Origin of the sequence: Variovorax sp. 278MFTsu5.1, from assembly GCF_048305045.1 — a bacterium.
In the GTDB taxonomy this organism is placed as follows: domain Bacteria; phylum Pseudomonadota; class Gammaproteobacteria; order Burkholderiales; family Burkholderiaceae_C; genus Variovorax; species Variovorax guangxiensis.
The window spans coordinates 789,550-845,073 of record NZ_CP157622.1 but is presented as its reverse complement, the minus strand read 5'-3'; the positions used below and the strand labels follow the sequence as shown (position 1 = coordinate 845,073).

Annotated in this window: 54 protein-coding genes and 4 tRNA genes (2 of these 58 cut by a window edge); 19 read left to right on the top strand and 39 right to left on the bottom strand. The window is 66.9% G+C overall.

The genetic code is table 11. The features are described from left to right. From rpoB to trpE, 20 genes are all read right to left on the bottom strand, one after another. On the bottom strand, window positions 1-3,871 hold the 5' portion of the coding sequence (gene rpoB, locus ABL844_RS03720; protein WP_126021689.1) for a DNA-directed RNA polymerase subunit beta. It extends 254 nt beyond the left edge of the window; 3,871 of the gene's 4,125 nt are visible here — the first part of the coding sequence; its start codon is at window positions 3,869-3,871; its stop codon lies off the left edge, out of view. A 296-nt stretch (window positions 3,872-4,167) separates the two neighbouring features. Further along, on the bottom strand, window positions 4,168-4,545 hold the full coding sequence (gene rplL, locus ABL844_RS03715; protein WP_369659766.1) for a 50S ribosomal protein L7/L12: 378 nt from the start codon (window positions 4,543-4,545) through the stop codon (window positions 4,168-4,170). A 45-nt stretch (window positions 4,546-4,590) separates the two neighbouring features. Continuing rightward, the gene (rplJ, locus tag ABL844_RS03710) at window positions 4,591-5,124 is read right to left on the bottom strand and encodes a 50S ribosomal protein L10 (protein WP_126021691.1); all 534 of its coding nucleotides are present in this window, start codon (window positions 5,122-5,124) and stop codon (window positions 4,591-4,593) included. Window positions 5,125-5,377: 253 nt separating this feature from the next. Further along, window positions 5,378-6,076, bottom strand: coding sequence for a 50S ribosomal protein L1 (rplA, locus tag ABL844_RS03705; protein ID WP_126021692.1), 699 nt, complete (start codon window positions 6,074-6,076; stop codon window positions 5,378-5,380). Then, window positions 6,077-6,508 carry a 50S ribosomal protein L11 gene (gene rplK, locus ABL844_RS03700; RefSeq protein ID WP_093206996.1) on the bottom strand — a complete coding sequence of 144 codons (432 nt, stop codon included), beginning with the start codon at window positions 6,506-6,508 and terminating at the stop codon, window positions 6,077-6,079. Window positions 6,509-6,645: 137 nt separating this feature from the next. Next, window positions 6,646-7,257, bottom strand: a complete 612-nt coding sequence (nusG, locus tag ABL844_RS03695; protein WP_126021693.1) for a transcription termination/antitermination protein NusG — start codon at window positions 7,255-7,257, stop codon at window positions 6,646-6,648. After that, window positions 7,258-7,641, bottom strand: coding sequence for a preprotein translocase subunit SecE (gene secE / locus ABL844_RS03690; RefSeq protein WP_126021694.1), 384 nt, complete (start codon window positions 7,639-7,641; stop codon window positions 7,258-7,260). Between the two features lie 103 nt (window positions 7,642-7,744). After that, window positions 7,745-7,820 (bottom strand) — tRNA-Trp (locus ABL844_RS03685). Window positions 7,821-7,844: 24 nt separating this feature from the next. Next, window positions 7,845-9,038 carry an elongation factor Tu gene (gene tuf / locus ABL844_RS03680; RefSeq protein ID WP_093210122.1) on the bottom strand — a complete coding sequence of 398 codons (1,194 nt, stop codon included), beginning with the start codon at window positions 9,036-9,038 and terminating at the stop codon, window positions 7,845-7,847. Window positions 9,039-9,111: 73 nt separating this feature from the next. Next, window positions 9,112-9,186, bottom strand: a tRNA-Thr gene (locus tag ABL844_RS03675). Between the two features lie 39 nt (window positions 9,187-9,225). After that, window positions 9,226-9,299, bottom strand: a tRNA-Gly gene (locus ABL844_RS03670). Window positions 9,300-9,363: 64 nt separating this feature from the next. Then, window positions 9,364-9,449 (bottom strand) — tRNA-Tyr (locus tag ABL844_RS03665). Between the two features lie 109 nt (window positions 9,450-9,558). After that, the gene (locus tag ABL844_RS03660; protein WP_418130509.1) at window positions 9,559-10,266 is read right to left on the bottom strand and encodes a uracil-DNA glycosylase; all 708 of its coding nucleotides are present in this window, start codon (window positions 10,264-10,266) and stop codon (window positions 9,559-9,561) included. Continuing rightward, complete coding sequence (gene trpC / locus ABL844_RS03655; RefSeq protein WP_418130508.1) at window positions 10,263-11,063, bottom strand: indole-3-glycerol phosphate synthase TrpC; 801 nt, start codon at window positions 11,061-11,063, stop codon at window positions 10,263-10,265. The genes ABL844_RS03660 and trpC overlap by 4 nt, the downstream gene beginning before the upstream one ends. A 29-nt stretch (window positions 11,064-11,092) precedes the next feature. After that, window positions 11,093-12,115 carry an anthranilate phosphoribosyltransferase gene (gene trpD / locus ABL844_RS03650; RefSeq protein WP_126025765.1) on the bottom strand — a complete coding sequence of 341 codons (1,023 nt, stop codon included), beginning with the start codon at window positions 12,113-12,115 and terminating at the stop codon, window positions 11,093-11,095. Window positions 12,116-12,136: 21 nt separating this feature from the next. Then, window positions 12,137-12,802, bottom strand: coding sequence for a LysE family translocator (locus ABL844_RS03645; RefSeq protein WP_418130507.1), 666 nt, complete (start codon window positions 12,800-12,802; stop codon window positions 12,137-12,139). Window positions 12,803-12,818: 16 nt separating this feature from the next. Beyond that, entirely contained in the window at window positions 12,819-13,883 is a 1,065-nt protein-coding gene (gene ltaE, locus ABL844_RS03640) for a low-specificity L-threonine aldolase (RefSeq protein WP_418130506.1), read from the bottom strand. 8 nt (window positions 13,884-13,891) lie between these two features. After that, a complete protein-coding gene (locus ABL844_RS03635; protein ID WP_093208994.1) occupies window positions 13,892-14,476 on the bottom strand; it encodes an aminodeoxychorismate/anthranilate synthase component II in 585 nt (194 codons plus the stop codon). 88 nt (window positions 14,477-14,564) lie between these two features. Beyond that, window positions 14,565-15,017, bottom strand: coding sequence for a GxxExxY protein (locus tag ABL844_RS03630; RefSeq protein WP_418130505.1), 453 nt, complete (start codon window positions 15,015-15,017; stop codon window positions 14,565-14,567). Beyond that, window positions 15,014-16,516: an anthranilate synthase component I gene (gene trpE, locus ABL844_RS03625; protein WP_418118987.1), complete on the bottom strand. Its 1,503-nt coding sequence runs from the start codon at window positions 16,514-16,516 to the stop codon at window positions 15,014-15,016. The genes ABL844_RS03630 and trpE overlap by 4 nt, the downstream gene beginning before the upstream one ends. A gap of 350 nt (window positions 16,517-16,866) precedes the next feature. Between trpE and ABL844_RS03620 the strand changes: the two genes are divergently transcribed. Then, window positions 16,867-17,469 (top strand): chalcone isomerase family protein, encoded by a 603-nt coding sequence (locus ABL844_RS03620; RefSeq protein ID WP_418118986.1) that lies wholly within the window; start codon window positions 16,867-16,869, stop codon window positions 17,467-17,469. A gap of 9 nt (window positions 17,470-17,478) precedes the next feature. On the opposite strand, the gene gph is transcribed toward ABL844_RS03620, so the two are convergent. The 3 genes from gph to ABL844_RS03605 form a co-directional block, all read right to left on the bottom strand. Continuing rightward, a complete protein-coding gene (gph, locus tag ABL844_RS03615) occupies window positions 17,479-18,132 on the bottom strand; it encodes a phosphoglycolate phosphatase (RefSeq protein ID WP_418131874.1) in 654 nt (217 codons plus the stop codon). A gap of 190 nt (window positions 18,133-18,322) precedes the next feature. After that, window positions 18,323-19,843: a tripartite tricarboxylate transporter permease gene (locus ABL844_RS03610; RefSeq protein WP_126025758.1), complete on the bottom strand. Its 1,521-nt coding sequence runs from the start codon at window positions 19,841-19,843 to the stop codon at window positions 18,323-18,325. A gap of 14 nt (window positions 19,844-19,857) precedes the next feature. After that, window positions 19,858-20,346 (bottom strand): tripartite tricarboxylate transporter TctB family protein, encoded by a 489-nt coding sequence (locus ABL844_RS03605; RefSeq protein ID WP_126025757.1) that lies wholly within the window; start codon window positions 20,344-20,346, stop codon window positions 19,858-19,860. 239 nt (window positions 20,347-20,585) lie between these two features. Here ABL844_RS03605 and ABL844_RS03600 point away from each other — a divergent pair, with 239 nt between their 5' ends. The 11 genes from ABL844_RS03600 to ABL844_RS03550 all read left to right on the top strand — a co-directional run bounded on the left by ABL844_RS03600 (window position 20,586) and on the right by ABL844_RS03550 (window position 32,025). Then, entirely contained in the window at window positions 20,586-21,002 is a 417-nt protein-coding gene (locus ABL844_RS03600) for a MarR family winged helix-turn-helix transcriptional regulator (protein ID WP_126025756.1), read from the top strand. 174 nt (window positions 21,003-21,176) lie between these two features. Further along, window positions 21,177-21,722, top strand: a complete 546-nt coding sequence (locus tag ABL844_RS03595; RefSeq protein ID WP_184639874.1) for an Rrf2 family transcriptional regulator — start codon at window positions 21,177-21,179, stop codon at window positions 21,720-21,722. 28 nt (window positions 21,723-21,750) lie between these two features. Next, complete coding sequence (locus ABL844_RS03590) at window positions 21,751-22,098, top strand: hypothetical protein (RefSeq protein ID WP_418130504.1); 348 nt, start codon at window positions 21,751-21,753, stop codon at window positions 22,096-22,098. A 171-nt stretch (window positions 22,099-22,269) separates the two neighbouring features. Continuing rightward, on the top strand, window positions 22,270-22,425 hold the full coding sequence (locus ABL844_RS03585) for a hypothetical protein (RefSeq protein ID WP_184639877.1): 156 nt from the start codon (window positions 22,270-22,272) through the stop codon (window positions 22,423-22,425). Next, entirely contained in the window at window positions 22,422-22,871 is a 450-nt protein-coding gene (locus ABL844_RS03580; protein WP_418130503.1) for a hypothetical protein, read from the top strand. The genes ABL844_RS03585 and ABL844_RS03580 overlap by 4 nt, the downstream gene beginning before the upstream one ends. Window positions 22,872-22,970: 99 nt before the next feature. Beyond that, on the top strand, window positions 22,971-23,714 hold the full coding sequence (locus ABL844_RS03575; protein ID WP_418130502.1) for an SGNH/GDSL hydrolase family protein: 744 nt from the start codon (window positions 22,971-22,973) through the stop codon (window positions 23,712-23,714). Window positions 23,715-23,877: 163 nt separating this feature from the next. Then, complete coding sequence (locus ABL844_RS03570) at window positions 23,878-24,498, top strand: hypothetical protein (protein WP_418130501.1); 621 nt, start codon at window positions 23,878-23,880, stop codon at window positions 24,496-24,498. 269 nt (window positions 24,499-24,767) lie between these two features. After that, window positions 24,768-25,271: a sigma-70 family RNA polymerase sigma factor gene (locus ABL844_RS03565; protein ID WP_184640552.1), complete on the top strand. Its 504-nt coding sequence runs from the start codon at window positions 24,768-24,770 to the stop codon at window positions 25,269-25,271. Between the two features lie 160 nt (window positions 25,272-25,431). Then, the gene (locus ABL844_RS03560; RefSeq protein WP_184639887.1) at window positions 25,432-26,481 is read left to right on the top strand and encodes a FecR family protein; all 1,050 of its coding nucleotides are present in this window, start codon (window positions 25,432-25,434) and stop codon (window positions 26,479-26,481) included. 107 nt (window positions 26,482-26,588) lie between these two features. Beyond that, entirely contained in the window at window positions 26,589-28,904 is a 2,316-nt protein-coding gene (locus tag ABL844_RS03555) for a TonB-dependent siderophore receptor (protein WP_418130500.1), read from the top strand. 136 nt (window positions 28,905-29,040) lie between these two features. Continuing rightward, on the top strand, window positions 29,041-32,025 hold the full coding sequence (locus ABL844_RS03550; protein WP_418130499.1) for a GH92 family glycosyl hydrolase: 2,985 nt from the start codon (window positions 29,041-29,043) through the stop codon (window positions 32,023-32,025). A gap of 32 nt (window positions 32,026-32,057) precedes the next feature. On the opposite strand, the gene ABL844_RS03545 is transcribed toward ABL844_RS03550, so the two are convergent. Continuing rightward, entirely contained in the window at window positions 32,058-32,759 is a 702-nt protein-coding gene (locus ABL844_RS03545) for a response regulator (protein ID WP_418130498.1), read from the bottom strand. A gap of 243 nt (window positions 32,760-33,002) precedes the next feature. On the opposite strand from ABL844_RS03545, the gene ABL844_RS03540 reads away from it, so the two are divergent. Both ABL844_RS03540 and ABL844_RS03535 read left to right on the top strand, forming a co-directional pair. Next, window positions 33,003-34,337 carry a DotU family type IV/VI secretion system protein gene (locus tag ABL844_RS03540; RefSeq protein WP_418130497.1) on the top strand — a complete coding sequence of 445 codons (1,335 nt, stop codon included), beginning with the start codon at window positions 33,003-33,005 and terminating at the stop codon, window positions 34,335-34,337. After that, window positions 34,334-35,434 carry a type VI secretion system protein gene (locus tag ABL844_RS03535; RefSeq protein WP_418130496.1) on the top strand — a complete coding sequence of 367 codons (1,101 nt, stop codon included), beginning with the start codon at window positions 34,334-34,336 and terminating at the stop codon, window positions 35,432-35,434. The genes ABL844_RS03540 and ABL844_RS03535 overlap by 4 nt, the downstream gene beginning before the upstream one ends. Before the next feature lie 15 nt (window positions 35,435-35,449). Here ABL844_RS03535 and tssJ read toward each other — a convergent pair whose 3' ends face one another. After that, window positions 35,450-35,962, bottom strand: coding sequence for a type VI secretion system lipoprotein TssJ (tssJ, locus tag ABL844_RS03530; protein ID WP_184639897.1), 513 nt, complete (start codon window positions 35,960-35,962; stop codon window positions 35,450-35,452). A gap of 71 nt (window positions 35,963-36,033) precedes the next feature. On the opposite strand from tssJ, the gene tssA reads away from it, so the two are divergent. From tssA to ABL844_RS03505, 5 genes are all read left to right on the top strand, one after another. Beyond that, on the top strand, window positions 36,034-37,077 hold the full coding sequence (tssA, locus tag ABL844_RS03525) for a type VI secretion system protein TssA (RefSeq protein ID WP_418118974.1): 1,044 nt from the start codon (window positions 36,034-36,036) through the stop codon (window positions 37,075-37,077). Window positions 37,078-37,131: 54 nt separating this feature from the next. After that, window positions 37,132-37,647 (top strand): type VI secretion system contractile sheath small subunit, encoded by a 516-nt coding sequence (gene tssB, locus ABL844_RS03520; protein ID WP_108142618.1) that lies wholly within the window; start codon window positions 37,132-37,134, stop codon window positions 37,645-37,647. Between the two features lie 37 nt (window positions 37,648-37,684). Next, window positions 37,685-39,178: a type VI secretion system contractile sheath large subunit gene (gene tssC, locus ABL844_RS03515; protein ID WP_126025742.1), complete on the top strand. Its 1,494-nt coding sequence runs from the start codon at window positions 37,685-37,687 to the stop codon at window positions 39,176-39,178. Window positions 39,179-39,382: 204 nt separating this feature from the next. Further along, complete coding sequence (locus tag ABL844_RS03510; RefSeq protein WP_126025741.1) at window positions 39,383-39,862, top strand: Hcp family type VI secretion system effector; 480 nt, start codon at window positions 39,383-39,385, stop codon at window positions 39,860-39,862. Window positions 39,863-39,943: 81 nt separating this feature from the next. Next, entirely contained in the window at window positions 39,944-40,483 is a 540-nt protein-coding gene (locus ABL844_RS03505; protein WP_126025740.1) for a peptidoglycan-binding domain-containing protein, read from the top strand. A gap of 94 nt (window positions 40,484-40,577) precedes the next feature. On the opposite strand, the gene ABL844_RS03500 is transcribed toward ABL844_RS03505, so the two are convergent. The 14 genes from ABL844_RS03500 to ABL844_RS03435 form a co-directional block, all read right to left on the bottom strand. Continuing rightward, entirely contained in the window at window positions 40,578-41,372 is a 795-nt protein-coding gene (locus ABL844_RS03500; protein ID WP_126025739.1) for a PP2C family protein-serine/threonine phosphatase, read from the bottom strand. Window positions 41,373-41,451: 79 nt separating this feature from the next. After that, entirely contained in the window at window positions 41,452-43,116 is a 1,665-nt protein-coding gene (gene tagH, locus ABL844_RS03495; protein ID WP_418130495.1) for a type VI secretion system-associated FHA domain protein TagH, read from the bottom strand. Between the two features lie 89 nt (window positions 43,117-43,205). Next, window positions 43,206-43,373, bottom strand: coding sequence for a hypothetical protein (locus ABL844_RS03490; protein WP_184639903.1), 168 nt, complete (start codon window positions 43,371-43,373; stop codon window positions 43,206-43,208). A gap of 13 nt (window positions 43,374-43,386) precedes the next feature. Next, window positions 43,387-44,661 carry a TIGR02270 family protein gene (locus tag ABL844_RS03485; RefSeq protein WP_418130494.1) on the bottom strand — a complete coding sequence of 425 codons (1,275 nt, stop codon included), beginning with the start codon at window positions 44,659-44,661 and terminating at the stop codon, window positions 43,387-43,389. A gap of 12 nt (window positions 44,662-44,673) precedes the next feature. Beyond that, window positions 44,674-45,600: a hypothetical protein gene (locus tag ABL844_RS03480; protein ID WP_418130493.1), complete on the bottom strand. Its 927-nt coding sequence runs from the start codon at window positions 45,598-45,600 to the stop codon at window positions 44,674-44,676. Between the two features lie 29 nt (window positions 45,601-45,629). Further along, window positions 45,630-46,811 carry a PAAR-like domain-containing protein gene (locus ABL844_RS03475; RefSeq protein WP_184639905.1) on the bottom strand — a complete coding sequence of 394 codons (1,182 nt, stop codon included), beginning with the start codon at window positions 46,809-46,811 and terminating at the stop codon, window positions 45,630-45,632. Between the two features lies 1 nt (window position 46,812). Then, complete coding sequence (locus tag ABL844_RS03470) at window positions 46,813-47,865, bottom strand: hypothetical protein (RefSeq protein ID WP_418130492.1); 1,053 nt, start codon at window positions 47,863-47,865, stop codon at window positions 46,813-46,815. A 2-nt stretch (window positions 47,866-47,867) separates the two neighbouring features. Next, on the bottom strand, window positions 47,868-48,959 hold the full coding sequence (locus tag ABL844_RS03465) for a DUF2169 family type VI secretion system accessory protein (protein WP_184639908.1): 1,092 nt from the start codon (window positions 48,957-48,959) through the stop codon (window positions 47,868-47,870). A gap of 20 nt (window positions 48,960-48,979) precedes the next feature. Continuing rightward, window positions 48,980-49,471 (bottom strand): DUF6484 domain-containing protein, encoded by a 492-nt coding sequence (locus ABL844_RS03460; protein ID WP_184639910.1) that lies wholly within the window; start codon window positions 49,469-49,471, stop codon window positions 48,980-48,982. Window positions 49,472-49,489: 18 nt separating this feature from the next. Next, window positions 49,490-51,868 carry a type VI secretion system Vgr family protein gene (locus ABL844_RS03455; RefSeq protein WP_418130491.1) on the bottom strand — a complete coding sequence of 793 codons (2,379 nt, stop codon included), beginning with the start codon at window positions 51,866-51,868 and terminating at the stop codon, window positions 49,490-49,492. A 69-nt stretch (window positions 51,869-51,937) separates the two neighbouring features. Beyond that, window positions 51,938-52,333, bottom strand: coding sequence for a DUF4150 domain-containing protein (locus ABL844_RS03450; protein WP_126025731.1), 396 nt, complete (start codon window positions 52,331-52,333; stop codon window positions 51,938-51,940). Between the two features lie 21 nt (window positions 52,334-52,354). Beyond that, on the bottom strand, window positions 52,355-52,999 hold the full coding sequence (locus tag ABL844_RS03445; RefSeq protein ID WP_184639915.1) for a DUF3540 domain-containing protein: 645 nt from the start codon (window positions 52,997-52,999) through the stop codon (window positions 52,355-52,357). Between the two features lie 27 nt (window positions 53,000-53,026). Beyond that, window positions 53,027-54,079 (bottom strand): pentapeptide repeat-containing protein, encoded by a 1,053-nt coding sequence (locus ABL844_RS03440; protein WP_418130490.1) that lies wholly within the window; start codon window positions 54,077-54,079, stop codon window positions 53,027-53,029. Continuing rightward, on the bottom strand, window positions 54,076-55,524 hold the 3' portion of the coding sequence (locus tag ABL844_RS03435; RefSeq protein WP_418130489.1) for a DUF2169 family type VI secretion system accessory protein. 1,146 nt of this gene lie beyond the right edge of the window; 1,449 of the gene's 2,595 nt are visible here — the last part of the coding sequence; the start codon falls outside the window, past its right edge; its stop codon occupies window positions 54,076-54,078. The genes ABL844_RS03440 and ABL844_RS03435 overlap by 4 nt, the downstream gene beginning before the upstream one ends.

Genomic DNA, 55,524 nt, shown 5'->3' with positions numbered 1-55,524 from the left:
GAGGCTGCTGCGTGACCAGCGAGTACGGGCCGGTCGAGCGGGCGTGCATCTTGTCGTCCACCAGGTGATGCAGCTTCAGGAAGTGCATGTAGCCGACGGTGACGGGACGCTCGAACTGGTCGCCGGTGCGGCCGTCGAACAGGTAGGCCTGCGTGCGGCTCTCGGTCAGGCCCTTGGCCTTGGCGATGTCGTCCGGATAGGCCAGCTTCAGCATGCCGCGGATTTCCTCTTCCGAGGCACCGTCGAACACCGGCGTCGCGAAGGTCGCGCCGTTCTGCAGGTTGCCGGCCATCTCGAGCAGCTCGGTGTCGCTCAGCGAGGCGATGTTCTCCTGGCGGCCCGAGCCGTTGTACAGCTGCTCCATGAACTTGCGCAGCTCGGCCACCTTGGCCTCCTGCTGCAGCAGGTCGCCGATGCGCTGGCCCACGCCCTTGCCAGCCCAGCCCAGGTGCACTTCGAGAACCTGGCCCACGTTCATCCGCGAGGGCACGCCCAGCGGGTTCAGGCAGATGTCGCACGGCGTGCCGTCGGCCATGTGGGGCATGTCCTCGACCGGAACGATCTTCGACACCACACCCTTGTTGCCGTGGCGGCCGGCCATCTTGTCGCCGGGCTGCAGGCGGCGCTTGACGGCCAGGTAGACCTTGACCATCTTGAGCACGCCAGCGGGCAGCTCGTCGCCCTGCGTGAGCTTCTTGCGCTTTTCTTCGAACGCGAGGTCGAAGCTGTGGCGCGTCTGCTCCAGCGAGTTCTTGATCGACTCGAGCTGCGTCGCCACTTCGTCTTCCGCCGGGCGGATGTCGAACCAGTGGAACTTCTCGACCGACGACAGGTAGGCCTTGTCGAGCTTGGTGCCCTTGGCCAGCTTGTTCGGGCCGCCGTTGGCGACCTTGCCGGTCAGCAGCTTCTCGATACGGTCGAACGCGTCGGCTTCGACGATGCGAAGCTGGTCGTTCAGGTCGAGGCGGAAGCGCTTGAGTTCGTCGTCGATGATCTGCTGGGCGCGCTTGTCGCGCTGGATGCCTTCGCGGGTGAACACCTGCACGTCGATCACGGTGCCCTGCGAGCCCTGGTCCACGCGCAGCGAGGTGTCCTTCACGTCGGAAGCCTTCTCGCCGAAGATGGCGCGAAGCAGCTTCTCTTCAGGCGTCAGCGTGGTCTCGCCCTTCGGCGTGACCTTGCCCACCAGCGTGTCGCCCGGCTGCACTTCGGCGCCGACATAGATGATGCCGGACTCGTCGAGGCGGTTGAGCTGCTGCTCGGCCAGGTTCGGGATGTCGCGCGTGATTTCTTCGGCGCCCAGCTTCGTGTCGCGGGCCATCACCACCAGTTCCTCGATGTGGATCGAGGTGTAGCGGTCTTCGGCGACGACGCGTTCCGAGATCAGGATCGAGTCTTCGAAGTTGTAGCCGTTCCAGGGCATGAACGCGATCAGCATGTTCTGGCCGAGGGCCAGTTCGCCGAGGTCGGTCGATGCGCCGTCGGCCACCACGTCGCCCTTGGCGATCTTGTCGCCGCGCTTGACGATGGGGCGCTGGTGGATGTTGGTGTTCTGGTTCGAACGCTGATACTTGATCAGGTTGTAGATGTCCACACCGACTTCACCGGCAGCCGCTTCGGCGTCGTTCACGCGCACCACGACACGGGTCGCGTCGACGTAGTCGACGATGCCGCCGCGAGTGGCCGTGACCACGGTGCCCGAGTCGACCGCGGAGACGCGCTCGATACCGGTACCGACCATCGGCTTCTCCGGACGCAGCACCGGCACGGCCTGGCGCTGCATGTTGGCGCCCATCAGCGCGCGGTTCGCGTCGTCGTGCTCGAGGAACGGCACGAGCGATGCGGCCACCGACACGATCTGCGCGGGCGACACGTCCATGTACTGGATGCGCTCTGCGCCGACCAGGATCGATTCGCCGGCTTCGCGGGCGGAGACCAGGTCGCCGGTCAGCTTGCCGTCCTTGTCCAGGGCCGCGTTGGCCTGGGCGATGACGTACTTGCCTTCCTCGATGGCCGACAGGTAGTCGATCTCGTTGGTGACCTTGCCGTCAACCACGCGGCGGTACGGCGTCTCGATGAAGCCGTATTCGTTCAGGCGGGCGTACAGGGCCAGCGAGTTGATCAGGCCGATGTTCGGGCCTTCAGGCGTTTCGATCGGGCACACGCGGCCGTAGTGGGTCACGTGCACGTCGCGCACTTCGAAGCCGGCACGTTCGCGCGTCAGACCGCCCGGGCCAAGGGCCGACACGCGGCGCTTGTGGGTGATCTCGGACAGCGGGTTCGTCTGGTCCATGAACTGCGACAGCTGCGAGGCGCCGAAGAACTCCTTCAGGGCGGCCGAGATCGGCTTGCTGTTGATCAGGTCGTGCGGCATCAGCGGCTCTTGCTCCGCCTGGCCCAGACGCTCCTTCACGGCCTTCTCGATGCGGGCCAGGCCGGTGCGGTACTGGTTCTCGGCCAGTTCGCCCACGCAGCGCACGCGACGGTTGCCCAGGTGGTCGATGTCGTCGACTTCGCCGTTGCCGTTGCGCAGGTCCACGAGGATCTTGACCACGGCCAGGATGTCCTCGTTGGTCAGCACCATCGGGCCGGTCGACTCGTCGCGGCCGACCTTGGCGTTGAACTTCATGCGGCCGACGCGCGACAGGTCGTACGTGTCCGGGTTGTAGAACAGGCGCTGGAACAGGGCCTGCACGGCGTCTTCCGTCGGCGGCTCGCCGGGGCGCATCATGCGGTAGATGGCCACGCGGGCGGCGAACTCGTCCACGGTTTCGTCGATGCGCAGGGTCTGCGAGATGTACGCGCCCTGGTCGAGTTCGTTCGTGTAGATGACCTGCACGTCCTGCACGCCGGCCGTGCGCAGCTTCTTCAGCAGCGACTCGGTCAGCTCGTCGTTGGCCTTGGCCAGAATCTCGCCGGAATCGGCATCGACGATGTTGCGGGCGATCACGCGGCCGATCAGGAAGTCTTCCGGCACGCTGATGTGCGTGGTGCCGCCCTGCTCGAGCTCACGCGTATGGCGCGCGGTGACGCGCTTGTCCTTGGCGACCACGACCTTGCCCGACTTGTCGGTGATGTCGAAGCGCGCGACTTCGCCGCGCAGGCGCTCGGAGACGAACTCCATCTGCGCGCCGCTGTCCATCAGGCGGAAGTTGTCGTTCACGAAGAAGTTCGCGAGGATCGATTCCGGGTTCAGGCCGATGGCCTTCAGCAGGATCGTCACCGGCATCTTGCGGCGACGGTCGACGCGGAAGTACAGCATGTCCTTCGGGTCGAACTCGAAGTCGAGCCACGAACCGCGGTAGGGGATCACGCGGGCGGAGAACAGCAGCTTGCCCGAGCTGTGCGTCTTGCCCTTGTCGTGCTCGAAGAACACGCCCGGCGAACGGTGCAGCTGCGACACGATCACGCGCTCGGTACCGTTGATGATGAACGAACCCTTGTCCGTCATGAGCGGCACTTCGCCCATATAGACCTCTTGTTCCTTCACTTCCTTGACCACCTTCGACTGCGAGGTCGACGACTCGCGGTCATAGATGATGAGCTGCACCTTGGCGCGCACGGCCGACGCGAAGGTCAGGCCGCGGGTCTGGCATTCGCGCACGTCGAACGCCGGCTTCGCCAGGTTGTACTCGAGGAACTTCATCTCGACGAAACCGTTGTGCGAGACGATCGGGAAGGCAGCGTCGAACGCGGCCTGCAGGCCTTCGACGGTACGTTGTTTCGGGGGGATGCCGGCTTGCAGGAACGCGGTGTATGCGTCTTTCTGCATCTGCAGCAGGTAGGGGATTTCGACGACGCTGTCGCGATTGCCGAAACTTTTTCGGATGCGCTTGCGTTCGGTGTAACTGTACGCGGACGATTGGGCCATGAGAGCTCCGGTGCTTGAGATCTTCAGCGACTTGTCAGCAGTGCCTGGGCACCACTGCTTGGCGGCTGGCCACTACCAGCCGTTGGCGGACAGCGATGCGTTGCACATCGCCCGAACCAAGGGGTCTTCTGCAGTCGGGGTCAGAAGACACTCAAAAATCCCGCCTCGTTTTGGCTTTTCCGGAGCCCTTTGGGCCTCCGGGAAAACCGGCAACGAGCCGGCTTTTGAGTGCGCTCTGAAAGCGGCAAAGGCTGGAGGGCCTTTTCAGGCACCTCCAGCCCTCCAGGGGGTCTGAATTACTTCAGTTCCACCTTGGCGCCGGCTTCTTCCAGCTTCTTCTTGGCGGCTTCAGCGTCAGCCTTCGACAGGCCTTCCTTGACAGCCTTGGGAGCGGCTTCCACCAGGTCCTTGGCTTCCTTCAGGCCCAGGCCGGTGATTTCGCGCACTGCCTTGATCGCCGAAACCTTGTTCGCGCCAGCATCCATCAGCATGACGTTGAACTCGGTCTTCTCTTCGACTGCAGCAGCAGCGGCACCGCCACCACCAGCAGCCGGAGCGGCCATTGCAGCGGCGCTCACGCCGAACTTCTCTTCGATGGCCTTGACCAGGTCGTTGAGTTCCAGGACCGTCATGCTGTCGAGCGCGGTCAGAAATGCGTCTTTATCGAATGCCATTTTTGTTTCCTAACAATTGGGTTGAATGTTTCAAACGCAAGCTGCTCAGGCAGCCTGTGCTTCTGCCGGGGCATCGGCGGGTGCAGCTTCGCCACCACCACGCTTCTCGGCCAGCGCCGCGAGAACGCGGGCGGTACGAGAGATCGGGGATTGCATCAAGCCCAGCAGTTGAGCCAGCAGCACTTCCTTCGAAGGGATGTTGGCCAGTTGCTTCACGCCTTCGACGTCCAGGGCCTTGCCACCGAATGCGCCACCGCGAATGACCAGCTTGTCGTTGGTCTTCGCGAAATCGGCCACCACCTTGGCGGCGGCCACAGCGTCTTCGGAGAAGCCGTAGATCAGCGGACCGGTCATCTGGTCGCCGACGACCTCGAACGCGCTACCGGCGACAGCACGGCGGGCCAGCGTGTTCTTCAGAACACTCAGGCTCACACCCTTGCTGCGCGCTTCGTTGCGCAGTTTGGTCATATCGGCAACCGTGATGCCACGGTATTCCGCCATCACGAGCGTTTGAGCTTTTGCGGCGAGGCTGGTCACATCGTTGATGACCGCTTCTTTCTCACTGCGATTCAGACTCAAGGTCTACTCCTTTAAATGCGATCTTCGGCCGGGGCCTGGATCGCGCTTCATGCAGCGACCAACTGTCAGGAACAAAAAATCAACTTTCTCGATTCCTTGCAGTGGGGTCGCCATCTGCGCTGGATACCGGACGGGAAGGTCCGGCGTTTAAGTGCAGCACCCTGCACACCAGCGGTCTTGGATGGCCCGCGGCAACCGAAGCCGCCGCGACCCACCACATCCGCCCCACCCTTGCGAGGTGGAGCAAATCTCTTTAGCTCGCCGAGATGGTTTGCGTGTCCACGCGGACACCCAGACCCATGGTCGACGACACAGCCACCTTGCGCAGATACACGCCCTTGCTGGTCGCGGGCTTGGCCTTGACCAGAGCTTCGATCAGCGCAGCGAGGTTGCCCTGCAGCTTGTCGTTGTCGAACGAGCGGCGACCGATCGTGCCGTGCACGATACCGGCCTTGTCGACGCGGAACTGGACCTGGCCGGCCTTGGCGTTCTTCACGGCCGTGGCGACGTCCGGGGTCACGGTGCCGACCTTCGGGTTCGGCATCAGGCCGCGCGGACCCAGCACCTGACCGAGCGTACCGACGACGCGCATGGCGTCCGGTGCGGCGATCACGACGTCGAAGGGCATGTCGCCAGCCTTGACCATGGCAGCCAGGTCGTCCATGCCGACGATGTCGGCGCCGGCGGCCTTGGCTTCTTCTGCCTTGGCGCCTTGGGCGAACACGGCGACGCGCTTGGTCTTGCCGGTGCCGTTGGGCAGCACGACGGCGCCACGCACGACCTGGTCCGACTTCTTGGCGTCGATGCCGAGCTGCACGGCCACGTCGATCGATTCGTCGAACTTGGCGGTGGCGGCTTCCTTGACGATGGTGATCGCGTCAGCCAGCGGGTACAGCTTGGTGCTGTCGACCTTGCCTTCGAGCGACTTCTGCTTCTTGGTGATCTTGGCCATTTACACGCCCTCCACATTCACGCCCATCGAACGGGCCGTACCGGCGATGGTGCGAACCGCGGCGTCCATGTCGGCGGCGGTCAGGTCCTTCATCTTGGTCTTTGCGATCTCTTCGAGCTGCGCGCGCGTGATCTTGCCGACCTTGTCGGTGTGCGGACGTGCGGAACCCTTCTCGAGCTTGATCGCCTTCTTGATCAGCACGCCAGCGGGCGGCGACTTGATGATGAAGGTGAAGCTCTTGTCGGCGAAAGCGGTGATGACCACCGGCAGCGCCAGACCCGGCTCGTAGCTCTGCGTCTGGGCGTTGAACGCCTTGCAGAATTCCATGATGTTCAGACCGCGCTGACCGAGTGCAGGACCGATCGGCGGGGACGGGTTGGCCTTACCAGCTGGCACTTGCAGCTTGATGAAGCCGACGATTTTCTTCGCCATGCTTTTTGCTCCTTGCGGGTGATATCGCTTCGGCTTGCGGCCGAGGCTCCCCGGGGTTAAACGACTCTTCGATCAAGGCCGCGCGCCGAGTCGGACAACGCGCAGCCGGGAATGGTTCGGACCTCGCGGTCCGGGGCTCAGGTCTTCTCGACCTGGCCGAATTCGAGTTCCACAGGCGTCGCGCGGCCGAAGATCATGACCGACACGCTGACCTTGCTCTTCTCGTAGTTGACTTCCTCGACGGTGCCGTTGAAGTCGGTGAACGGGCCTTCCTTGACGCGCACGAATTCGCCGACGGTGAATTCGATCTTGTGGCGCGGCTTCTCCGTGCCCTGCTGCATCTGGCTGACGATGTCTTCGACCTCTTTCTGCGAGATCGGGGCCGGCCGGTTCTTGGCGCCGCCCACGAAACCCGTCACCTTGTTGGTGTGCTTCACCAGGTGCCAGCTCTCGTCGTCCATGATCATTTCGACCAGAACGTAGCCCGGGAAGAAGCGACGCTCGGTGGTGCGCTTCTGGCCATTCTTGATCTCGACCACTTCTTCGGTCGGGACCAGGATGCGGCCGAACTTGTCCTGCATGCCGGCGCGGTTGATGCGCTCGGTGATGTTGCGCTCGACGGCTTTTTCCATGCCCGAATAGGCATGCACCACGTACCAACGCAGATCAGGGTTGGCGGCAGGAGCCAGCACGGACGTGCCTTCTTCCTCCGGCGCGCCCGGCGTGGTTTCAACTGCGTCGTCAGTCATTTACTTTCTCCAGCCCAGAATGAGGTCGAAAAATACCCACTCGAGCGTCTTGTCGGTCAGCCAGAGAAAGACGGACATGATCGCCACGAAGGCGAACACGTAGGCCGTCATCTGCATCGCCTCCTTGCGGGTCGGCCAGACGACCTTCCTGACTTCGCGCCACGAATCGCGGCCGAACGCCCAAAGCTGGCGGCCATTCTCCGAACTACCGAAAACAACCACAGCCGCCGCCAGACCGACCAGCAGCGCAGCCCATTGCACCAGCGAGCCCTGGCGCGCCAGCAGATAGAACGCCACGATGGCGCCCACTGCCAGCACCACCGCCGCAGCCAGTTTGGCCTTGTCGGCGCCGGTGCTCACCGTTTCGATTTGAGAAGTGGCCATGTTCGGCTGATTTCCTGTGGCCCTGAGGCCTTCAATTCAATGCGTCTCTTGAGACGCCGAAGCCCGTCGGGACGCGACGGGCTTTTCGGAGTGCCACCTTAAGTGGCAGGGGCAGTAGGAATCGAACCTACAACCTTCGGTTTTGGAGACCGACGCTCTGCCAATTGAGCTATACCCCTCCGGTACTCTTCGCGCCCGCTGTATTACAGGTCGAGAATCTTCGCCACGACGCCCGAACCCACGGTGCGGCCGCCTTCGCGGATGGCGAAGCGCAGGCCTTCTTCCATGGCGATCGGGGCGATCAGCTTCACGGTGATGCTGACGTTGTCGCCGGGCATGACCATTTCCTTGTCCTTGGGCAGCTCGATCGCACCGGTCACGTCCGTCGTGCGGAAGTAGAACTGCGGACGGTAGTTGTTGAAGAACGGCGTGTGACGGCCGCCTTCGTCCTTCGACAGAACGTACACCTCGGCGGTGAAGTGCGTGTGCGGCTTGATCGAGCCGGGCTTGCACAGCACCTGGCCGCGCTCGACTTCTTCGCGCTTCGTGCCGCGCAGCAGCACGCCCACGTTGTCGCCGGCTTGACCCTGGTCCAGCAGCTTGCGGAACATTTCCACGCCGGTGCAGGTGGTCTTGACCGTCGGGCGGATGCCCACGATTTCGATTTCTTCACCGACCTTGATCACGCCGCGCTCGACGGCGCCGGTCACCACCGTGCCGCGACCCGAGATCGAGAACACGTCTTCCACGGGCATCAGGAACGTGCCGTCCACGGCGCGCTCGGGCGTCGGGATGTAAGTGTCCAGGGCTTCGGCCAGCTTCATGATCGAGCCTTCGCCGAGCTCGCCCTTGTCGCCTTCCAGGGCCAGCTTGGCCGAGCCGTGGATGATGGGGGTGTCGTCGCCGGGGAATTCGTACTTATCGAGGAGTTCGCGGACTTCCATCTCGACCAGCTCGAGCAGTTCCTTGTCGTCGACCATGTCGCACTTGTTCAGGAACACGATGATGTAGCCCACGCCCACCTGGCGAGCCAGCAGGATGTGTTCACGAGTCTGGGGCATCGGGCCGTCGGCGGCCGAGCACACCAGGATGGCGCCGTCCATCTGGGCGGCGCCGGTGATCATGTTCTTCACGTAGTCGGCGTGGCCGGGGCAGTCGACGTGTGCGTAGTGGCGGTTGGCCGTTTCGTATTCGACGTGCGCGGTGTTGATCGTGATGCCGCGTGCCTTTTCTTCAGGCGCAGCGTCGATCTGGTCGTAGGCCTTGGCTTCGCCGCCGAACTTCGACGACAGCACCGTTGCGATCGCAGCCGTCAGCGTGGTCTTGCCGTGGTCGACGTGACCGATCGTGCCCACGTTCACGTGCGGCTTGGTGCGGGTGAATTTACCTTTTGCCATTTTTCGACTCCGAAAAAAACGTTTCCAACGTATGCAGATGGGTTGCAATGCAGCTTTTGCAACCCCCAAAAACTGGTGCCCTTTGCGGGAATCGGACCCGCGACCTCTCCCTTACCAAGGGAGTGCTCTACCACTGAGCCAAAAGGGCTTTATCTAACCATTCGCTTCCGGCGCCGAACCGGGTCTCTGGAGCGGGAGACGGGAATCGAACCCGCGTCATCAGCTTGGAAGGCTGGGGTTCTACCATTGAACTACTCCCGCATCAGGAGCACTCGAGGCACCCAAAGCGCGAAATCCAAACGCTCTTAGAAACCAAATTCATCGCTGGTGGAGAGGGCTGGATTCGAACCAGCGTACTCGTAAGAGGGCAGATTTACAGTCTGCTGCCATTAACCACTCGGCCACCTCTCCGGCGAACCTCGAAATATAGCACGGTTTTGTGACTACCCGGAACCCCATGCATCAACAAAGATGCAGGAAAACCGCTCGAGGCGTTAGCCCACGATTATCGCCTAAGTTTTCACCCCTCCGACCGCTGCGCCTCCCGCCAGGCGCGCGCTTCGCCGAAATGACCGCAGCCGATGAACGGCACGGGCGGCCGTTGAGCCGAAAGAGGCGACGGATGATTCGACATCAGCACCTTATGGCGCCCAACGTCGATCAACGCCCGCTTACTCTGAGCATGCGAACCCCACAGCATAAAAACAACAGGTTTGGCGCCGTTTGAAACATGCCGAATGACGGCATCCGTCAGCACCTCCCAGCCACGCCCGGAATGGCTGGCCGGCTGGGCCTCCTCGACCGTCAGGCAGGTGTTCAGCAGCAGCACGCCATGCGTGGCCCACTTCACCAGGCTGCCGCCCGGATTCGGAAACGGCGGCGGCGCAGCCCCCAGGTCGCGCTGCAATTCCTTGAAGATGTTGCGCAGCGACGGCGGCAGCGCCACGCCGGGCGCCACGGAAAACGCAAGTCCCTCGGCCTGGCCGCGCCCGTGATACGGGTCCTGCCCCAGGATCACCACGCGCACGTCTTCCGGCGGCGTGAGTTCCAGCGCCCTCAACGGCTGCGGCGGAAAGATCACGGCGCCAGCGTCAAGCCGCTCGCGCAGGAAGTCTTGCAGCTTCTGCCCCACGGCACTACCGAAGAACTCGTCGACCAGCGGCTGCCAGCCCGGGGCCACCGGCCAGTCGGCCGGATTGCTGCTCGACAGCTGATCGGGCCGGCTCATTTGAACAATGCAGCGAGGGCCTCGCCGGGTTCCTTGGCGCGCATGAAAGCCTCGCCGACCAGGAAGGCGTTGACGCCGGCCGCGCGCAAGGTGGCCACGTCCTCGCGCGTGCCGATGCCCGACTCAGTCACCGGCAGGCGATCGGCGGGCAGCTTCGGCAGCAGATCGATGGTCGCCTGTATCGACACCTCGAAGTTGCGCAGATTGCGGTTGTTGATCCCGATCAGCGCCGTCTTCAGCCCGAGCGCGCGGTCCAGCTCGGCCGCGTCGTGCACCTCCACCAACACCGCCATGCCCAGCCCGCGCGCGATGGCTTCGTAGTCCTTCATCTGCGCGTCGTCGAGGCAGGCGGCAATCAGCAGGATCGCGTCGGCACCTATCGCGCGCGACTCGTACACCTGGTACGCATCGACGATGAAATCCTTGCGCAGCACCGGCAGCTCGCACGAGGCGCGCGCCTGCTTGAGATAGTCCACGCCGCCCTGGAAGAACTGCTTGTCGGTCAGCACCGAGAGGCAGGCCGCGCTGACCTCGCCATCGCCCTCGGCGTAGCTTTGCGCGATGTCGGCCGGAATGAAGTCCGCGCGCAGCACACCCTTGCTCGGGCTGGCCTTCTTGACTTCGGCGATCACCGCGGCTTGGCCTGCCGCGATCTTGGCTCGCAGCGCGCCTTCGAAGTCGCGCGTCAGCACGCGGCTCTCGGCGTCGAAGCGCACGGCTTCGAGCGGCGTGCGCTTCAGTGCCGCGGCCACTTCCTGGCGCTTGACGGCAACGATCTTGTCGAGGATGTCGGACATGACTTCTGGGTTTCCTGTTCTCTTGAAGCTCAGACGGTCGAGGAGGCCTTGACCAGCTCCGCCAGCTTGGCCTTTGCCGCGCCCGAGGCGATGGCAGCGCGCGAGCGCTCCACGCCCGCCTGCACCGAGTCGACCACGTTCGCCGCGTAAAGCGCCGCTCCGGCGTTCAGCAGCACGATGTCTAGCGCCGGGCCGGCCTGATTGTCGAGCACGGCCAGCAGCATCGCCTTCGACTGTTCAGGCGTTTCCACGCGCAGCGCGCGGTTGCTCGACATCTGGAAGCCGAAGTCCTCGGGATGCAGCTCGTATTCGCGGATCTCGCCATCCTTCAGCTCGCCCACCATGGTCGCCGCGCCGAGCGAGATCTCGTCCATGCCGTCGCGCCCGTAGACCACCACCGCATGTTCGGCACCGAGCCGCTGCAGCGCACGCACCTGGATGCCCACGAGGTCGGGGTGGAAAACGCCCATCAGGATGTTCGGAGCGCCGGCCGGGTTGGTCAGCGGCCCGAGGATATTGAAGATGGTCTTGATGCCCAGCTCCTTGCGAACCGGCGCGACGTTCTTCATCGCCGGATGATGGTTCGGCGCGAACATGAAGCCGATTCCGCACTCCTCGATGGAGCGCGCGATCTGCTCGGGCTTGAGGTTGATGTTCACCCCCAGCGACTCCAGCACGTCGGCGCTGCCCGACTTGCTCGACACGCTGCGCCCGCCGTGCTTGCTCACCTTGGCGCCCGCGGCGGCGGCCACGAACATCGAGCAGGTCGAGATGTTGAAGGTGTGCGAGCCGTCGCCGCCCGTGCCCACGATGTCCACGAGGTTCGTCGTGTCCTTCACCGGCACCTTGGTCGACACCTCGCGCATCACCTGCGCGGCGGCGGTGATCTCGCCGATGGTTTCCTTCTTCACACGCAGGCCGGTGATCAGCGCCGCCATCATCACGGGCGAGCACTCGCCGCTCATAATGAGGCGCACGATGTGCAGCATCTCGTCGTGGAAGACCTCGCGGTGCTCGATGGTGCGCTGCAGCGCTTCCTGGGGGGTGATCATGGAAAGTCTCCTCGAAAAGAATCAGCGGCCGACGCGAACGGCGGCGGGCGCGTCGGTGAACGCGAGCTTGAGGCCGAAGCCGATGAACAGCACGCCGGCGGCGCGGTCGAGCCAGTGCATGCCCTTGCGCACAGCGCTGCGGCGCGCCATCCAGCCCGCCGCCAGCGCCCATCCCACGTTGACGGGAACGGCGTTGAGATTGAACAGCACGCCCAGCAGCACGAAGGCCAGCGCCGTGTTGCCGGTGCCCGGCGCAATGAACTGCGGCACGAAGGCCAGGAAGAACAGCGCGACCTTCGGGTTGAGCACGTTGGTCCAGAAGCCGCCCACGAAGATCGCCTTGAGGCTGCGCTCCCCGCTCACCGCCGCGGCGGCAGCGTCGAGATCGGCGGGCGGCGTGGCGCGCGACATCAGCATGCGCACGCCAAGGTACAGCAGGTAGGCCGCGCCGATGTACTTGAGCACGGTGAAGGCCCCGGCGGAAGTCGCCATCAGCGTGCCCACGCCGACGGCGGCAGCGAAGATGTGCACGAAGCACCCTGTCGTGATGCCCAGCCCGGCCACGATGCCGGCGCGCGCGCCCGAACGCAGCGAATTCGTGACCACGTACAGCACGTCGGGCCCCGGCGTGAGGTTCAGCAGCCAGCCGGCGGCGATGAATGCGAGCAGATGCGGAAGATCGGGCATCGCGTTCTCGCCGTTTTCAGGGTTTGGCGAAGAAGGCGCGGATCGCGGCAACGGCCCGGTCCACGCCGGCGGCGTCGACATCGAGGTGCGTCACGAAGCGCAGCCGGTAGAGGCCCGTCGCAAGAATGCCCTGCGAATTGAGGCTCGCCAGCAGCTCCGAAGAGCGCGCCTGCGCAGCACCGGTGAGATCAACGAACACGATGTTCGTGTGCGGTGCCTCCACCTTCAGCCCCTCGATGCCTTCGAGCCCCTGCGCCAGGCGCTGTGCCAGCGCGTGGTCGTCAGCAAGGCGGTCGACATGGTGGTCGAGCGCATGCGACGCCGCCGCGGCCAGCAGGCCGGCCTGCCGCATGCCGCCGCCAGCCATCTTTCGGATGCGGTGCGCGCGGGCGATGAACTCGCGCGAACCGACCAGCGCCGAGCCGATCGGCGCACCAAGCCCCTTGCTGAAGCACACCGACACGCTGTCGAAGCACTGCGCAATGCGGCGGGCTTCGGCCCGGATGTCGCCGCCCTTGTTCAGCGCGGCCTGCGCGGTCGCGGCGTTGAAGAGCCGCGCACCGTCCAGGTGCCGCTGCAGTCCCTTGCTCTTCGCGAGATCGGTCGCCGCCTGCACGTATTCGAATGGCAGCAGCTTGCCGCCCAGCGTGTTCTCCAGCGCCAGCAGCCGCGTGCGAGCGAAGTGCGCGTCGTCGGGCTTGATGGCCGCCTCGATCTGCGCGAGCGGCAGCGTGCCGTCAGGCGCGTGGTCGAGCGGTTGCGGCTGCACGCTGCCGAACACCGCCGCGCCACCGCCTTCCCAGCGGTAGCAATGCGCCTGCTGGCCGACGATGTACTCGTCGCCGCGGCCGCAGTGCGACAGGATCGCGCACAGATTGCTCTGCGTGCCGGTGGGCACGAACAGCGCCGCCTCGAAACCCAGCATGGCCGCGATCTTTTCCTGCAGCGCATTTACGCTCGGATCGGTACCGAAGACGTCGTCGCCCAAGGGCGCCGCCATCATGGCTTCGCGCATCGCGGGCGTGGGTTGGGTGACGGTGTCGCTGCGAAGGTCGACGAAGGAAGTGCGATCGGTGGTCATGGTGGTGGTCAATCCAGAAAGTTCTTGAGCATGGCGTGACCGTGCTCCGTCAAGATCGATTCCGGATGGAACTGCACGCCCTCGATGCGCACATCGTGCGCGAAGCCGGTGTGACGCACGCCCATGATCTCGCCGTCGTCGGTCCAGGCGGTGACAGCCAGCGCCTTCGGGCAGCTCTCGCGCTCGATGGAAAGCGAGTGGTAGCGGTTGACGACGAACCTCTGGGGCAGCCCTGCGAACACGCCTTCCTGCGTGGTCGTGATCTCGCTGGTCTTGCCGTGCATGAGCTGCTGCGCGCGCACGATCTTGCCGCCGAAGGCCGCGCCGATGGCCTGGTGCCCCAGGCACACCCCCAGGATGGGCAGCTTGCCCGCGAAGGCCTCGATGGCCGCCACCGACACGCCCGCCTCCGCCGGCGAGCAAGGCCCCGGCGACACCACCAGCCGCGTCACGCCCGAAGCGATCAGCTCGCCGATCTGCTCGACCGTGATCTCGTCGTTGCGATGCACCTGCACGTCCGCACCCAGTTCGCCGAAGTACTGGACGATGTTGTAGGTGAAGCTGTCGTAGTTGTCGATCATCAGGAGCTTCATTTTTCGAGGCCCTCCGAATCCGGACTTCCGAACGCAGAAGTCGCGAAGGTTTCGCAGAAATCGCAGAAGGAATTCAAAAAGAAGGTCTTCATAGCTTGTTCACCACCCGATGGATTCCCTTGACGACGGGGAAGGTATGGAAGTTGATCAGCAGGCCCAGCTTCATGCCGGAGACGCGCAGATACGACAGCAACTGCGCACGATGCGCCTCGCTGACGGCATCCATGGCCTTGAGTTCGAGCAGCACGCTGCCCTCGATCACGAAGTCTGCGCGGTATGCGATGCCCAGCGGGCGCCCCTTGTAGACCGCCTCGATCGGGACTTCGCGTTCGAACGCCAACTCGCGCTCATGCAGTTCGATCGCCATCGCAGCCGCATAGGCGCTTTCCAGAAGCCCCGTGCCAAGCACACGTTGAACCTCGACCGCCGCGCCGATGACATCGTGCGAACAGTCATTTTCAAAACCTGGCGGTTCCTTCTGCGACCTCTGCGAAACCTTCGCGCCCTCTGCGTTCGGCTGCCCGTATCCCACGCCACTCATTCCAACCCCTCCTCGACCAGTTCCGCCGCCCGCAGCAGCGCCCGAGCCTTGGCCTCGGTTTCCTTCCACTCCAGCTCGGGCACCGAGTCGGCCACCACGCCGGCCGCGGCCTGCACGTGCAGCATCTGGTCCTTCACGATGCCGGTGCGGATCGCGATGGCCACGTCCATGTCGCCCGCGTAGCTGATGTAGCCGCAAGCGCCGCCGTACAGGCCGCGCTTGGTGGGCTCCAGCTCGTCGATGAGCTCCATCGCATGCACCTTCGGCGCGCCGGTCAGTGTGCCGGCCGGGAAGGTGGCCTTGAGCACGTCGATGGCGGTCATGCCGTCCTTCAGCGTGCCTTCGACGTTGCTCACGATGTGCATCACGTGGCTGTAGCGTTCTACCGCGAAGGCCTCGGTCACCTTCACGGTGCCGGTCTTGGCGATGCGGCCGATGTCGTTGCGCGCGAGGTCGATCAGCATCACGTGCTCGGCGCGTTCCTTCGGGTCGTTGATGAGCTCCACCTCGGCCGCCTTATCGAGCTCCAGCGACGCGCCGCGCGGGCGGGTGCCGGCCAGCGGGCGGATGGTGATCTTCTGCTCGCCCTCGCCGGTGTTCTCCTGGCGCACCAGGATCTCGGGCGACGCGCCCACCACGTGGAAGTCGCCGAGGTTGTAGTAGTACATGTAGGGCGACGGGTTCAGCGAGCGCAGCGCGCGGTACAGCGACAGCGGCGACTCCGTGTAGCGCTTGCTGATGCGCTGGCCCACCTGCACCTGCATGAAGTCGCCGGCGGCGATCATTTCCTTGGCACGCTCCACGGCCGCGAGGTAGTCGGCCTTGGCAAAGCTGCGCTCGGGTGGATGCGGCTGCGTCGGCTTCACGATGGGCGCGCTCACCGAATACTTGAGCTTTTCCTTCAGCTCGCGCAGGCGGCGCTTGCCCACCGCATAGGCCTCGGGCTGCTTCGGATCGGCATAGACGATGAGGTACAGCTTGCCCGAGAGGTTGTCGATGACCGCCAGTTCCTCGCACTGCAGCAGCAGGATGTCGGGGCAGCCCAGCGCGTCGGGCGGGCAGCTCTTCTCGAGCTTGCGCTCGATGTGGCGCACGGTGTCGTAGCCGAAGTAGCCGGCAAGGCCGCCGCAGAAACGCGGCAGGCCCGGCCGCAGCGCCACCTTGAAGCGCTTCTGGTACTCGGCCACGAAGTCGAGCGGGTTGCCGCGGACGGTCTCGACCACCTGCCCGTCGGTCACCACCTCGGTGACGGCTTCGGCGCCGAAGCCGCTGGCGCGCAGCAGCGTGCGCGCCGGCAGCCCGATGAAGCTGTAGCGCCCGAAGCGCTCGCCGCCCACCACCGATTCGAGCAGGAAGCTGTGCTTGCCGCCACCTTGCGAATGGGCCAGCTTGAGGTAGAGGGAAAGAGGAGTCTCGAGGTCGGCGAAGGCCTCGGCCATCAGCGGAATGCGGTTGTAGCCCTGGGCGCTGAGGCTCTTGAATTCAAGTTCGGTGATCACGGATTCGTTCTCCAGTTGCCTGCGGCGCTCCTTCGGCCGACGGCAAGGTCATTCACGGGCTGGCCCGGTGCCGGCGAGCGTGCCGGTCCGGAACCGCGGGCGCACGGCGTGCGCCGCGCAATCAAACAGTCAGCGAAGTATGGCGACGCCAGGGCCAGGCTCCCCGGCTGCCTTCACCTGTTTGAATGACGTGATGAACGAACATATGAGCTGCGGAGTTTAGCCCACGAAAACGCCCGAGCGTGCAACCGGGCGCATCGGCGGTGGCTTTCAGGGTTCCCCCGAAGCCGAAGGAGTAGAACAAAAAGATACATTCGAACGATCGTTCGCAAATTTCCAAGGAGACAGCGTTGACCGCCCTTCCGCTCACGACCGTGTTCCCTCGCCTCGTCCTGGCCGCCTGCCTCGCCGCCGCCAGCCTCGGTGTGCCGGCCGCACAGGTCGACGTAGGTGGCGTCAAGCTTGAAGACCAGATGGATCTGCGTGGCGCGCCCCTCGTGCTCAATGGCGCGGGCATCCGCTACAAGGCCATCTTCAAGGTCTACGCGGCCGGCCTCTACGTGGGCAAGAAGGTGTCGACGCCCGAGGAAGCACTGGCCGCGCCCGGACCCAAGCGCGTGGCCATCACGATGCTGCGCGACATCGACGCGAACGAGCTCGGCAAGCTCTTCACCAAGGGCGTGGAAGACAACTCGCCCAAGAGCGAGATGGTCAACCTCATTCCGGGCCTGCTGCGCATGGGCCAGATGTTCGCCGACCAGAAACAGTTGAAGACCGGCGACACCTTCACCATCGACTGGCTGCCCGGCACAGGCACGCTGATCACCGTGCGCGGCGTGCCCCAGCCCGATCCGATCAAGGAGCAGGCCTTCTTCAACGCGCTGTTGCGCATCTGGCTGGGCCCGAACCCGGCCGACTGGAAGCTGAAGGACGCGCTGCTCGGCAAGCAGTAGCTGGTGCTGCTACCGCGCGGCGGCCGGCGCCAACTCGGCCAGCGAATCGACGAAACCGTCGGCATCCACGCCGCGCACCGGCTCGCCGTGGTTGTAGCCGTAGGTCACCAGCACCACGGGACAACCCGCCGCACGCGCGGCGCGCGCGTCGTTGCTCGAGTCGCCGACCATCAGCGTGCGCTCAGGTGCCGTGCCCATCGCCTCGCAGGTCTTCAAGAGCGGCAGCGGATCGGGCTTCTTGCGCTCGAAGGCGTCGCCGCCGAACACAAGCTCGAAGAAGCCGTCGAGCCCCTTGTCGGCCAGCAGCGGCTTGGCGAACGAGGTCGGCTTGTTGGTGAGGCACGCCAGCCTCAGGCCCTGTGCGCGCAGCGCTTTCAGCCCTTCGATCACGCCGGGGTACACCGCCGAATGCCGCCCGTTGATGGCGAGGTAGTGATGCTGGTAACGCTCCCAGGCCCGGTCGAACAGCGCACGCGCCTTCGCGTCGGCCTCCGCGGCATCGGCGACGGCCGGCCCCATCACGTGCACGAGCGCGGAATGGATCAGGTGCTCCGAGCCCTTGCCCACCATCGTCTCGATGGCGGAAGGCGCCACGTGCGGCAGCGAGAGATCGTCGAGCATGCGGTTGAGCGAGGCGGCGAAGTCGCCCAGCGTGCCGACCATGGTGCCGTCGAGGTCGACGATGGCGGCGTCGAAGCGGGTGCGGGAGAAGCTGATGGAGTTCAAGGACGCGCGAGCAGAGTTTCGAGGGATTCCCGGCACTCTATCCGAGCAGCACCCAAACCTCAGTGCCGCCGGAATCCAGCCCGCAACGACTGCCCGCCTCCCGGCGTGGTCGAAGGCGGCCTCCGCCTCAGCCGCCCTCCTCGACGAAAGCCTCCTCGCGCTTGGAGCGTATGGACGGCAGCAGCACGATCAGCAGCAGGATGAGCGCGGCGACCAGCAGGCCCGCCGAGATCGGCCGCGACACGAACACGCTCCAGTCGCCGCGCGACAGCAGCAGTGCGCGGCGCAGGTTCTCCTCCATCATCGGCCCGAGGATCAGCCCCAGCAGCAATGGCGCCGGCTCGCAGCCCAGCTTGATGAAGGTGTAGCCCACCACGCCGAAGATCGCGACCAGCCAGATGTCGAAGACGTTGTTGTTGGTCGAGTAGACGCCGATGGCGCAGAACAGCACGATGGCCGGGAACAGCCACCGGTAGGGAATCGTCAGCAGCTTGATCCACAGCCCGATGAGCGGCAGGTTCAGGATCACCAGCATCAGGTTGCCGATCCACATCGAGGCGATCAGGCCCCAGAAGAGCTCCGGATTGCTGGTCATGACCTGCGGGCCGGGCTGGATGTTGTGGATGGTCATCGCACCGACCATCAACGCCATCACCGGATTGGGCGGAATGCCCAGCGTGAGCATCGGAATGAACGAAGTCTGCGCGCCCGCGTTGTTGGCGGCTTCAGGGCCCGCAACGCCGCGGATGTTGCCTTTGCCGAAGGTGACCTCGCCCGGCTTGAGCTTGATCTTCTTCTCCAGCGTATACGCGGCGAAGGCCGACAGCAGCGCACCGCCGCCTGGCAGGATGCCCAGGGAGGAGCCCAGCGCCGTGCCGCGCAGCACCGCGGGGAGCATGCGCCGGAAGTCTTCCTTCGTCGGCATCAGGCCCGAGACCTTCGCCGTGAACACCTCCCGTTCGTCCTCCGGCCTGGCCAGGTTGGCGATGATCTCGCCGTAGCCGAACACGCCCATCGCGATGGCGATGAACCCCAGGCCGTCCGTGAGTTCGGGGATGTCGAAGCTGTAGCGCGCAACGCCGGAGTTGACGTCGGTGCCCACCAGTCCGAGCAGCAGACCCACCATGATCATGCAGATCGCCTTGAGCAGCGAGCCCGAGGCCAGCACCACGGCGCCGATGAGGCCCAGGATCATCAGCGAGAAGTATTCGGCCGGGCCGAACTTGAAGGCGATCTCCGTCAGCGGAGGCGCGAATGCGGCCAGGATCAGAGTGCCCACGCAGCCTGCGAAGAACGACCCCAGGCCGGCCGCGGCAAGCGCCGGCCCTCCCCTGCCCTGCTTGGCCATCTGATGGCCGTCGATCACAGTGACCACGGAAGACGATTCGCCCGGCAGGTTCACCAGGATCGCGGTGGTCGAGCCGCCGTACTGCGAGCCGTAGTAGATGCCGGCGAGCATGATCAGCGCCGCCACCGGCGGCAGCGCATAGGTGGCGGGCAGCAGCATGGCGATGGTGGCCGTCGGGCCGATGCCGGGCAGCACGCCGATCAGCGTGCCTAGCAGGCAGCCGATGAATGCGTACAGGATGTTCTGCAGCGATACGGCCGTTGCGAAGCCGAGCGAGAGGTTGTTGATCAGGTCGGTCATGGCGCCTTCTCCCTTCAGCCGCTGATGAAGGTCGGCCAGACCTGAAACTGCAGCTTCAGCCCGACGATGAAGGTGAGGTAGCTGCCCACGGCCAGCACGGTCGCGAGGATCAGCGAAAGCTTCATCGAGAAGTTCGCCCCCGCCATGCAGGCGACGACGACGAGCGCGTAGATCGCGACGATCAGACCCATGGCCGGCAGCCCGATGTTGTGCAGGCCCGCCAGCAGGACTCCGAACAACAGGTTCGCGCCGATGATGAAGCCCAGCGGCTTCCATGCGATCTTTCCTACGGGATCTCCATCGGCGGTCTTCATGGTGAATGCGCTGGCGACCACCACCAGCCCCAGCACCGTCAGCAGCGTGCCGATGATCAGCGGGAAATAGCCGGGGCCCATGCGGGCCGCGCTGCCGACGTTGTAGTTGTTGGCCCCGATCGCGAAGGCCGCTCCGACGCAAGTGAACATGAGGCCGGAGAAGAAAGTCTTCTGGCTCTGGATCCGCATAGGCAATTTCTCTTTCCGATGAATGGATTTCGCCGCGCGCACCGCCGCAGGACAACGGCGCCGGACAAGGAGGATGCGTGCAACGGGCAGCGCGGAGGCGCGATGCCTCCTGGTCAGGTTGCAGACAGGTACCTCATGCTATGAGGTTTAATAGATCATGTTGTGAGTAATTACCCCATGCGTCTTCCGGGGGCGCTGCTACATTGGCCGCTTCGACACATGACACCAACAAGACGTCAATGGCCAGCCAACCGCGCAGCATCGAGAAGCACCAGCTCGAGGCGCTTTCCGACTTCAGATTCAGGCTGCGCAGCTTCCTGCGCTTCAGCGAGGACGCCGCGCGCGCCGAGGGCATCACCGTGCTGCAGTACCAGCTGATGCTCCACACCCAGGCCTTCCCGGGCCGGGAATGGGCGACGGTCAGCGAGATCGCCGAGCGCCTGCAGGCTCAGCTTCACGGCGTGGTCGCGCTCGTCTCGCGCTGCGAGGAAGCCGGCCTTGTCAAGCGAAAGCCCAGCACCACCGACCGGCGCCAGGTCGAGGTTCATCTGCTGGCAGCCGGGCGCAGGAAGCTGGAAAAGCTCGCGCTTCTGCACCAGGGGCAGATTGCCGATCTCACGGAGGTCGTTGCGCTTGTTGGAAAGGCCCGTAAATAGCCCTCGGTATCGGTTTTCAGCGGAGTCCGAGTTCAGCTGTCGTGCGGCGATCGTGCCTCGCCGGGGTTTTCAAACTGTTTCAAGAACCGTAGTTGCCACGCCTCGGAAACTTTTCGGGGCCTTTTGCACACCTATGACGCATTGTTTGAAAAACCCAACAACGAGGAACACTCCATGCGTCTCACGACGAAGGGCGGCTTCGCCTTGACGGCCATGATCGATGTCGCGATGCGCGAGCAGGATGGCCCGGTGCCACTGGCGTCGATCAGCAAGCGCCAGCACATTGCCCGCTCGTCGCTCGAACTCCTGTTCAGCAAGCTGCGCCAGCATGCGCTGATCAAGGCGACACGCGGACCGGGCGGCGGCTACACCTTGACGCGCAGGGCATCCGAAATCACGGTGGCGGACATCCTTGCCTCGGTCGACGGCCAGCCGCTGTCCGACGCCGAAGACTCGTCGAAGAAGGGCGAGGCCGGCGGCAAGGGCTGCTATTCCACCGAGGCGCTGTGGGCCTCCGCCAAGCATCACGTGATGGAGTTCCTGGGCTCGGTCACGCTGCAGAGCCTGGTCGAAGACCAGCTCGCCAAGGGTGTACGCGTGGAGCACGAGCCGTCGCAGCCGAAGAGGAAGGAAGCCCCGCTGAGCCCCGCCGCATTGCCGCTGCGCGTGAACGCACCCAATTCTGTGTTCGCGTGGAACGGCGTCTTCGCCAAGCGCTGAAGAACACTGCAACAACGCTCTCCTGACGATGCCCCGCTGGCTGCTGTCGCTGCTGCTCGTGCTCGCACTGGGCTGCCAGAGCTTTGCCGCTCTGGCCCAGTCGCACGAGGCGGCGATGGCGCCGGTCGTCGCCGGGCTCCAACCGTCGAGCCCCAGCCCCAATTGCGAGGCACCGGCCGAGCCGTTCAGCACGCTGGAAGAGCGCTCGCCGGCCACCGAACTCGCGCCGGACCTCTCCGAAATCTGCGGACTGCGCAACGCCACGTTGCACCACACCGCGTGGCGTGACGCGCCACCGCCGCAGCACTCTCACACGCCCGCATCCCGCGTGCCACCGGTTCCACTGAAACCGCCGCGCATGCGCATCGCGGCCTAGGCGAGAGAGGGTGCGGGTCCGTCCGCATCTCTTTCCTTTTCCACTTTCACGAATCCTCGCGATGCGCGACGTGCGGGCCACTGTGCCCACGCGTCGCGTTCGTCGTCGTCCCGCGCGGGCGTGTCCGGCGCGGGCATCCAACCCCATTCACCCAATCGATTCCTGTCATTCATGAGCGAACTCTCACTGATCATCTTCGGCGCCTGCCTCCTGCTGCTTTACCTGGCTTGGCGCGAACGCCTCGTCTCGAACCACCGCGATGCCGGCCTGCTCGCCGGCGTGGCCGCCTTCGCGGGCGTGGCGGGCATCGTGTCGCTGGCGGTGTGACGGCGCCGCAAGCTGCCCGGCGGCGACGCTGGATCGCCGCCGGGCTCGCCGTCGCGGCAGCGGCAGGCGCCTGCACCGACGGCTATCCCACCAGGGATGCGCCCGCTGCCGGCGACATGAGCGCCGCGGAGCACGTCCACGCGCTCAACGACATGCTGCGCCACGAGGCGCGCAGCATGGACGCGAGGCTGACGCTGGCGACGCCGTGCATCCTGCGGCTCGCGACCACCGCGCCCGGCGCGCACGAATCCACCGCCTCGCTGCGGCTGGAGACGCTGCACATCGCCTTCTCGGTGGACGAGCGCTACCGGGTGAACCTGGCCCCGGCCGCCAACCTGCCGGCCGCGCGCGACCACCGATTCGTGGTGGACGGCTGGCAGGACGCGGTCGCGTTCCGCTCGCACCTGCAGCAGCTGCAGATGGCCTGCGTGGCGTCGAAGGACTGAAGCGGGATTTCCTTGCGATGCGCATTGCGGGTTTGCGCATCTCGTTCGGCAACCGGATGAACGCCACTGAATTGCCAGTGGCGCCATCCGGAGATTGCCTTGGTTTTCCTTCCCGCTCACCGCCGCGCGGCCTGCGTCCGCCTGTCCGACATCGCATTCACGCTGCTCGCCATCCTGGCGATCGGCGCGCTGGTCCCCGCCTGCGGGGGCAACAGCCACAACCACAACACCGGCAGCAACAACAAGGCCTCCGTGCGACAGCCGGCGCACGCGGCCTCTTCGACAGCCCAGCCGGACCCGCAGGCCCCACGTGACTGCACCGTCACCTTCGAGGGCGACTCGATCCTGCACGGCGGCTACGCCGCCAACAGGCGCTTCGACGAGCCGCCCGCCGCGATGCTCAAGCGCCTGCGCCCCGCCTACACGGTGATCGACAACAGCGAGCCGGGCGCCACCGCCACCCGGCGCGCGCCGGCGTTCTCCACGGCGCCGCTCACCACGCATTTCGTGGTGCTGCAGCACGGCATCAACGACGCGATGTCCGGCCAGCCCTACGAGCCCGCGCTGCGCCGCATGGTCGCGCATGTGCAGGCCGAGGGGCGCACCCCGGTCATCACCGGGCTCAGCCGGCAGCCGCTCACCGCGACGGGCAGGGACGAGGCCGACGCCATCGCCCGCAGGGTGGCCGGCGAGACGGGGGCGCTCTTCGCCGACTGGGGCGCCGTGACCTTCAAGCCCGCCGAGATGGCCGACGTGCTGCATCCCGCGCCTGCCTACAGCGAACGGCTGGTCGGGCGCATCGTGCTCATGCTGGACAAGGCCGCGCCCGAATGCCGGGCCTGACGCCCGGATTTTTCGGCGCGCCATTACGGGTTTTGCGGGCCTCGTCCGGCAAGGGAGTGCATTCACCCGAGACCGAAAAGAGGAGCCGCCTCCCCATGCTTCAGAACCCCCGTCATCGCTTTCAGGCACCGCCGCCCTCGGCGTGCCCCCGGGAGAGCGTCCGATGAGCACCGGCAGCCTCGGCCTCGTGGTCGCCGCCTGCTTCGCCCTCGGCGCCGCCTGGCTCGCCGGCAAGACGCTCTCGACCCGCGCCAACGGCACGCCGATGCCCCAGCTCGCCGCCCGGCAGGAAGCAGCCGCCGCGCGCGAACGCATCGACCTGCGCCAGCCGCTGCGCGCGCTCGCCACAACGCCCACCACGCATGGCGAAACCCTGGCGCAGCGCGGCATCGGGCTCGACCTCGCCTTGCCGGACGCCGCGCTCACGGTAGTAGCCATCGCCGGCGACCTGCCGCTGCTCGTGTCTCACATCGCCGACGCCGCGGCCGCGACCTTGCCGCGGGGCGCCACGCTGCATGTGCTGGCGCGCGCCGAAGGACACCAGGCGGTGGTGAGCCTGCGCGAAGCCGACATTTCCACCGGCACCGCGCCCCGCCTCTCGCAGGCCTTCGAGACCGGCATCGGCCGACCCACGTCGTCCCTGGCCCATGCCTGCCAGGCCATCGCCGCACGCCACGGTGCGCGCATCTACACCGCGCCCTCGCCGCTGGGCGACGGTTGCCTCACGCTGCGGTTTCCGCTGTACGGCGTCCGCGCCGCGCGTGCGCCGAAAGGGCTGCTCTGATGCCCGCCGGACGGCTCGTCGACGGCTGCTGCCTCGGCGCGGCGGTGGCCGGCCTCGCGCTCTCGGTCGGCCTGGGCCGCTGCGGGCAGGGCCGCGCGGGCGCCACGGCCCTGTCCACGCTCGCGCCCATCATGCAGACCCGCAGCCACCGGCTCCAGACGGGGTGTCCTGCCGGGGCGAAACGCCGTTCGCCAGCGCCAACGCAGTGAGATAGATTCATGCCTGCCGCACTCGCCGCGTTCCCGAACGACTTTTCCTCGCCCTCCTCCATGCCGGACGACCGTCCTCCTTCGCGCAGCGTGGAAAGCCTCTACGGCGACCACCACGGCTGGCTGCTCGGCTGGCTGCGCCGCAAGCTGGGCCACCCGGGCGACGCCGCCGACCTGGCGCAGGACACCTTCGTGCGCGTGCTGGGCCGCCCGCGCGACATCGACGAGGTCCGCGAGCCCCGCGCCTGGCTCACCACCATCGCGCACGGGCTGGTGGTCGACCACGTGCGCCGCCGAACGCTGGAGCGCGCCTGCCTGGAGGCGATCGCCGCGCTGCCCGAGCCGCAGGCGCCCTCGCCCGAGGCGCAGATGCTGCTGGTCGAATCGCTGGTGCGCATCGACGCGATGCTCGACGGGCTGCCGTCCAAGGCGCGCAGCGCCTTTTTGCTCTCGCGGCTCGACGGCCTCGGCTATGCGGAGATCGCGCAGCGACTCGATGTGAGCCTGAGCTCCGTAGAAAAATACATGGCCACCGCCATCCGTCACTGCCTGGCGCTGAAATGATGAAACTCCCCCAGGCTTCGCGCACTTCGTGTCGCTTCTCCTCCCCCCTCGCCGGGGGCAGCACCGGCGGCCCGGCAGAGCCGGTTCCGCGGTGTTCCTGGCTTTGGCCGAGACTATTTCGTGCGACCGGGATCACGGGAAGTGCGCAGAGCCATCCAGAATGAAAGCCGCATTTCCTTCCACCCCGCTAACCGGCGACGGCACGGCCACGGCCGCCGAGCTGCTCGACCAGGCCATCGCCTGGGCCGTGCGGCTGGGCTCCGGCAGCGCCGACGAGAAGACCCATGACGAATGCGGCGCATGGCGCGCCGCGCATCCCTCGCACGAGCAGGCCTGGCAGCAGGTGCAGGCCGTGGAAGACACCTTCCGCCAGGTGCCGCGCATGGGCGAGGCGGGCGGCGCGCTGGCCCACGGCGCGCTGCAGGCGGCCACCCGCCTGCGGGCCCAGCAGGGCCGCCGCCGCGCGCTCGGGGTTCTGGGCGTGATGGGGCTGGCCGTCACGGGCGGCATGGCCGGCCTCTTCGTCTGGCGCGAGCAGCCATGGGAGAGCCGCACCGACTACGCCACCGCCGTGGGCGAACGCAAGCGCGTGACGCTGGCCGACGGCACCGAGCTGAACCTCAACACCGGCTCCGAGGTGCAGGTGATCTTCTCGCCGCGCCGCCGCCGCATCTTGCTGCGGCGCGGCGAGCTCTTCGTGCGCACCGGCGCGGACGACGGCTCGCTGCTCGGCCACCGCGCATTCTGGGTCGAGACGCCGCACGCGCGCTTCGAGGCGCTGGGCACGCGCTTCGGCGTGCGCGAGCAGGACGACCAGACGCGGCTGTCGATGACCGAGGGCCGCGTGGCCATCCACACCACCGTCGACGCACAGCCGGTAGTCGCCCAGGCGGGAGACGGCTACATCGTGCGCGGCGGCGCGGCACAACCGCCCCAGCGCATCGTGGACCGCAGCTTCGAGCCCGACGCCTGGACCGACGGCGCGCTGGTGGCGCGGCAGATGAGGCTCGATGCCTTCATCGCCGAGCTGGCGCGCTACCACGCCACACCGCTGCTCTGCGACGCGGATGCGGCATCGCTGCGCGTGTCGGGCGTCTTCCAGCTCAGCGGCCCCGACCCCGTCGGCCGCGCGCTGGAGGCGCTGGTACGCACACTGCCGGTCCGGCTCGACCGCGGCACTGGAGGCACATTGACTGTCGCGCGACGTTGAGACGCCTTTCTCCGGACCGCCATCCCGGGTTCTGGCGGTTCCGGCAGACAAGGCCCACCCTGCTCTCCGCGCTGCTGCTGGGTATCGCGGCGGGATGGGCTGCGCCCATGAATTCCGCGCGCGCGCAGGCGCAGCCGGCGGATGTTCCGGCGCGCGCCAGCTTCGACATTCCGGCCGGCGCACTGGAAGACGCGCTCAGCAGCTTCGCGCGGCAGGCCGGCATCACGCTCTCCTTCGATCCGGCGCTGGTGCGCGGAAAGAATGCCGCCGCCATACAGGGCCGCCGAACCGTGGCCGAGGGCCTGGCCGAGCTGCTCTCGCCGCACCGGCTCGAAGCCGTGCCCGGCACCAGCGGCGCCTATGCGGTGCGCCAGGCCACGGGCACGCCCGCAGCGGTCTCCGGGCCCAACGCCCTCCTGCCCACGCTCACCGTCAACGCGCCGGGCGAGCGCGCCGACGGCCAGGTCGAAGGCTACGTGGCGCAGCGCAGCGCCACGGCCACGCGCACCGACACGCCACTGCTGGAAACCCCGCGCGCCGTCACCGTGGTCACGCGCGCGCAGATGGACGACCAGGCCGTGCACACCGTCGAGCAGTCGCTGCGCTACTCGGCCGGCGTGCTTACCGAAGTCGCGGGCTACGACACGCGCTTCGCCTCGCTCACGGTGCGCGGCTTCGCGCCGGCCGAGTACCTCGACGGCTTCAAGCTCCCCACCAACAGCTTCGCCACGCGCTGGCTGGTGGAGCCGCAGGCGCTGGAGCGCGTCGAGCTGCTGAAGGGGCCGGGCGCGGTGTACGACCCGTCGGCGCCCGGCGGGGCCATCAACATGGTGTCCAAGCGGCCCTCGGCGGAGGCGGTGCGCGAGGTGAGCGTCTCGTTGGGCAACCGCAACCGCCGGCAGGGCAGCTTCGACATCGGCGGCGCGATGAACGCGGACGGCAGCCTCCTCTTCAGGCTCAACGGCGTGCTGCGCAACAGCGACGGCCAGACCGACTACTCCCGCGACGACCGCAGCTTCATTGCGCCCTCGCTCACGTGGATGCCCTCCGCGCGCACCAAGGTCACGCTGATGGCGGAGGCCACGCGCGACCGCACCACGCCCAAGAGCATCTGGCCGCAGGGCGCGCTCATCACGCCCAACCCCTGGGGCAGCATTCCGCGCGAGCGCTACATCGGCGAGCCCGGCTACGACCGCTACAACCGCGACGCGTTCTCGCTCACCTACCTCTTCGAACACCAGCTCAGCGACAACTGGACGCTGCGGCAGAACGCGCGCCACGCCAGGCTCGACATCGACTACCGGCAGGTCTACGGCACCGGCTTCCAGAGCGACCTGCGCACGCTCGACCGCATGGTGATGCGGGTCGACGAGAGAAACCGCACCAGCACGCTCGACACCCAGGTCGAAGGCCGCTTCAGCACCGGCGCCGTCTCGCACACGCTGCTGATGGGCATGGAGTACCAGCGGCAGGCCAGCTCGCAGCAAGGCGGCATCGGCCCGGCGCCCTCCATCGACGCCTTCGCGCCGGTGTACGGACAGCCTGTATCAGACCCGCCCGTGAACGGACTGGGCGACAACAGCATCACGCAGCGCGGCTTCTACGTGCAGGACCAGATGCGCAAGGGGCCGTGGTCGCTGGGTCTCACGGTGCGGCAGGACCGCGCGCGCAGCAGCGTCAACCGGCTGGTGAGCTCGTCCTTCGGCATCGACACGAACACCAAGACCACCTACAACGCGGGCCTGCTGTATCTCGCGCCGAACGGGCTGGCTCCCTACTTCAGCTACGCGACCTCGTTCACGCCGCTGCCGGGCGCCATCCCCAACGGCACCCTGCTCAAGCCCGAGCTGGGCCGCCAGTTCGAGGCGGGCCTGAAGTACCGGCCGCCCGGCATCGACGCGCTCTTCACCGTGTCGGTCTTCGACCTGCGCAAGAGCAACTCGCCCGTCTTCGACCCGTTCGTCATCGGCCCGGTCTCGCAGATCGGCGAGGTGCGCACGCGCGGCCCCGAGTTCGAGGCGCGCGCCGCGCTCACGAAGCAGCTCAAGCTGGTGGCCAGCTACACGCTGCTCGACGCCAAGGTCACGCAGAGCCTGAACCCGGCGGAGATCGGCAAGCAGCCGCTGAACACGGCGCGCCAGACCGCCTCGCTGTGGCTGGACTACCGCTTCGGCAGTCCCGCGCTGAAAGGCTGGAGCGTGGGCGGCGGCATACGCCACGTCGGCAAGGTGCCGGCCAGCACCGACAACAGCAGCTACAACCCGCCCTACACGCTGGTGGACGCGGCGCTGCGCTACGAGCAGGGCCCCTACAGCTTCGCGCTGAACGCCACCAACCTCACCGACAGGAGCTACGTCGCGGGCAACGGCCAGTACTTCGGCCAGCGGCGCGCGGTGCAGGCGAAGTTCACCTACCGCTGGTAGCAACGGCCGCAGCTCGCCGTTCCCTTGTTGCGTTCGCAACGCTGCATTGCTTGCGGGAAAGCACAGGCGCCGCTTGCGCGCCCCGTCCCTAGACTGAATCGCGCAGCGTGCTGCGATTTCGAAAGGGAGCAAACAGATGAGCATTCGAAGACTGCGCCAGCTCGCGCTGGCCATGGGACTTGCATCGCTTGCCGCTTGCGGCGGCGGTAGTGGCGGGTCGAACGGCTCGTTCCTGCCGTTGCCCGGAACGGGCGCGGGAACGGCGCCTCCATCGACGACGGGGGGCACCGCCGGCGACGCGTCCGGTGGTAGCGCAGGAACCACGGCAACAACGACGACAGCGTCGACCACGGGCTCCGACGGATCGAATCCTTCCGGGCCCGCCGCCTTCGCCAGGCAGCCGCTGGCGAACTACGTCAACATCATGCGCGGCGCCAATTCGAGCGGCGACTTCACGCGGGGCAACACCTTCCCCGCCATCGCGGTGCCCTTCGGCTTCAACTTCTGGACACCGATCAATCGCAACGACAACAACTGGTTCTATCAATTCCACACCAGCACCGGCGAAACCTCCGACGGCGCGCTCATCAAGACGATCCAGTCCTTCGCCGCGGTGCACGAACCCAGCCCGTGGATCGGCAACAGGCAGTCGCTCGCGATCATGCCCATCGGCGACCTGGGCAGGCTCAATCCGGACAACCGCGCACAGACCTACTCGCGGGCCAAGGAAGTCGCGCACGCCCACTACTACAGCGTGATCTTCGACAACGGCATCCGCACCGAGATCACGCCCACGGACCATGCGGCCTACTTCCGCTTCACCGCGCCTGCCGCCATGCCGACCTCCACGGTACTGTTCGACCGCTTCGCCGGCGAGGGCTCCGGCAACCTCTCGGTCGACACGGCCGCCAATGCGGTATCGGGCACGGTGGACAACAACGGCGACAAGAACGCGCCGCTCATGTACTTCTACGCGAAGTTCGACGCGCCCATCACCGCGTCGAAGAACATCGACACCGACAGCATCAAGACCTGGGTGCAGTTCGCGACGCCGGACGGTGCGAAGGTCGTGGGCATGAAGATCGCCACCTCCTTCATCAGCGTCGACCAGGCGAAGGACAACCTCGCGCAGGAGATCGGCGACAGGAGCTTCGACGACGTCCGGCAGCTGGCGGCCGCGGCGTGGGACGACAAGCTCAACACGGTCCAGGTGGAAGGCGGCACGGAAGATGCCAAGGCCTTCGAGCAGAAGAAGATCACGCTCTACTCGAACATGTACCGGGCCTTCCTGTACCCGAACTCCGCCTGGGAGAACGTGCGCGATGCGGCGACCGGCAAGGGCTCGCCGACCTACATGAGCCCCTACCTCCCCGGCACGCCGAAAAGGCAGGGAAAGATCTGGGTCAACAACGGCTTCTGGGACACCTACCGCACCACCTGGCCGCTCTATACGCTGCTCGTTCCACGCCAGGCGGGCGAGATGCTGGACGGCTTCGTCAACGCCTACAAGGACGGCGGCTGGGTGCCGCGCTGGTCGGGCCCCGACTACCGCGACAGCATGGTCGCCACCAGCTCCGACGTGATCTTCGCCGACGCCTACCTCAAGGGCGTGCGCAACTTCGACGCCGACGCGGCCTACGCCTCGATGCTGCGCAACGCCTCGGTCAACAGCACCGACGGCGCCAAGGGCCGCAAGGGCATGAACAAATCCGTCTTCTACGGCTACGTGCCCTCGGACACGATGTCGCGCGAGAGCGTGGCCTGGTCGCTGGAGGCCGACCTCAACGACTTCGGCATCGCCCAGATGGCCCAGGCGCTGAACAAGCCCGACGACCATGCCTACTACATGGACCGCGCGCTGAACTACACCCGCCTCTTCTCGGACAAGGGCGCGGGCGCCTGGGCCGGCAAGTGGTTCCGCGAGAAGGACAGCACCGGCCAATGGACCGACGACGGCACCACGCCCGACGACTGGGGCTACGGCTACACCGAGGGCAACGCCTGGTCGTACCAGTTCCTCGCGCCGCAGGACGGCCAGGGCCTGGCCAACCTGCACGGCGGGCGCGCGCAGCTCAAGGCCAGCCTCGACACCTTCTTCTCCGCGCCGACCTACCTGCAGCCCGGCAGCTACTGGACGGTGATCCACGAGATCAAGGAGGCCCACGTGGTCAGCCAGCTGGCGGGCGTCGGCCAGTACCAGCATTCCAACCAGCCGGTGCACCACTCGATCTACATGTACAACTACGCGGGCGCGCCTTCGCAGGGCCAGAAGTACCTGCGCGACGTGATGAGCAAGCTCTACACATCCGGGTTCGACGCCAACGGCCTGTCCGACGGCAGCGGCTACATCGGCGACGAGGACAACGGCGAGCAGTCGGCCTGGTACGTGTTCGGCGCCATGGGCTTCTACCCGGTGAGCATGGGCCGGCCCGAGTACGCGATCGGTGCGCCCTACTTCCCGAAGATGGTGGTGAGCCTGGAGAACGGCAAGCGCATTGTCATCACCGCCCCCGGCGTGAGCGACACCAACCGCTATGTGCAGAGCCTGCGCCTGAACGGCCAGCCGGTCACGCGCAGCTACCTGCTGCACAGCGAGATCGCCGACGGCGCGACGCTGGAGTTCGTCATGGGTGCGCAGCCCTCCTCGTGGGGCACGGGCGAGAACGACGTGCCGAGCTCGATCACGCAGGGCAGCGCGAAGCCCTCGCCGCTGAGGTCGCTGCTGCCCACCGGGGCCTACACGGTGTCGTCCAGCGCAACCGGCCAGCTGGCGAACGTGTACGACCGCAGCTCCGACACCGCCTGGCGGAGCACGTCGGCCAACGCATGGATCGAGGCCGACGCCGCCACGGGCCAGCCCGCCAGCGTGCCGAAGATCTACACCCTGACCTCCGGCACGCAGGACGCAGGGCAGGACCCGAGAAGCTGGAAGCTCAAGGCATCGAAGGACGGCGTCGCCTGGGTCACGCTCGACGAGCGCAGCAACGAGAGCTTCACATGGCGCCAGCAGACCCGCCCCTTCGCGCTGAAGGCGGGCACCGAGTCTTACAGCAAGTACCGCATCGAGTTCGACAACACCGGCACGATGACCGTGGCCGAGTTCGAACTGCTGGTGCAATGAAAGGAGAAAGGAGCCGCAAGGCGCGGCTCCGCTCAGGCCTGCTGCGCCTCGGTCAGCGCCTGGGCGGCCACCACCGCCTCGGTGCGGTTGCGCACGTTGAGCGCGCGGAAGATCGCCGCCAGGTGGATCTTCACCGTGCCCTCGCTGATGCCAAGGCTGCGCCCGATCAGCTTGTTGGGCTTGCCCTGCGACAGCAGCTGCAGCACCTCGACCTGCCGCTCGGTGAGCACGCTGCGCAGGTGCTCCAGCGTCTGGGTGCCGCCACCACCGCCACCACCGGTGCCGCGCACCATCGCCTCGGAGCCCGCCTGCTGCGCCATGCCGGCCACGATGCCGGGGGGCACTGCCGTCAGCATCATCGGCGGCACGTACACGCCGCCGGCCAGCACCAGCCGCACGGCCGAGAGCATCACGTCGGGAGAGTAGGCCTTGGGTATGAATCCGAGCACGCCGCGCTCGAGCGCGTTGCGCATGATGGCCGGGTCTTCGTAGCCCGACAGCACGATCACCGGCACGGCCGGATGGCGCTGGCGGATCTCGTCGATGTGGGCCTGGCCGTCGGCGCCGGGCATGTTGAGGTCGATCAGGGCCAGGTCGAGGTCGTCGGTGGCTCCGGCAAGCAATTCGTCGACGCTCATCGCCAGGACGAATTCGATGCCGGGCTCCAGCTCCGACAGCTTGGCTTTGACCGCCTCGATGACGAGCCGGTGGTCGTCGGCGATCAGTATTTTCATGATGTCTTTTCCCCGTATCCCAGCGTGCGAAGCACGGCAGACGCTGAAGATACCGGCGAAAGCCCCGCGCAGCAAGGCCGGCGGCCCCACCAACGGCATAGACCCCAAGCGGTATGGCGCCCCTTGCAAGCCCTTTGAAAGAATGGCCGCCTACTCGAAGGAACCGGGGACATGGGCATGTGCCATCGCTGCAGACGCCGGTGCAAGGCATCCTTCGCAACGCATGAATGAGCGGGCCCGCCCATGGCCCGCCTTCTCGACTGTTTCTCCAGCTTCATCTCATCCGGCCTCGCGCTGGATGCGTCCATCGCGTCCGGCGCGCCACTGCTGCCGCACGATGCGGCGCAGCAACGGGCCCGCCAGCAACTCGACGCGGCACGCGCCGCCGCCGAGGCCGCCGGCACGCCCGCCGCGCAGATCGAGTCGGCCTCCTTCGCCATGGTGGCCTGGATCGACGAGATCCTCGCGCGGCACCCGGACGCGGCCGGCGCGACAGGCACCGCCGCTCCCCTGCAGGTGCAGCTATTCAACTCCAACAACGCCCACAGCGAGTTCTTCCACCACCTCTCGACCCTGGGCCCCGACGACGACGCGGTGCGCGAGGTGTACTGGCACGCGCTGGCGCTCGGCTTCAGGGGACAGTACTACTTCGAGGACGGCGACCATGGCGAACTCGGCAAGCTGAAGGACCTGCACGGCCGCCAGCTGCTGCTGCGCCCGCTGTCCATGGGCAGCCTGCTGCAGGACCACATCGCGCCGCAACCCTACGAGGCGCCCGACCCGCGCGGCCCCAACGACACGCGCCGGCGCGACCGCACCCTGCTGCTCGGCGCCGCCGCCCTGGCCTTGGCGCTGCCGCTGCTGTACATGCCGTGGCTGTGGTCCGGCGGCCCGCCAGCGGCCGCCACCGGCCTGGCCCAGCGTGTCGAGCAGCACCTGCAGGCTTTCGCCTGCGCCGACCTCACGGCCAGCGTCGACCACGAGGGCCGCACGCGGGTCACCGGCTTCGTCTCGCAGCCCGGAGACCTGCCGCGCGTCGAGCACGAAGTGAGCGCCCTGCCCGGCGTGAAGTCGCCGCGCTTCGACATCGGACTGCGCGTGTGGCCGCATTGCGAGGTGTTCGCCATCCTCAAGCCCTACCAGGCGCGCAACACCGAGAAGGCCTACGGCCTCGATGTGAGCGCGCCCACGACCCGCGACGGCCGCCTGCGCGAGGGCGACAACGTGCGCGTGCAGGTGACCGCGCCGCGCCACGACAGCTACATCTGGGTCGACTACTACACGGCCGACGGCTCCGTCATGCATCTCAACGCCGGGCAGCAGCCTACGCGGCTGCACGCGGGCGAGGTCCTGGAGATAGGCCGCGACATCCCTTCCAGCTGGCTGGTGAGTCCGCCCTTCGGCAGCGTGCTGATCACCGTCCTTTCGTCGCCCACGCCCCTCACCGAAACCGCCGACCGGCCGCCCTTCGAGCTCGCCTCCGCCTACCTGCTGAGGTTGCGCGAGTCGCTCGCGGCCAGCAAGAACAGCGACCGGCTGATCGCCGACTTCGTCTTCCTGGAGACCGTCTCGCGATGACCGGCCTGCTGCTGTCGCCCGCCGACCGCTTCTGGCTGCTGCTGGCGCTGTGCCTGCTGGGCTTCGGCCTGCTGTACGCGGTGGTGCGCGATGCCGGCCGGGGCGCGCGCCGGCGCGGGCTGCGCAAGCGCCTCGCCGCGCTGGCCGAACCGGCGGCCGATGCCGGCGGAACCGCACTGGCCGTCGACACGCTGAAGGAAAGCATGACGCGGGCGCAGCAGGCCATGCGCCGCGCGCCATGGGCCAGGCCCTCGGCGCCGGTGCCGTGGTTCCTCTTCTTCGGCGATGCATCGGCCAACCTCGCGGGGCTGCTCGCGACCGCGCACGCCGAACGCACGGACGCCGCATCCGGTGCCGCCTGGTGGCACTGGTGGCTGACCCATCGGCTGGTGGCTATCGAGATCGATGCGGGCGCGGTCGGCGACAAGGCGGGCACGCCGCAGTCGCGCAGCCTCTGGCTTCACTCACTGCTTGCGCTGGCCGAGCGGCGCGACCGCCTGCCGCTCAACGGCCTCGTGGTGGCCGTGGCCGCCGGCGACCTTCTGGATGCCGACGCCACGGAGCTGAAGTCGCTCGCCGCGCGAACGCGCCGCCTGCTCGGCGAAGCCAGCGACGGCCTGCGGCTGCAGATGCCCACCTACCTCGTCGTGACCGGCCTCGAACGGCTGCCGGGCTATGCGACCCTGCGCGGAGCGCTGCCGCCCGAAGTGCTTGCGCAGGCACTGGGACACAGGCTGACCGATCCTTCAGCCTTCATCGAGACTCCGGCTGGCGAGCGGCTGGACACCGTGTTCGAGCCCATCGCTCAGCAGCTGCACGCGCTGCGCATGTCGCTGCTGCGCGAGCAGCCCGGCCCCACCGGCCGGCTCGCCATTCATGAGTTCGTGGAAGCGGTGCGCGCCCTGCAGCCGGGGCTGCGCCAGTTCGCGCAGGTGCTGTTCGAGAACCACAGCCGCGGGCCGCGCGCGCCGCGCTGGCGCGGCTTCTATCTCACGGCATCCGCGTCGGACGCGGCCGGCGGCGCCTTCGTGCACGACCTGTTCGAGCACTTCCTTCCCGTCGACCAGCCTTTGGTGCGGCCGGGAAGGCCGTCATGACCGGTAGCGCACGGGCTACCTGGCGTCCACGCGCATCGCACGCGCGCCGAAGGTCACATCGAGCGACTGCGCCTTGCCGGTAACCACCGGGCGCACCTCGCGCCATCGTGCGCGGTCGAGGTCGCGGTAGGCCGCCATCACGCCCATGGACTTCGCATCGGGCGGCAGGTTGAAGTCGAGCTTCTTCGTCTCGCCGGGCCGCAGCAGCACCTCTTCGCGCTGCACGAGCTCGGCGCCGAGCGTGGCCTGGTCCTTCTCGAACAGCGAGAAGAAGTCGGCGCCTTCGAAGGGGCCGGGCGACTTCAATGCATACACGCGCACCGTGAGCGGAGATGCGCGGCCGCGCGCATCGGGATTGGCGTCGGCGCCCGCGGTGAGCGTGACGGCCACCGTGGTGACCACGGGCTTCGCGGCGCATCCCGCAAGCAGAAGACCGGCTCCAGCAAGGCCAAGAACGGCGATGTGGCGCCGCGTTGCCGCGGCAAGGAAGCCCTCATAGGACGAATGGTGTGTACCCAGCGTGCGCATGCTATTCCCTTCGTTGCATTGACCGGTCAAGACGCATCTTTGATTATCACCAGCGAACTCCGATAGGCAACATGCTGAACAACGAACTCGCTGCAACACTGCTCGCGCCCATCGGCGATGCATCGCCGTGCGGCGACGATCTCGAGTACGACGCGGACTTCATGGCGCTGGTCGCGGACGCGCAGGGCAAGCCCGAGCAACAGTTCGGCGACACGGTGATCCCCGCGGTCGAGCCCGAGTGGCGCGAGGTGGGCGAGAAGGCCGGGAACATCCTGCGGCGCAGCAAGGACGTGCGCGCCGCCGTGCTGCTGCTGCGCGCCTCCACCCGCCTGCAGGGCGTGGAAGGCTTCGCCGCCGGCCTGCGGCTGCTCAACGGATTGCTCGACACCTTCTGGGACGGCATACATCCAAAGCTGGATGCCGACGACGACAACGACCCGACGATGCGCCTGAATGCGCTCGCGCCGCTGACCGACGAGACCATGGGCCTGCGCGACCTCTACGAGGCGCAGGTCGGCGTCGCGCGCGGCGTGGGGCCGATCCGCGTGCGCGACATCGCCATCGCGCACAACGCGCTCACCGCCGTGGGCGGCGAAGCCACCTACTCGATGGCGCAGGTGCAGGGCGGGCTGGAGGCCATCCAGTCCGAGCGGCCCGATGCCATCCAGGCAGCGCTGGGCGTGCCCGCGCTGGTGGAGCAGCTGAAGAAGCTCATCGCCGAGCGCACAGGCCGCGCCGATGCATTCGACCTCGACCCGCTGCGCTCCATCGCGCGCGTGCTGCAGAAGGCCTGCGCCTCCGCCAGCGGCTCGCCGGCAGATGCCGCCGCCGCGCAGGACTCCGGCGGCGCCGCGGCGGATGCACAAGCCAACGGTGCCGCGGCCGCGCGCCCCGCCGCCGCGCGCGGCGAGATACAGAACCGGCAGGACGCCGTGCAGATGCTCGACCGCGTGATCCGCTACCTGGAACAGGCCGAGCCAGGCAACCCCGCGCCGCTTCTGATCGAGCGCGCCAAGAAGCTCATCGGAGTGAGCTTCCTCGAGATCATGGCCAACCTCGCGCCGAACGCGATGGACACCATTGAAACGGTCACGGGCCGCCGTCCTTCCGAGTAAGCCCCGACCACCACCCCGCATCCGTCCCCATTCACACCCGCAAGGAGCATCTCCATGGCCAAGAGCAGTCAGAAATTCATCGCCCGCAACCGGGCGCCCCGGGTCCAGATCGAGTACGACGTGGAGCTCTACGGGGCGGAGAAGAAGGTGCAGCTGCCCTTCGTCATGGGCGTGCTGGCGGACCTCTCCGGCAAGCCGGCCGACCCGCTCGCGCCGGTGGCAGACCGCAAGTTCCTGGAGATCGACGTCGACAACTTCGACTCGCGCATGAAGGCCATGAAGCCGCGCGCGGCCTTCGCGGTGGAGAACTCGCTCACCGGCGAGGGCGACCTGAAGGTGGAGCTCACCTTCGAGAACATGGAAGACTTTTCGCCCGCCGCGGTGGCGCGCAAGGTCGGCGCGCTCAACAAGCTGCTGGAGGCGCGCACGCAGCTTTCGAACCTCGTCACCTACATGGACGGCAAGGGCGGCGCGGAAGAGCTGCTGGCCAAGGTGCTGGAAGACCCGGCCCTGCTGCAGACGCTGGCCGCGAGCAAGAAACCCGAGGACGGCAGCGCCCCCGCCGCCTGAGTCGACAACCATCAGAGCACACGAGGAGTAGATCACCATGGCCGAAGCACTCGAACAGAGCGCGCTGAAAGATGTCGCGTACGCTGGCAGCGACTTTTCGTCGCTGCTGCAGAAGGAATTCAAGCCGCGCAGCGACGAAGCCAAGAGCGCCGTCGAAGCCGCCGTGCTCACGCTGGCGCAGCAGGCGCTGGCCAACAGCACCATCATCGGCAAGGACGTGACCAAGTCGATCCAGGCCATGATCGCCGCGATCGACGCCAAGCTGACCGACCAGGTCAACAAGATCATCCACCACCCCGACTACCAGAAGCTCGAGAGTGCGTGGCGCGGCCTGCACTACATGGTGAACAACACCGAGACCGACGAGAACCTCAAGATCCGCGTGATGGACATCTCCAAGCAGGAGCTGGCCAAGAACCTCAAGAAGTTCAAGGGCGCGGCCTGGGACCAGAGCCCGATGTTCAAGAAGATCTACGAGCAGGAATACGGCCAGTTCGGCGGCGAGCCCTTCGGCGCGCTGGTGGGCGACTACCACTTCGACCAGAGCCCGCCCGACGTGGAGCTGCTCGGCGAGATGGCGAAGATCGCCGCCTCGGCGCACGCGCCCTTCATCACCGGCGCCAGCCCCAACCTTATGCAGATGGAGTCGTGGCAGGAACTCGCGAACCCGCGCGACCTGACCAAGATCTTCTCCACCCCCGAGTACGCCGGATGGCGCAGCCTGCGCGAGTCGGACGACTCCAAGTACATCGGCCTGTGCATGCCGCGCTTCCTGGCGCGCACGCCGTACGGCGCCAACACCAACCCGGTGGAGGAATTCGACTTCGAGGAAGACACCGCCGGCGCCGACCACAACAAGTACGCCTGGGCCAACGCGGCCTACGCGATGGCGACCAACATCAACCGCTCGTACAAGCTCTACGGCTGGGGCTCGCGCATTCGCGGCATCGAGTCGGGCGGCGCGGTGGAGAACCTGCCGCTGCACACCTTCCCGAGCGACGACGGCGGCGTGGACCAGAAGTGCCCCACCGAGATCGCCATCAGCGACCGCCGCGAGGCCGAGCTCTCGAAGGCGGGGCTGCTGTCGATGATCCACCGCAAGAATTCCGACTTCGCGGCCTTCATCGGCGCCCAGTCGCTGAACAAGCCGGCCGAGTACGACGACCCCGACGCCACCGCCAACGCCAACCTGGCGGCGCGCCTGCCCTACCTCTTCGCCTGCAACCGCTTCGCGCACTACCTGAAGTGCATCGTGCGGGACAAGATCGGCAGCTTCAAGGAGCGCGAGGACATGCAGCGCTGGCTCAACAAGTGGATCATGAACTACGTGGACGGCGACCCCGCCAACTCCTCGGAGATCACCAAGGCCCAGAAGCCGCTGGCCGCCGCCGAGGTGGTCGTGGAGGAAGTGGAAGGCAACCCGGGCTACTACACCTCCAAGTTCTTCCTGCGCCCGCACTACCAGCTGGAGGGCCTCACCGTCTCGCTGCGCCTGGTGTCGAAGCTTCCCTCGGCCAAGGGGGGCGCCTGAAGCACCGGAAGGAAGAAGAAGAAAAAGAGAAGAAGAAAAGAAAGCTCGGAACGGGCCGTTTTTTCTTGAAATTCCCGATCCCATTTCGTTCTATCCACAGCTGCCGGGGACCGGCCCCGCCGACAAGCCTCCGGCAGCACAAGCATCCGTCTCGATCATCAACAGCAACTGCCCGAACGCAATCGGGTTCCAAGGAGTAGGAACATGTCTTCTGACTTTCACATCAAGCTCGACGGCGTCAAGGGCGAGTCTTCCCACAAGGACCACAAGGACGAGATCGAGATCTCGTCGTGGACCTGGAACGTGAGCAATTCGTCGGGCGCAGGCTCCGGCGGCGGCTCGGGCAAGGGCAAGGCCACGCCCGGCGAGTTCCACTTCACGCACGTCTACGACAAGGCCTCCCCGGTGCTGGCCAAGAACTGCGTGAGCGGCAAGCACTTCAAGGACATGGTCCTGACCTGCCGCAAATCGGGCGAAGGCCAGCAGGAGTACCTGAAGGTCACGCTCAAGGAAGTGTTCATCTCCATGGTCGGCCCCGGCGGCGCCCAGGGCGGCGACGTGCAGGAGCAGGTGTCGTGCTCGTTCAAGGACATCGAGTTCGCCTACAAGGCCCAGGACGACAAGGGCGCGGCCGGCGGCGAAGTCAAGTTCGGCTGGAACGTCGCGACCACCGAGACGCGCTGACGGACGACGGACCCGCCGGGCACGGCATCGGGCGCGCCAGTGCCCGGTGCGGTTCCCACGCGTCCTCACCGGAGCAATGCAATGGCATTCAGCACCCCACTCATCGGCAAAAGCGGCGCTCTGCTCACCGCCTACAACATCGACTGGTCGGTAGGCCGGATCGGCTCCAACACGCGTGAAGACGTGATGCTGGTGCAGGCGCTGTTCAAGATCTTCTACTACGAGCTGCTGGGCTTCAACCACGACCTGGACCCGCCCCCGGGCCAGACCGAGGTGATCGTCGTGGACGGCTACTACGGGCCGGTCACGCAGAAGCACATCACGCACTTCCAGACGCAGGCGATCGCGCTGGGACAGAAGGTACTGCCCGACGGCATCTTCGATCCGTTCCGCGAGCCCGGCGCCTCCAGCACGCTGAGCAAGACGCGCTATGCGCTCGACCTGCTCAACAACGGCTGCGCCAACTGCTGCAAGGAACAGGGCATCGACAACTACACCAACCTGCCCAATCGCAGCGACATGCCGGCGCAGTTGCGCAACGCGCTGAAGAAGGTGAAGAAGACGGCGAGCAAGTACACCTACGTCGCGCCCCAGACCGTGCCGAGCACGGGAGGCGCCTGAACGGACAGCCGACCCGGCTGGAACGACAAGGGCCCGGAGCGATCGCTTCGGGCCCTTCTTCTTTGCCTCTTTCCTTGCCTCGAGACGGAAATCCTCAGCAATCCGTGGACGCAACGTTCTCCGGCATCAGCCGCGTCACGTCGTCGCCGTCGTCCTCGATCACCCACAGCGTGAGCGCCGTGTAGTTGTCGTGGCCCGGCTTGGCATTGGCCTTGACCTGCGCGTCGATCAGCTCGGTCCACTGGCTGGGCGTGCGTGACGCGTGCAGCGTGTCGATCAGGCATTCGTCGCCCAAGGGCTCCCATACGCCGTCGCTGCACAGCAGAAGCACGTCGCCGGGCAGCAGGCGCATGCGCTCCGACACCGCTATGTCGGGCGCCTCCTCGATCGAGCCCAGCGCCGACAGCAGCATGTTGCGCTGCGGATGCAGCCGCGCGCCCTCCTCGTCGAGCATGCCGCCGGCCACCATCTGCTGCACCAGGCTGTGGTCGGTGGTGCGCGCCACGATGGCACCGCCACGGAACAGGTAGGCGCGGCTGTCGCCGCTGTGCACCCAGGCGAGCGCCTGGCTTTCGAGGTCGATGGCCGCGAACACGATGGTCGAGCGCATGCCCGCGAGCTTGCCGCCTTCCGCCTGGCGTGCCACCACGTCGCGGTTGGCCTGTTCCACCAGGCCGCGCAGCGTGGCTTCGTCCAGCCCCGGCGCGGCCGAGAAGCCGCCGAGCATGCTGGCGCGCGCGGTGGCCGCCGCCACGTCGCCGCCGCCATGGCCGCCCGCACCGTCGGCCACCAGGCAGGCAACGTAGCGCTCATCGTGCCAATGGCCGTGCACGTCCTCGTTGTAGGTGCGGCCTCCTTGCCGGGAGAGCGTGACGATTTCGATTTCCAAGCGGGGTGCCTCGCGATGGCTGGTGTTGTTGTGGTGGCTTCGACCGGGGTCGTCGTTCTTCCTGTTCCGGCTCTTCTACCTACTGACCGTCGGACTTCAGGCGCGCCATCTGCTCCTCGTAGGCCTCGAGGAAGGCCTTGCCGAAGAGGCTGTGGAAGTCGTCCTCCGCCTCGCTCGCGATGCCGCCGTAGAGCGACACGAACTGGTCCCACAGCTTGGCCTTGCGGTTGGCGCTGAAGAGCGCGTCGAGTGCCGTCTTCGCACTGATCTTCTTCTCCAGCTCCGCAGGCTCGAAGCGCGCGATGACATGGGCCAGCGCGGCGCGCATGCCCACCATCACGCCGAACTGGTGGGCGCGCAGGTCATTGAAGGCATCGCGCATCGCGGCCTCGGGCGGCATGAAGCCGCGCACGCCGGGGCCCAGCAGGTGCGCCAGCGCCACCTCGACCGTGGGCGAGAACTTCAGCGGGTTGTTGGCCTGCGCCGCGATCATCGTGACCTCGGCGCGCACCTCGCGCTTGAACTCCTGGCGCGTGAGCAGCAGCTGCAGCGTGCCCTCGGTGGCGCTGCGCAGCATCGAGCCGATGCGCTCCATCAGGCCCGGCGTGAGCATCTCGGGCGGCTGGTGCGTGCTCGCGAGGCCGCGCAGGAAGGCGGCGAGCAATTCGTCGTCGCTGGCCATGCGCTCCGGTGCGGGTGCGGCGGGGCGTGGAACCGGCGCCGGCGCCGGAGGCCGCAGCGGTTCCAGCGGCCTGCCCGAGCCTTCCGGCCCGCTGATGCGGATCGGCTGGCCGGTCATGTCGTCGAACTGTGCCGGCGACGGTGCAGGCACGGGCACCGGGGCGGGCGGCTTTGGCGGCTCGACGGCCTTGGGCGGAGTGAAGCCGAACTGGTCGATCGGCAGATGGTCCGGCCGCGGCACGGGCGTGGCCGGCGCCGCCTGCTGCAGGGCCGCCAGCGGATCGGCGTTCGATGCGGTGTTCGGCTGCAGCAGCGGATCGGCCAGCGGCGACAGCGCGAGCGGATCGCCGCCGATGCCGCCGCCACCGCCCACGCCGCCGAAAAGCTCGTCGATGTTCGCCGCCTTGCCATGCGCGGGCGGCGCACCGAGGTCGGAGAAATCATCGAGCGCCCCGAGGCCGGCCGCCGGCGTCGACGAAGGCGTGGGCCCGAGCAGATTCGCGAAAGGATCGACCTGCGCGGCTTGCACGTTGCGCGAGCCGCTTTCCATCGGGTCGGGAAAGAGCAGCGAATCGGGCAGCGCGGCCGCGGGAGCCGCCACTGCGGGCACAGCCGGTGCCGGCGCAGGAGCGAGGCCCGCGAGCAGGTCGGCGAAGGGATCGTCGCTCGACGACGCGGCAGCGGCAGGCGCGCCCGCGGGCGCCCCGATCACCGTGTTGGGAATGGCCAGCGAAGGCGGCGGCGCGGCGGCGGCCGTCGCGCGCACCGTGAGCTCGAAGCTCCCGACCACCAGCCGCGCGCCATCGGTCAGCGCCGCCTCCTTGCCCGAGCCCAGCGACACGCCGTTGCACTGCATCGGGTTGCTGCCCCGGTCGATGACGAAGTACTGCCCGTCGCGGCACAGCACCTGCGCATGCACGCGCGAGACCGTGCGGTCGGGATCGTCGAGCACCAGCGTGTTGGTATCGGCCCGGCCGATGGTGCCGCCGTTGGGGCCGAAGTCCGCAGAGATGGACTGCCCCGCCGGAGCGCCTTGCCGGGTGATGACAGCGATATGGATCATGAATCGGCCCCCGAAGGCTCTGTGCCTGAATGCACCCGAACAAACTCGCAAGGAGTATTCATTCCGTGGGACATGTTGGCAATCTCGCCTTAAGAGGTATGCCATTGCAGCCAGGCTGCTACGGTTGTGAAGATGGCGGCGATGAGGAGCCAGGTGCGGGTGGCGGGGTCCTTCGCGCCGCCCCTTCTCATATACCGCACCGCGGCCGCGGCGAAGAACACGATGGCCAGCACGGCCAGGATGAAGGCTGCAGCCATGGCGGAGGCGTGTTCAGGCAGGTGCCAGGTGGTCGAGCCACCGGCGCTGGCGCCAGGCCGGCGCGCCCGTGGGAAAAAGCCGGGTTCCCGGATGCAGAAGGCACAGGTACTCGGCCGCGGCGATGCGCTGCCGCTGGAAGCCGCTGCGTAGTACCTGGACGCAATGCGTCCACGATGGTGGCGCGCCCATGAAGTAGCGCGCACCGGGCACGAAGCCTTCCGCGTTGCGCGACCACCAGCGTTGCACCCGCTCAGGGTCGGGCCAGGGCAGGCCTTCGTCCTCGTCCATCTCGACATCTTCGTGCGCCGCTTCATCGTCGGCTCCGGCGAATGTGCCCGCGACCGGCGCGCGCTCAAGATCCAGCGCCGCGAGATCGGCTCCCGTGATCAGACTGAAGGATTCGCCCGCCAGGCGCGACAGCACAGGGTCGTCCATCTGGCGAATCAGCCAGGGTACGGCCTGCGGGTCACCCAGAACGCCCGCCGCGCGCATGGCCTGGCGCAGGGTATCGGGGCTATCGAGCAACGCCTTCAGGACCGGTGCCGCCTGGCCGGGCTCGATCCATTTGAAGAGCGCCGCCACTGCGGCATCGAGATCCGGGCCGGGCATGCACGCGATGCCGCCCAGCGCTTCTACCGCGGCATGCCGGTCGCCCAGCCACAGGGCCGTGCGAGCCGCCTGGAAGCGGCATCGATCGTCCGGATCCCCGAGCGCCGCCAGGCATTCGCCGAGCAGATCAGTGCGTGCACAACGGCCGGCGGCACCCAGCCCCTGGGCACGCAGCGCGGCATCCTCGCCGCAGGCGATGGCCACGGCCAGTGCCTCGCCGGGGTCCACGCCGTGCGCTTCGCAAGCCGCAATGCCGATGCGACGCGCGAATGTGCGCGGCGACGCCTGCAGCTGCGCAACCAGACCCCGAAGCGACGCGCCCGACGTCCAGCCGAAGGCGCCCGCCACGCCGGGCTGCACGGACGGCTCAGCCTCGGCTAATGCGAACAACCTTGCCAGGACGTCTGTCGCACTGTGGGCGATGGCGAGCCAGGTCGTGGCAAAGACCGCACCGACACCAGGCTCGGCGAGTGCAGCCTCCACGCATCGCACTCCATGGCCGCCCGCGACCACCAGGCCGTCGAGATGCGCTGCAAGGCGTTCGTCGAGACGGCGCAGATGATGCAGCCTGACATGCGGCGCGCTCGACAGCGACAGCCGGATCTGGGCCAGCACGGCACTCTCATCCGCATGCTGCTGCACAACGACGGGAATCGGTGTCGCGGACGGCATGTGCATCGCGTCGGCCGTTCAGAACAGTCGCGTCCAGCGATGCGCGGCCATCTCGAAGACCTCGGTGAAGCCGATCGACCACATCACGCCGTCGGCCGCGCTCAAGTGGTAACAGCTCGTGGGCGGGTCTTCCGCAGGCTGGAACGGCTGCAATCCCCGTGCATCGATCACATACAGGAGGTGGGTGGTCGACAGATAGATGCGATCCTCGAATGCCGCCATGCCCCAGAAAGTTTCCTCGGTGACCGTGTGCTCGACGATCTCCCAGTTCGTGCCCCGCCCCTTCACCACGACGCCCATCTTTCCGCATGCATAGACATGGCCGTCGGGTGCGCAGATCACCTTGTGCAATGCCACGTTGGTGGGGCTTTGGAACTGCTGCCAGCGGGTTCCGTTCCAGCCCCAGATTTCGCCGTCCCAGCCGACGGCATATACCTCCTGGTCCGAAAATCCGTCAATCGATTCGAACGACTTGTCGGTGAGCGGCTTGCCGTCGGCGGCCTGCGCCGTCGCGTCGATGCAGCGCCAGTGGCCCGGGCCCTCGCGCAGATAGCACTGCCGCCCGGTACCCACCGCATAGGCCCGCCCCCGCGCCACGGCGCGCACCTCGCGCAACGGGCCTCGATGCGAAGGATCGAGCTTGCCGTCGTGGATCGGTGGCTCTTCGGCGTTTTCGCCCCCGCCCAGCACACGCACCTGCCCCCACTGTCCCACCGCGATCAGGCGCTCCTGCGGCTGATGGCATATCGCAACGGAGGCTACCGCCCAGTGCAGGTCGATGCCGCCGACCTTGCCGCCGTCGATGGACAGGATGGTCGAGTGCGGCACTTTTTCCTTGGCCAGCTTCCGATCGGTCACCACAAGGTAGGCAAGGTCCGCATACCGCACGCAGCCTGTGCTGATCGCCAGGCGGGCGGTATCGAGTTGCGCAATGTCGGTCAGCATCTTCAGGCTCCTAGCTGGTCATGCGTGCGTCAGCGCGTCGAGACGGACGGGACGCCCATCTCCGCGGCGATGCGGTTTCTCTCGGCCACGTCCGAGGTCATCTCGACGTTCGCGTTGATCTGGCGCCGGTCCGCTGTCGTCTGCGCGTTCTCGTGATAGCGGTTGAGCTGCGCTTCCAGGCAGCCGGGCGAGCAGTTGGATTCGGGGAAGGTCTTCTGCACGGCGGCTACGCCCGCGGAGGTGGCCTCCGTCAGTGTCCACTTGCCGCTCGGATGGGTCGCGGCGACCACCCCCTGTCGCGTGTGCATCTCGCCGTGCGTGGCGGTGGTCTGGTTGGGGCCCTCCACGCAGATGCAAGGCGCAGCATCCACGTCGTACTTTGCCCAGCCCGTCTCGCGCGGCTGTTCGTTGCGCGGCTGCTTCGGAAACTCCGGCCCTTTCAGGAACGACGCCGCGTCGACGACATGATGGGGCGTCTGTCCCTTGCAGCACTTGCTCGGGTCATAGGGTGACAGGAAGCAGCGCAGTGCCTTCTGGCAGTCATTCTTCTTCACGGCCTCGGCATAGTTGTTCCATTCCTGGTCCGCGATGGTGTTGAAGCGCTTCCATTGCGGGTCGTCCTTGCCGCGGTCGTCCTTGACCCGCTTGCGCGCGGCCTCCGCGTTCTTCGCCTTCTCGTGGTCCGGGCAGGTCTCGTTCGGATCCGAGCCATCGGGGCAGTTGTCGGCCACCGCCTGCTTCTCGTCGTTGCAGGACTTGAGACCTTTCGCCATGGCCATGCGCGCCGCAAAGATCTGCGGCGGCGTGTTGGAGGTGGGCGAGGCATGGTTGTGCGTCGTCATGTCCAGATTGCGCACGACGTTCTCGCCCTCAAACTTCACATCCATGGACCACGCGATGAAGTAGACCTTGCCACGGTTCACCGAGGTGACCACGCCCTTCTTGGCTGCGCACCCCGCTTCATCGCCCATGCTCTGCTTGAAGTAGCTCTTGTTCTTGAGCATGACCTCCTGCCCGTTGACCTGCACCGTGCGGCTGCCGTCGGTGGTGTCCGAGTCCATGCCCGTGTTCGGGTAAGGCACCGGTACACCGGGTGGCGTCGCGGGGTTCTCGGGTGGTGTGAAGCACACGTCGGGAAACGCGCAGATGGACTTGCCCGCACCCGCCTTGCACGCGACCTCCTGGTTGTTGGCATAGACCTGGTTCGACATGTCACGCGTCTCCCTGCGCGCTGACCACCATCGCCACGCGGCGTCCGTCGTCGTTACTCGCGGCAATCAACACGGGATCACCCGGCGCGAAGCCCTTGCGCGCGGCCGCGAGCGCCATCGCCATGCAGACCGCCAGCTGTGCCGCACCGACTTCGCCCACGCAATCCGCCGGATGCCACAGGTCCATGAACTCGTGCCGGCCGCGCAACAGGCGGCTGGTCGCCAAATCGAACTCCTTGAACCCGTACTGCTCGCCGTTCAGGGTGGCGATACGGTAGCCGACCTGCGCCATCGCGAGGCCCGCCATGTCCAGAGCACCCTTCATCGCCTGCATCAGGCCCTCGCCTCGCAGCGGCAGATCCGTGTCGATCGACGCGGGCTCGTTGCCATAGCCGATCCCCAGGCAGGCGATCTGAGGTATGGGCCAGTCGTGCCGGGCCGCTGGCGCGGCGACCAGCAGCGCTCCCGCAGCCTCGCCCGGCACGAAACCGTTCGAATTGGCGTCACCCAGCAATCGGTCTTTCGCGCCATAGGCGTCGAGCGTGGCAGAGACAAGCAGACTGTCCACCGCCACGATCAGCACCTGCGATGCCTCACGCGCGGCCATCAACCGGTGCGCCTGCGCCAGGGCCAGCGCGACACCGACTCGCCCCTGCGGAACCACGCCCGACAACAAGGGATGGAGCGGCACGCCCAGCACCACTTCCAGCTCCGCGAACAGCGCGTCGTCCAGCCCCTCCAGACGACCGGGCCTGTCCTGCTCGGCTACGCACAGCAGCAGGGGCAGCGGTGCTTGAAGGGCTTGCGAGGCCACCTGCATGCGCGGCGCGAGCACCTGCGCCGCAGCCATCGACGCCATCTCGACGAGGCGCGCTCGGCCACGCCAGGGCTCAGGCATCGGCACCTGCTGCGCCAGCAGCCATTTGCCATCGCCGCCGACGAAGCGCGTCTCGGTCGGATTTGTCACGCTGGCTCGAATCGCAGCGCAGGTCGCCTCGGCGGACAGACCGACGCTCGTAACAAGTCCCGCGTCGACGATCGCAATCGGAGACATGGCTATGCCGCTACCACCGGAATGGGGAACGTGGTGGCGTCTCGCCGCTGCCACCATGCTCGCCCCTGCCTGCCAACCAGCACCTGCGATATCTCGAAGATATTCTTCTTCAGCGGACGGACCATGCGCCACGCCAGGCTGAAACGCCCCGCATCGGGTTCGATCACGACCGTATCGAGCGTCGCGGTGAAGTCCTCGCGCTCGCCACGGCGTGGAAACACGATGACCGGCGCGACCAGGTGCGGGATGGTGAAGCGAGTCAGGCCTTCGGGCGTCAGGTTGGCGAGCATCACCTCGACGGGGCCGGCCTCGAAAGCGGCAACCGGTAGTTGCTGGTCCGTCGGCGCAGCCTGGAAGTACCGCGGGTCGAAATCGGAGGGCAAGAAAGGAAAGGTGTTCGCGAGCCAGGCTTCGTCGTAGGTGCCCGCCAGTTGCAGCCGCGGCTCCCATCCCCTGCCGACGGGCCCGAATGCCATCGGGCGATAGGCATCGCCAGGATCGCGAACAGGGTTGTCGATTTCCTCCGTGGCCGGCAGTTGTGCACCTTCGATCCACGCGGCCCCGGCGTGACGATGAAAGCCCCGGCCCACCGGGTTCGGCATGAAGGTGGAGTGCTGCGAAGGATCTTCATGACGTCGGTCGGTGCCCCCGAACGCGACGTCGTAGGAGATCGGCTGGCACACGAACGCCTCCGGCGGCGTGACGGAAAGACCGGAAAGACCGCGCTCCCAGCGCCGTGGCCCCACGACGGCCATCGTCTTCTGCCAGGTGCCGACCCGCACGCCCACCTCGACACGCGCGGCGGGACTGCCTCGGGGCGCATGGGCACTGCCGAGCAGCAGGATGTCGCAGCGCGGCTTGCGCGGCGCGAAATCAGCCTCGTACACAGGCGCCGAGTAACCCGGTTCCCCGGTGAAGGTATCGGCCATCGCGAGCGGCAACTGCTCGTCATGCAACGAGAAGCTCCCCACTGGTTCGTCAGGCGCCGGCAGCCGGAAAGTGCCCTTGACGACCACGACCAGCATCTCCCGGCCATCAGGCGCCTGGGCCATGTTGAAGCCCGCGACCATGCGGGTGGCGTTGATGATCTCCATGCCTTCGTGCCGTCCGCGCCTCAATTCAGCTGCACCGAGCCGCCCTTGACGCGGTTCACGCCGGCGGAGCGACTCGACACGTAGCTGCCCTGGATCAGCACCTTGCCGGCGCGCGTCAGCGTGATGCTCGCCTTTCCGCAGCGCAGCACCATCTGGCTGCGCGCGCTGACCAGCAGGCGCTCACCGTCAGCGTCGACCTCCACCTGCGCCGGCGCCGCGACCAGCGCCTCTGGCCACCCCTTCGGCCCGCCGCACAACACGCCCATGACGATCGGCCTCGACGGATCGGCTCGCTCGAACATCAGCACCACGCCGCGCCCGATGTGCGCGCCGTGCAGGTCCACGACGCTGCGCGCGCGCAGGGCCGCTGTGCCCGGCTGGCCCTCGAAGACGACGAGCGGCGTTCCCCCGTCGTCGGCGAGGGCCGCGAGTTCGCCCGTGACGACGGCGTGCCACGGCTGTATGCCCGTGTCCGCCGCAAGTTGTGCCTCGATCAGATCTCTGCCGCTCATGGTCATCTCCGTAGTGAATCAGTTCTGCAGAATCTTCGAACCCTTCATCACGATGTCGCTGCTCGCCTTCGCGTTGATCTTTCCGGAGGCATCGATCGTGATGTCCTTGCCCTTGATCACGATGGTCCCGTCCTTCTTCATCGTGATGCTTGCGCTGCCCGTGGTGATGGAGATGGAATCGCCCGCGTCGATCACCAGGTTCTTGCCCACCGAGAGCGAATCGTCCTTGCCCACGCTGGTGGTCCGGCCCGAACTCACGCTGCGTGATTCATCCGCCCCCACGTTCGTCGACAGGTTCGCGCCCACATCGACCGACCGATTGGCCCCGATGCTGCTCGACTGATTCGCCCCCACGCTGATCGTCTGGCTCGCCCCCACCGTCACCGCCTGCATCGCTCCCACCGTGATCTCCTGCGCCGCGCCCACGGTGATGGTCTCGTTGATGCCCACCGTGTGCGTGCGCTGCAGCGCCACGGTGGCCGTCTCGCTCGCGCCCACCGTGATGGTGCGGTTCTGGCCGATGGAGATCGTCTCGTTCAGGTCCACCGTCTCGGTGCGGTTCTGGTGGATGGTGATGGTCTCGTTCTTGTCCACCGTCTCGGTGCGCTGGCCGTGCACGGTGATGGTCTCGTTGTTGTCGACCGTCTCGGTGCGGTCGTGCTTCACGTGCGTGGTCTCGTCGTGGTCGATGGTCTTGGCGCGGTCGTGGCCCACCCAGTGCGTCTCGTCGTTCTCGACCTCGATGTCCTGGTTCTTCTCGGCGTGCAGGTACACCTGCTCCGATCCCTTCTTGTCCTCGAAGCGGAATTCGTTGCAGTTGGCCGCGCTGCCCTTGGGCGTGGAGCGCGTGCGAAAGCCGCTCTGGGTGTGGGTTCCGAAGGGAATGGGCTGGTCGTCGTTGTAGACGCGGCCCACGATCAGCGGGCGGTCGGGGTCGCCGTTGAGGAAGTCGACGATCACCTCCTGGCCGATGCGCGGGCAGAAGTAGCCGCCCCAGCCCTTGCCCGCCCAGGGCTGCGACACGCGCACCCAGCAGGTCGACTTCTCGTTGCTCTTGTCGTAGCGGTCCCAGTGGAAGTGCACCTTCACGCGGCCGAAGTCGTCGGCGTGGATCTCCTCGCCCGAGGGCCCGACGACAATGGCCGATTGCGGGCCCGGCATGACCACGCGCGGTGTCAGCCGCGGCGGATGGAAAGGCATGTCGACCGGAAACACCGTCAACAGGAAAGCGCTTGCGCCCGGGCGGCTCGCATCGAGCGACGGCATCCGGGCGGCGACCGCCTCGAAGGCCGGCAAGGTGTCGGCCAGCACGGCGTCGTCCGCGAGAGCTTCTCTCAGAAGCCGTGTCGGCGGGGCCGGTGGCTCCTCGATGTCCGCGCCTTCGTAGCCCGGGTGGCTGGCGACGAAGGTGCAGGCGGCGATCACGTAGTCGCTGTCGCGCGTGCCGTCAGGGTCGTTCTCCAACTTGAAGCTGCGGCCTGCCGCAACGTCGGGCCAGGGCGTGAGCGCCCAGTGGCGCTGGCGGCGCGCGCCGATCTCCTCGCCGCGCAGCTTGCCCTTGTCGTCGGCATCGCCACCGTTGAAGTACCCACCCGCGAACTCGAAGGCCTCGAACTCGGCCAGCTCGTGCTTGTCGGGCGTGCCGCCGGCGGCCTCCAGCTTCTTCTTGATCGCCTTGAAGTCGCTGTCGGTCGATGCGTACTTGCCGGTGTCGAACTGCCGCTCGCTCACCCAGCGCGAGATCTCGTTGAAGCGCGCTTCGGCGGCGTCGCTCGACACGTAGCGCAGGGTGTCCGCGGCCGGCAGCTTGTCGTGTGCCATGTCGCTCGCGTCCGACATGTGCATGGTGCCCGGCGCATCGTGCGCGTCGAACCAGTAATAGATACCTTCGTCTTCCAACAGGCGCGATAGGAACTGATAGTCGCTTTCCTGGTGCTGCACGCAGTAGCGGCGCGGCTTGTGGGTGCCGACCACGTTGTCGGTGCGGGTCTTCTTGAAGCGCTTGATCGGGCTGTCCTCGAACACCGCATCGAGCACGTCGAGCACGGGCTTTTCCTGATGGATGCGCGAATTGCTGCGCTTGGTGAGCAGCCAGAACCACGAGCGCAGGGTGAAGCGGTATTCGAAGTAGCGCCCCGCATGGCCCGCGCGCACGAAGCGCACCGCGTGGCCCTGGCAATGGCGTTCATGGCTGCCCCCATCTGCGTCCTCGAAGCCGATGACGACGTCGAAGGCGCGCCCCAGGATGTCCTTCGCATCGATGGCCTTGTTCTCCGACAGCACCGTGAGTTCGTATGTCGACGGGCGCGCCAGTGCCTCGTGACCCACGATGCGCCAGAACATGAGCTCGTCCTTCACGGGCGAGTCGCTCTCGATGCGGAACTCCTGGTCTGCCATGAATGGCTACTCCCCTTGTTCTGTACGAGCGGCGCTCTTTCCGCGCCACCTAGGCATCTGCGATGCGCTCTACGGCGCCAGCAGCAACACCAGCGGCTGGCTCGGCACGGTGCGCACGCCCGGGCAATTGGTGCTGTTCTGCAGCGACACGCTGGTCAGCCGCGACGCAGGCATGCCCATCATCAGGACGGTGAAGGCCCCCGTGAGGTGCCGGCTCGGCCCCATCACCGTTCCCGAGGCCACGCCCAGCAGCACGCCGGAGTTGTCGCCGTTGGTCATCGGAATGGTGGTGCCGAGGTTGTGGGCCGGGCCGCCCATGATGAGGATCGTGGGGCAGTTCGGAATCGCCATGGGGCCCATGGCGATGTTCGGGTACGGCACCGGAATGGGCGACGGCGCGGCGGGCGTGATGCAGACATCGGGAAAGCCCATGTCCGTGCCCATCAGCTGGCAGTTGGCGAACATTTTTTCGTCTCCCCCGTCGCCTCAGCCGAAATGGATCTGCGCGCCGCGCGCCTTCACCAGCTCGCGGCCGTTGACCAGCGTGTGTTCGCCTTCGATCCGCATCAGCTGCTTTGCCTCGCACTCGACGTGCGTGGCCGCCACGCGGTCGATGCCATCGGTGGTGCGCAGGTAGTGCCTGCTGAAGTGCTGCACCCGGTCCATCACCGACGACAGCACCGAGCCCACGAGCTTGAGGCTGGTGCCGACCACGCTGAGCTGGCGGCCGACGACGTCGGCGGTGTCGGTGGCAAGGCGCGTGCGCTGGGTGGCGACGTCGAGTTCTTCGGCAGCCAGTTCGATGCGTCCACCCTCGGCAGCGATGCGCATGCCGGTGCCCCCCTCGCAGCTCACGACGTTGGCCGTGCCTTCCTCGCGCTGCAGCACGGCCATGATCCAGACCTCGTCGGGCGCGATGCGCAGGCAGGCCACGCTGTCGCCGGCCGCGGGCTCGAGCAGGCAGCTCGCCGCGCGGCGTGCGCGCAGTTTCAGGTCGCCGCTGGCAACGACCTGTCGGCCTTTGGCATCGGTGCCGAGAATGCCCACGCACCATTCGCCGGGAATGGCCTTCGCGGCCTGGCTCTTCCTGCCGGTGCGCGCCTTCGTCAGCGTCGTCGTTTCGTTGTTCATGATGGCGGTTCCTCTGTGTTCGTCGTGTCAGGCGACCAGCGGCTGCCAGCGCTCCGATTCGGACAGCTCCGAGTCGGTCTCGAGCGCACGCGCGCGGTCGGTCATCTGGGCGTTTTCGGTGACGGCGGCATGCAGCACGGTGCGCACCATGGTGGCGCGGCGCAGGTCGGCCGTGGTGAGGTCGGCGTGGCGGAAGTCGGCGTAGGTCAGCTCGGCGCCGGTGAAGTTGGCGCCTTGTACTTTCGCGCCCGCGAAATGGGTCTGGTACAGGTCGCAGCCTGCGAAGCTGGCCTGCGGCAGGATGGCACCAGTGAAAAGCGCCTGACGCAGCCTTGCGCCAGAGAAGTCTGCAGCCTTGCCGCTGGCTGCACAGAAGATCGCCGACGGCGCGACGGCCTTCACGAACTTCGCGCCATCGAGCGTCGCGCCCTGGAAGTTGCACTGCTGCAGCGTGACGCCGCTGAAGTCGGCGCCGCTCAGGTCGGCGGACGAGAACTGGCAGCCGTTCAGCTCCAGCCCGGCGAACGACATGCCCTTGAGCGAGGTCTTGAAGAACACGTTGCGCAGCATGCGCGCGCCGGCCCACGTCAGGTGCGAGAGATCGCATTCGTTGACGGTGGTGTATTGCCAGCTGGTGTCGTCGGCGCAGACGTCGAGCAGTACCGACTGGCTGATCACCGCGGAGTCGAGCGGCACGCCGCGCAGCACGGCATGGTCCAGCCTGCAGCGAGTGACGGTGGCCATCGTCATCGCCGACTGCGCCATCTGCGCATGCGTCAGGTCGCACTCCGTGAACACGGCGCCGTGCAGGTTGGCCTCGCGCAGGTCCACGTGATCGAGCTTGCAGCGGTTGAAGACGGCCTTGCGGAGATTGGCGCCGGATGCGATGGCGCCGCGCAGGTCGCAGCAGTCGAATACGGCTTCGCGCAGATCGGTCCCCCGGAAATCCGCTTCGGCGAAATTGACTCGCGAGAAGATCCCGCCGCCGAGCGCAAGGCCTGCGTAGCGTCCCTTGTGCAGGTCGAGGCCTTCCAGCGCCTCGCCGACGCTGATTGCAATGGACAGGAGGTTCGGGCTCATGCCGCCGCCTGCTGTTCCGGGGTGAGCCGGGGCCAGGTGCGCGCCCGCCTGAGCAACGCCCCGTCGAAGTTCGTCGAACCGTCGAGCCGCACCCGTCCGAGGTCGGCACCGAAGAGATTGCTGCGCCGCAGGTCGGCCCCCCGCAGGTCCGCCGACTGGAAGATCGCGTCGCTGAAGTTCACGCCCGACAGCAGCGCGTTCGAGCAGACGGCCTTGCGCATCAGGACGCCCTTGGCACTGGCGAGCCGCAGGTCCGCGCCTTCGAGCCGGGCTTCGCAGAGGTTGGCGCCATCGAGCACCGCACGGATCAGCCTGGCCTCCCGCGCATCGGAGGCACCGAAATTGAAGTTGCGCAGGTCGGCCTGGCTCATGTCCGCACCGGCCAGGCTGCTTCCCTTGACCGCCACGGTGCCTGCGCAGCGCGCCGCCATCAGCTTCGCGCCGTCGAGCTTACTGGTCACGAAGGTCGCGTTCTCGATCTTCGCCGCATGCATGTCGACGCCCGAGAGGTCGGACTCGATGAAGTTGCAGACGGACAGGTTCGCCTCCGGCCACCGCATGCCCTTGAGGTCCAGCTTGTGGAAGACCTGCCCGCTCAGGTCTGCACCGGCCCAGTCGGCATCGCCCCATGTGGTCTGCAGCAGATTCGCCTTGGCGAATTTCGCGCGTCGCATCTGGGTGCCGGCGAACGCGCAGTACATGAGCGTCGCCCCGCTGAAGTCGGCGTCGTCGAAGACGCCGCGAGCCAGCCGCGCCTTGCCGAGATTGGCCCTGGCGAATTTCGCGCCGATGGCGATCGCGCCTTCCAGGTTCGCATGCGCCAGCACCGCGCCCGTCAGGTTGGCGCCGGAGAGATTGGTATTGGCCAGGTTCGCGCTTTCCAGCCACGCGCCTTCCAGGTTCACCTCCCGAAGGTCGAGGCCCGAGAGATCGGCGCCGGTGAGATCAATGCCCACGAAGAACTTGATGCCCGCCGCGCTGGCACGCGCCATCTCGCCGCGCAGCTTCGCGGCCTCGCGCGCCGGCATCGGGAAGGCTGGCGGCTGCATGTGTGCGGACTGCAGATAGCCGGCGCGATGCGCGTCCTCGATCTGGCACAGCTTCGGGTAGATCGGCGCCAGGTTGACAGGCCGCGTTCCCACGGCCGCCTGTGCCTGCATTTCCGCCATGTGCCTGTCGGGGTCGTACTTCGGCGGACCGCGGTGCTGCAGTTTGGCGAGATCGATCTTCTGCTCCTGCGACATCGCCAGCGCCCGCTCGACGACCGTGACCGCATCCTCGACCGCCGCCCACCGCTGAGCCTCGGCCTCCTTCATCTTCTTCTCCAGGTAGGGCGGAAGCTCGTCGCCGACCGGAACCTTCTCCCGCGGCGGCATGCGGATTCCCAGCGCATCCGGGTCCTTGCCCATGGCGATGGCCTTCTCGCGCGCGAACGCCACATCCAT

What these genes read in the sequence shown, in the direction of transcription:
- ABL844_RS03550 (WP_418130499.1), top strand. Translation starts at nt 29,041, where the DNA reads ATGAGCATTCGAAGACTGCGCCAGCTCGCGCTGGCCATGGGACTTGCA.
- ABL844_RS03505 (WP_126025740.1), top strand. Translation starts at nt 39,944, where the DNA reads ATGGCATTCAGCACCCCACTCATCGGCAAAAGCGGCGCTCTGCTCACC.
- tssC (WP_126025742.1), top strand. Translation starts at nt 37,685, where the DNA reads ATGGCCGAAGCACTCGAACAGAGCGCGCTGAAAGATGTCGCGTACGCT.
- trpC (WP_418130508.1), bottom strand. Translation starts at nt 11,063, where the DNA reads ATGTCCGACATCCTCGACAAGATCGTTGCCGTCAAGCGCCAGGAAGTG.
- ABL844_RS03460 (WP_184639910.1), bottom strand. Translation starts at nt 49,471, where the DNA reads ATGAGCGGCAGAGATCTGATCGAGGCACAACTTGCGGCGGACACGGGC.
- ABL844_RS03540 (WP_418130497.1), top strand. Translation starts at nt 33,003, where the DNA reads ATGGCCCGCCTTCTCGACTGTTTCTCCAGCTTCATCTCATCCGGCCTC.
- secE (WP_126021694.1), bottom strand. Translation starts at nt 7,641, where the DNA reads ATGGCCACTTCTCAAATCGAAACGGTGAGCACCGGCGCCGACAAGGCC.
- ltaE (WP_418130506.1), bottom strand. Translation starts at nt 13,883, where the DNA reads ATGACCACCGATCGCACTTCCTTCGTCGACCTTCGCAGCGACACCGTC.
- rplK (WP_093206996.1), bottom strand. Translation starts at nt 6,508, where the DNA reads ATGGCGAAGAAAATCGTCGGCTTCATCAAGCTGCAAGTGCCAGCTGGT.
- ABL844_RS03605 (WP_126025757.1), bottom strand. Translation starts at nt 20,346, where the DNA reads ATGCGGATCCAGAGCCAGAAGACTTTCTTCTCCGGCCTCATGTTCACT.
- ABL844_RS03465 (WP_184639908.1), bottom strand. Translation starts at nt 48,959, where the DNA reads ATGGAGATCATCAACGCCACCCGCATGGTCGCGGGCTTCAACATGGCC.
- ABL844_RS03630 (WP_418130505.1), bottom strand. Translation starts at nt 15,017, where the DNA reads ATGAGTGGCGTGGGATACGGGCAGCCGAACGCAGAGGGCGCGAAGGTT.
- ABL844_RS03445 (WP_184639915.1), bottom strand. Translation starts at nt 52,999, where the DNA reads ATGAACAACGAAACGACGACGCTGACGAAGGCGCGCACCGGCAGGAAG.
- ABL844_RS03470 (WP_418130492.1), bottom strand. Translation starts at nt 47,865, where the DNA reads ATGTCTCCGATTGCGATCGTCGACGCGGGACTTGTTACGAGCGTCGGT.
- ABL844_RS03560 (WP_184639887.1), top strand. Translation starts at nt 25,432, where the DNA reads ATGAAAGCCGCATTTCCTTCCACCCCGCTAACCGGCGACGGCACGGCC.
- ABL844_RS03645 (WP_418130507.1), bottom strand. Translation starts at nt 12,802, where the DNA reads ATGCCCGATCTTCCGCATCTGCTCGCATTCATCGCCGCCGGCTGGCTG.
- ABL844_RS03595 (WP_184639874.1), top strand. Translation starts at nt 21,177, where the DNA reads ATGCGTCTCACGACGAAGGGCGGCTTCGCCTTGACGGCCATGATCGAT.
- ABL844_RS03450 (WP_126025731.1), bottom strand. Translation starts at nt 52,333, where the DNA reads ATGTTCGCCAACTGCCAGCTGATGGGCACGGACATGGGCTTTCCCGAT.
- ABL844_RS03555 (WP_418130500.1), top strand. Translation starts at nt 26,589, where the DNA reads ATGAATTCCGCGCGCGCGCAGGCGCAGCCGGCGGATGTTCCGGCGCGC.
- ABL844_RS03475 (WP_184639905.1), bottom strand. Translation starts at nt 46,811, where the DNA reads ATGTCGAACCAGGTCTATGCCAACAACCAGGAGGTCGCGTGCAAGGCG.
- rplL (WP_369659766.1), bottom strand. Translation starts at nt 4,545, where the DNA reads ATGGCATTCGATAAAGACGCATTTCTGACCGCGCTCGACAGCATGACG.
- ABL844_RS03585 (WP_184639877.1), top strand. Translation starts at nt 22,270, where the DNA reads ATGAGCGAACTCTCACTGATCATCTTCGGCGCCTGCCTCCTGCTGCTT.
- rplA (WP_126021692.1), bottom strand. Translation starts at nt 6,076, where the DNA reads ATGGCCAAGATCACCAAGAAGCAGAAGTCGCTCGAAGGCAAGGTCGAC.
- ABL844_RS03455 (WP_418130491.1), bottom strand. Translation starts at nt 51,868, where the DNA reads ATGGCAGACCAGGAGTTCCGCATCGAGAGCGACTCGCCCGTGAAGGAC.
- ABL844_RS03610 (WP_126025758.1), bottom strand. Translation starts at nt 19,843, where the DNA reads ATGACCGACCTGATCAACAACCTCTCGCTCGGCTTCGCAACGGCCGTA.
- ABL844_RS03600 (WP_126025756.1), top strand. Translation starts at nt 20,586, where the DNA reads ATGGCCAGCCAACCGCGCAGCATCGAGAAGCACCAGCTCGAGGCGCTT.
- tagH (WP_418130495.1), bottom strand. Translation starts at nt 43,116, where the DNA reads ATGATCCATATCGCTGTCATCACCCGGCAAGGCGCTCCGGCGGGGCAG.
- ABL844_RS03480 (WP_418130493.1), bottom strand. Translation starts at nt 45,600, where the DNA reads ATGCTGACCGACATTGCGCAACTCGATACCGCCCGCCTGGCGATCAGC.
- ABL844_RS03590 (WP_418130504.1), top strand. Translation starts at nt 21,751, where the DNA reads ATGCCCCGCTGGCTGCTGTCGCTGCTGCTCGTGCTCGCACTGGGCTGC.
- tssB (WP_108142618.1), top strand. Translation starts at nt 37,132, where the DNA reads ATGGCCAAGAGCAGTCAGAAATTCATCGCCCGCAACCGGGCGCCCCGG.
- tuf (WP_093210122.1), bottom strand. Translation starts at nt 9,038, where the DNA reads ATGGCAAAAGGTAAATTCACCCGCACCAAGCCGCACGTGAACGTGGGC.
- ABL844_RS03635 (WP_093208994.1), bottom strand. Translation starts at nt 14,476, where the DNA reads ATGAAGCTCCTGATGATCGACAACTACGACAGCTTCACCTACAACATC.
- ABL844_RS03485 (WP_418130494.1), bottom strand. Translation starts at nt 44,661, where the DNA reads ATGCACATGCCGTCCGCGACACCGATTCCCGTCGTTGTGCAGCAGCAT.
- tssJ (WP_184639897.1), bottom strand. Translation starts at nt 35,962, where the DNA reads ATGCGCACGCTGGGTACACACCATTCGTCCTATGAGGGCTTCCTTGCC.
- ABL844_RS03570 (WP_418130501.1), top strand. Translation starts at nt 23,878, where the DNA reads ATGAGCACCGGCAGCCTCGGCCTCGTGGTCGCCGCCTGCTTCGCCCTC.
- ABL844_RS03565 (WP_184640552.1), top strand. Translation starts at nt 24,768, where the DNA reads ATGCCGGACGACCGTCCTCCTTCGCGCAGCGTGGAAAGCCTCTACGGC.
- ABL844_RS03545 (WP_418130498.1), bottom strand. Translation starts at nt 32,759, where the DNA reads ATGAAAATACTGATCGCCGACGACCACCGGCTCGTCATCGAGGCGGTC.
- tssA (WP_418118974.1), top strand. Translation starts at nt 36,034, where the DNA reads ATGCTGAACAACGAACTCGCTGCAACACTGCTCGCGCCCATCGGCGAT.
- trpD (WP_126025765.1), bottom strand. Translation starts at nt 12,115, where the DNA reads ATGATCACCCCCCAGGAAGCGCTGCAGCGCACCATCGAGCACCGCGAG.
- ABL844_RS03440 (WP_418130490.1), bottom strand. Translation starts at nt 54,079, where the DNA reads ATGAGCCCGAACCTCCTGTCCATTGCAATCAGCGTCGGCGAGGCGCTG.
- ABL844_RS03660 (WP_418130509.1), bottom strand. Translation starts at nt 10,266, where the DNA reads ATGAGCCGGCCCGATCAGCTGTCGAGCAGCAATCCGGCCGACTGGCCG.
- gph (WP_418131874.1), bottom strand. Translation starts at nt 18,132, where the DNA reads ATGGTCGGCACGCTGGGCGACTTCGCCGCCTCGCTCAACCGCATGCTC.
- ABL844_RS03510 (WP_126025741.1), top strand. Translation starts at nt 39,383, where the DNA reads ATGTCTTCTGACTTTCACATCAAGCTCGACGGCGTCAAGGGCGAGTCT.
- nusG (WP_126021693.1), bottom strand. Translation starts at nt 7,257, where the DNA reads ATGACTGACGACGCAGTTGAAACCACGCCGGGCGCGCCGGAGGAAGAA.
- ABL844_RS03535 (WP_418130496.1), top strand. Translation starts at nt 34,334, where the DNA reads ATGACCGGCCTGCTGCTGTCGCCCGCCGACCGCTTCTGGCTGCTGCTG.
- ABL844_RS03490 (WP_184639903.1), bottom strand. Translation starts at nt 43,373, where the DNA reads ATGGCTGCAGCCTTCATCCTGGCCGTGCTGGCCATCGTGTTCTTCGCC.